53 protein-coding genes and 1 riboswitch (1 of these 54 running past the window's edge) are annotated in these 56,636 nt (G+C 71.8%); of the genes, 11 read left to right on the forward strand and 42 right to left on the reverse strand.

From position 1 onward, the window contains the following. Positions 1-117: 117 nt before the first annotated feature. The 9 genes from ACZ4E1_RS27105 to ACZ4E1_RS27145 all read right to left on the reverse strand — a co-directional run bounded on the left by ACZ4E1_RS27105 (position 118) and on the right by ACZ4E1_RS27145 (position 7,549). Positions 118-1,182, reverse strand: a complete 1,065-nt coding sequence (locus ACZ4E1_RS27105) for a hemolysin family protein (RefSeq protein WP_467543887.1) — start codon at positions 1,180-1,182, stop codon at positions 118-120. Continuing rightward, complete coding sequence (locus tag ACZ4E1_RS27110) at positions 1,179-2,516, reverse strand: hemolysin family protein (RefSeq protein ID WP_467543889.1); 1,338 nt, start codon at positions 2,514-2,516, stop codon at positions 1,179-1,181. Before ACZ4E1_RS27110 ends, ACZ4E1_RS27105 begins: the two co-directional genes overlap by 4 nt. 268 nt (positions 2,517-2,784) lie before the next feature. Beyond that, a complete protein-coding gene (locus ACZ4E1_RS27115; protein ID WP_467543891.1) occupies positions 2,785-3,225 on the reverse strand; it encodes a PH domain-containing protein in 441 nt (146 codons plus the stop codon). A gap of 45 nt (positions 3,226-3,270) precedes the next feature. Further along, positions 3,271-4,119 carry an ATP phosphoribosyltransferase gene (gene hisG / locus ACZ4E1_RS27120; protein WP_467543893.1) on the reverse strand — a complete coding sequence of 283 codons (849 nt, stop codon included), beginning with the start codon at positions 4,117-4,119 and terminating at the stop codon, positions 3,271-3,273. A 65-nt stretch (positions 4,120-4,184) separates the two neighbouring features. Further along, on the reverse strand, positions 4,185-4,457 hold the full coding sequence (locus tag ACZ4E1_RS27125; protein WP_030038616.1) for a phosphoribosyl-ATP diphosphatase: 273 nt from the start codon (positions 4,455-4,457) through the stop codon (positions 4,185-4,187). 34 nt (positions 4,458-4,491) lie between these two features. Then, on the reverse strand, positions 4,492-4,977 hold the full coding sequence (gene ribH, locus ACZ4E1_RS27130; protein WP_467543896.1) for a 6,7-dimethyl-8-ribityllumazine synthase: 486 nt from the start codon (positions 4,975-4,977) through the stop codon (positions 4,492-4,494). A 48-nt stretch (positions 4,978-5,025) separates the two neighbouring features. Continuing rightward, the gene (locus ACZ4E1_RS27135) at positions 5,026-6,306 is read right to left on the reverse strand and encodes a bifunctional 3,4-dihydroxy-2-butanone-4-phosphate synthase/GTP cyclohydrolase II (protein WP_467543899.1); all 1,281 of its coding nucleotides are present in this window, start codon (positions 6,304-6,306) and stop codon (positions 5,026-5,028) included. After that, a complete protein-coding gene (locus ACZ4E1_RS27140; protein ID WP_467543902.1) occupies positions 6,303-6,950 on the reverse strand; it encodes a nicotinamide mononucleotide transporter family protein in 648 nt (215 codons plus the stop codon). Before ACZ4E1_RS27140 ends, ACZ4E1_RS27135 begins: the two co-directional genes overlap by 4 nt. After that, positions 6,947-7,549: a riboflavin synthase gene (locus ACZ4E1_RS27145; protein ID WP_467543905.1), complete on the reverse strand. Its 603-nt coding sequence runs from the start codon at positions 7,547-7,549 to the stop codon at positions 6,947-6,949. Before ACZ4E1_RS27145 ends, ACZ4E1_RS27140 begins: the two co-directional genes overlap by 4 nt. A 159-nt stretch (positions 7,550-7,708) precedes the next feature. Continuing rightward, a riboswitch (FMN riboswitch) is annotated at positions 7,709-7,840 on the reverse strand. Between the two features lie 265 nt (positions 7,841-8,105). On the opposite strand from ACZ4E1_RS27145, the gene ACZ4E1_RS27150 reads away from it, so the two are divergent. The 3 genes from ACZ4E1_RS27150 to ACZ4E1_RS27160 all read left to right on the forward strand — a co-directional run bounded on the left by ACZ4E1_RS27150 (position 8,106) and on the right by ACZ4E1_RS27160 (position 12,224). Beyond that, entirely contained in the window at positions 8,106-10,439 is a 2,334-nt protein-coding gene (locus tag ACZ4E1_RS27150) for a chitinase C-terminal domain-containing protein (RefSeq protein WP_467543908.1), read from the forward strand. A 30-nt stretch (positions 10,440-10,469) separates the two neighbouring features. Next, complete coding sequence (locus ACZ4E1_RS27155) at positions 10,470-11,369, forward strand: RNA polymerase sigma-70 factor (RefSeq protein ID WP_467543911.1); 900 nt, start codon at positions 10,470-10,472, stop codon at positions 11,367-11,369. 120 nt (positions 11,370-11,489) lie between these two features. Continuing rightward, positions 11,490-12,224 carry an SDR family oxidoreductase gene (locus ACZ4E1_RS27160; RefSeq protein ID WP_467543913.1) on the forward strand — a complete coding sequence of 245 codons (735 nt, stop codon included), beginning with the start codon at positions 11,490-11,492 and terminating at the stop codon, positions 12,222-12,224. Positions 12,225-12,411: 187 nt separating this feature from the next. On the opposite strand, the gene ACZ4E1_RS27165 is transcribed toward ACZ4E1_RS27160, so the two are convergent. Further along, a complete protein-coding gene (locus ACZ4E1_RS27165) occupies positions 12,412-13,584 on the reverse strand; it encodes an ROK family transcriptional regulator (RefSeq protein ID WP_467543916.1) in 1,173 nt (390 codons plus the stop codon). A gap of 111 nt (positions 13,585-13,695) precedes the next feature. Between ACZ4E1_RS27165 and ACZ4E1_RS27170 the strand changes: the two genes are divergently transcribed. Continuing rightward, a complete protein-coding gene (locus ACZ4E1_RS27170; RefSeq protein WP_467543918.1) occupies positions 13,696-14,940 on the forward strand; it encodes an MFS transporter in 1,245 nt (414 codons plus the stop codon). On the opposite strand, the gene ACZ4E1_RS27175 is transcribed toward ACZ4E1_RS27170, so the two are convergent. Next, a complete protein-coding gene (locus ACZ4E1_RS27175) occupies positions 14,900-15,367 on the reverse strand; it encodes an acyl-CoA thioesterase (protein ID WP_467543920.1) in 468 nt (155 codons plus the stop codon). The two genes, ACZ4E1_RS27170 and ACZ4E1_RS27175, sit on opposite strands and share 41 nt — an antisense overlap. A 172-nt stretch (positions 15,368-15,539) precedes the next feature. On the opposite strand from ACZ4E1_RS27175, the gene ACZ4E1_RS27180 reads away from it, so the two are divergent. Continuing rightward, on the forward strand, positions 15,540-16,955 hold the full coding sequence (locus ACZ4E1_RS27180) for a uracil-xanthine permease family protein (protein WP_467543923.1): 1,416 nt from the start codon (positions 15,540-15,542) through the stop codon (positions 16,953-16,955). Between the two features lie 122 nt (positions 16,956-17,077). Next, positions 17,078-18,364, forward strand: coding sequence for a M48 family metallopeptidase (locus tag ACZ4E1_RS27185; protein WP_467543926.1), 1,287 nt, complete (start codon positions 17,078-17,080; stop codon positions 18,362-18,364). A 15-nt stretch (positions 18,365-18,379) separates the two neighbouring features. On the opposite strand, the gene ACZ4E1_RS27190 is transcribed toward ACZ4E1_RS27185, so the two are convergent. Next, on the reverse strand, positions 18,380-19,504 hold the full coding sequence (locus ACZ4E1_RS27190) for a glycoside hydrolase family 6 protein (RefSeq protein ID WP_467544368.1): 1,125 nt from the start codon (positions 19,502-19,504) through the stop codon (positions 18,380-18,382). Positions 19,505-19,674: 170 nt separating this feature from the next. Here ACZ4E1_RS27190 and ACZ4E1_RS27195 point away from each other — a divergent pair, with 170 nt between their 5' ends. Both ACZ4E1_RS27195 and ACZ4E1_RS27200 read left to right on the forward strand, forming a co-directional pair. Further along, positions 19,675-20,388, forward strand: coding sequence for a DUF5995 family protein (locus ACZ4E1_RS27195; protein WP_467543928.1), 714 nt, complete (start codon positions 19,675-19,677; stop codon positions 20,386-20,388). Positions 20,389-20,518: 130 nt separating this feature from the next. Continuing rightward, a complete protein-coding gene (locus ACZ4E1_RS27200; RefSeq protein ID WP_467543931.1) occupies positions 20,519-21,448 on the forward strand; it encodes an LLM class F420-dependent oxidoreductase in 930 nt (309 codons plus the stop codon). A gap of 31 nt (positions 21,449-21,479) precedes the next feature. Here ACZ4E1_RS27200 and ACZ4E1_RS27205 read toward each other — a convergent pair whose 3' ends face one another. Beyond that, positions 21,480-23,186 carry a flavin monoamine oxidase family protein gene (locus tag ACZ4E1_RS27205; RefSeq protein WP_467543934.1) on the reverse strand — a complete coding sequence of 569 codons (1,707 nt, stop codon included), beginning with the start codon at positions 23,184-23,186 and terminating at the stop codon, positions 21,480-21,482. A 351-nt stretch (positions 23,187-23,537) separates the two neighbouring features. Between ACZ4E1_RS27205 and ACZ4E1_RS27210 the strand changes: the two genes are divergently transcribed. Further along, positions 23,538-24,101, forward strand: a complete 564-nt coding sequence (locus tag ACZ4E1_RS27210) for a Repetin (protein WP_467543936.1) — start codon at positions 23,538-23,540, stop codon at positions 24,099-24,101. Position 24,102: 1 nt separating this feature from the next. Here the strand turns inward: ACZ4E1_RS27210 and ACZ4E1_RS27215 are convergent, their stop codons facing one another. The 9 genes from ACZ4E1_RS27215 to fmt form a co-directional block, all read right to left on the reverse strand. Beyond that, positions 24,103-24,555 (reverse strand): Lrp/AsnC family transcriptional regulator, encoded by a 453-nt coding sequence (locus tag ACZ4E1_RS27215; RefSeq protein WP_384627690.1) that lies wholly within the window; start codon positions 24,553-24,555, stop codon positions 24,103-24,105. 37 nt (positions 24,556-24,592) lie between these two features. Next, a complete protein-coding gene (locus tag ACZ4E1_RS27220) occupies positions 24,593-26,086 on the reverse strand; it encodes an amino acid permease (protein WP_467543942.1) in 1,494 nt (497 codons plus the stop codon). A gap of 322 nt (positions 26,087-26,408) precedes the next feature. Then, positions 26,409-27,851: a GuaB1 family IMP dehydrogenase-related protein gene (locus ACZ4E1_RS27225; RefSeq protein ID WP_467543945.1), complete on the reverse strand. Its 1,443-nt coding sequence runs from the start codon at positions 27,849-27,851 to the stop codon at positions 26,409-26,411. 117 nt (positions 27,852-27,968) lie between these two features. Further along, entirely contained in the window at positions 27,969-28,304 is a 336-nt protein-coding gene (locus tag ACZ4E1_RS27230; protein ID WP_467543947.1) for a barstar family protein, read from the reverse strand. Beyond that, on the reverse strand, positions 28,301-28,711 hold the full coding sequence (locus tag ACZ4E1_RS27235) for a guanyl-specific ribonuclease (protein ID WP_467543950.1): 411 nt from the start codon (positions 28,709-28,711) through the stop codon (positions 28,301-28,303). The genes ACZ4E1_RS27230 and ACZ4E1_RS27235 overlap by 4 nt, the downstream gene beginning before the upstream one ends. A gap of 48 nt (positions 28,712-28,759) precedes the next feature. Then, positions 28,760-29,743, reverse strand: a complete 984-nt coding sequence (locus ACZ4E1_RS27240) for a sugar-binding transcriptional regulator (RefSeq protein WP_188341671.1) — start codon at positions 29,741-29,743, stop codon at positions 28,760-28,762. 185 nt (positions 29,744-29,928) lie between these two features. Then, positions 29,929-30,615, reverse strand: a complete 687-nt coding sequence (gene rpe, locus ACZ4E1_RS27245; protein ID WP_467543951.1) for a ribulose-phosphate 3-epimerase — start codon at positions 30,613-30,615, stop codon at positions 29,929-29,931. 78 nt (positions 30,616-30,693) lie between these two features. Next, positions 30,694-32,148, reverse strand: coding sequence for an RsmB/NOP family class I SAM-dependent RNA methyltransferase (locus ACZ4E1_RS27250; protein ID WP_467543953.1), 1,455 nt, complete (start codon positions 32,146-32,148; stop codon positions 30,694-30,696). 297 nt (positions 32,149-32,445) lie between these two features. Next, positions 32,446-33,375 (reverse strand): methionyl-tRNA formyltransferase, encoded by a 930-nt coding sequence (gene fmt, locus ACZ4E1_RS27255; RefSeq protein ID WP_467543957.1) that lies wholly within the window; start codon positions 33,373-33,375, stop codon positions 32,446-32,448. A 281-nt stretch (positions 33,376-33,656) separates the two neighbouring features. On the opposite strand from fmt, the gene ACZ4E1_RS27260 reads away from it, so the two are divergent. After that, on the forward strand, positions 33,657-34,193 hold the full coding sequence (locus tag ACZ4E1_RS27260) for a hypothetical protein (RefSeq protein WP_188340039.1): 537 nt from the start codon (positions 33,657-33,659) through the stop codon (positions 34,191-34,193). Between the two features lie 216 nt (positions 34,194-34,409). On the opposite strand, the gene ACZ4E1_RS27265 is transcribed toward ACZ4E1_RS27260, so the two are convergent. From ACZ4E1_RS27265 to pyrR, 14 genes are all read right to left on the reverse strand, one after another. Continuing rightward, complete coding sequence (locus tag ACZ4E1_RS27265) at positions 34,410-36,557, reverse strand: primosomal protein N' (protein ID WP_467543962.1); 2,148 nt, start codon at positions 36,555-36,557, stop codon at positions 34,410-34,412. A 99-nt stretch (positions 36,558-36,656) separates the two neighbouring features. Further along, complete coding sequence (gene metK / locus ACZ4E1_RS27270; RefSeq protein WP_188340038.1) at positions 36,657-37,865, reverse strand: methionine adenosyltransferase; 1,209 nt, start codon at positions 37,863-37,865, stop codon at positions 36,657-36,659. Between the two features lie 211 nt (positions 37,866-38,076). Continuing rightward, positions 38,077-39,348, reverse strand: a complete 1,272-nt coding sequence (gene coaBC / locus ACZ4E1_RS27275) for a bifunctional phosphopantothenoylcysteine decarboxylase/phosphopantothenate--cysteine ligase CoaBC (protein WP_467543967.1) — start codon at positions 39,346-39,348, stop codon at positions 38,077-38,079. Positions 39,349-39,408: 60 nt separating this feature from the next. Continuing rightward, entirely contained in the window at positions 39,409-39,681 is a 273-nt protein-coding gene (gene rpoZ, locus ACZ4E1_RS27280; RefSeq protein WP_005319902.1) for a DNA-directed RNA polymerase subunit omega, read from the reverse strand. A gap of 60 nt (positions 39,682-39,741) precedes the next feature. Next, a complete protein-coding gene (gmk, locus tag ACZ4E1_RS27285; RefSeq protein WP_399128577.1) occupies positions 39,742-40,335 on the reverse strand; it encodes a guanylate kinase in 594 nt (197 codons plus the stop codon). A 61-nt stretch (positions 40,336-40,396) separates the two neighbouring features. Continuing rightward, positions 40,397-40,720: an integration host factor gene (locus ACZ4E1_RS27290; protein ID WP_026246651.1), complete on the reverse strand. Its 324-nt coding sequence runs from the start codon at positions 40,718-40,720 to the stop codon at positions 40,397-40,399. 309 nt (positions 40,721-41,029) lie between these two features. Next, positions 41,030-41,878: an orotidine-5'-phosphate decarboxylase gene (pyrF, locus tag ACZ4E1_RS27295; RefSeq protein ID WP_467543974.1), complete on the reverse strand. Its 849-nt coding sequence runs from the start codon at positions 41,876-41,878 to the stop codon at positions 41,030-41,032. Next, positions 41,875-42,978: a quinone-dependent dihydroorotate dehydrogenase gene (locus ACZ4E1_RS27300; RefSeq protein WP_467543976.1), complete on the reverse strand. Its 1,104-nt coding sequence runs from the start codon at positions 42,976-42,978 to the stop codon at positions 41,875-41,877. The genes pyrF and ACZ4E1_RS27300 overlap by 4 nt, the downstream gene beginning before the upstream one ends. Before the next feature lie 80 nt (positions 42,979-43,058). After that, positions 43,059-46,367: a carbamoyl-phosphate synthase large subunit gene (carB, locus tag ACZ4E1_RS27305; protein ID WP_467543978.1), complete on the reverse strand. Its 3,309-nt coding sequence runs from the start codon at positions 46,365-46,367 to the stop codon at positions 43,059-43,061. Further along, positions 46,360-47,499, reverse strand: coding sequence for a glutamine-hydrolyzing carbamoyl-phosphate synthase small subunit (gene carA, locus ACZ4E1_RS27310; protein WP_467543980.1), 1,140 nt, complete (start codon positions 47,497-47,499; stop codon positions 46,360-46,362). The genes carB and carA overlap by 8 nt, the downstream gene beginning before the upstream one ends. Then, positions 47,496-48,089 (reverse strand): PH-like domain-containing protein, encoded by a 594-nt coding sequence (locus ACZ4E1_RS27315; RefSeq protein WP_467543983.1) that lies wholly within the window; start codon positions 48,087-48,089, stop codon positions 47,496-47,498. The genes carA and ACZ4E1_RS27315 overlap by 4 nt, the downstream gene beginning before the upstream one ends. Continuing rightward, on the reverse strand, positions 48,086-49,372 hold the full coding sequence (locus ACZ4E1_RS27320) for a dihydroorotase (protein WP_467543986.1): 1,287 nt from the start codon (positions 49,370-49,372) through the stop codon (positions 48,086-48,088). The genes ACZ4E1_RS27315 and ACZ4E1_RS27320 overlap by 4 nt, the downstream gene beginning before the upstream one ends. Before the next feature lie 2 nt (positions 49,373-49,374). After that, positions 49,375-50,355: an aspartate carbamoyltransferase catalytic subunit gene (locus ACZ4E1_RS27325; protein ID WP_467543989.1), complete on the reverse strand. Its 981-nt coding sequence runs from the start codon at positions 50,353-50,355 to the stop codon at positions 49,375-49,377. Between the two features lie 115 nt (positions 50,356-50,470). Beyond that, positions 50,471-51,043: a bifunctional pyr operon transcriptional regulator/uracil phosphoribosyltransferase PyrR gene (pyrR, locus tag ACZ4E1_RS27330; protein ID WP_467543992.1), complete on the reverse strand. Its 573-nt coding sequence runs from the start codon at positions 51,041-51,043 to the stop codon at positions 50,471-50,473. 254 nt (positions 51,044-51,297) lie between these two features. Here pyrR and bldD point away from each other — a divergent pair, with 254 nt between their 5' ends. Continuing rightward, entirely contained in the window at positions 51,298-51,798 is a 501-nt protein-coding gene (gene bldD / locus ACZ4E1_RS27335) for a transcriptional regulator BldD (protein WP_093894511.1), read from the forward strand. A gap of 437 nt (positions 51,799-52,235) precedes the next feature. On the opposite strand, the gene nusB is transcribed toward bldD, so the two are convergent. The 6 genes from nusB to ACZ4E1_RS27365 form a co-directional block, all read right to left on the reverse strand. Beyond that, positions 52,236-52,670 carry a transcription antitermination factor NusB gene (gene nusB / locus ACZ4E1_RS27340; RefSeq protein ID WP_188340028.1) on the reverse strand — a complete coding sequence of 145 codons (435 nt, stop codon included), beginning with the start codon at positions 52,668-52,670 and terminating at the stop codon, positions 52,236-52,238. A 2-nt stretch (positions 52,671-52,672) separates the two neighbouring features. Further along, complete coding sequence (gene efp / locus ACZ4E1_RS27345; protein ID WP_365577681.1) at positions 52,673-53,239, reverse strand: elongation factor P; 567 nt, start codon at positions 53,237-53,239, stop codon at positions 52,673-52,675. Positions 53,240-53,298: 59 nt separating this feature from the next. Beyond that, on the reverse strand, positions 53,299-54,417 hold the full coding sequence (locus ACZ4E1_RS27350) for an aminopeptidase P family protein (protein ID WP_467543998.1): 1,119 nt from the start codon (positions 54,415-54,417) through the stop codon (positions 53,299-53,301). Positions 54,418-54,532: 115 nt separating this feature from the next. After that, the gene (locus ACZ4E1_RS27355) at positions 54,533-55,399 is read right to left on the reverse strand and encodes a Pro-rich N-terminal domain-containing protein (RefSeq protein ID WP_467544000.1); all 867 of its coding nucleotides are present in this window, start codon (positions 55,397-55,399) and stop codon (positions 54,533-54,535) included. Positions 55,400-55,530: 131 nt separating this feature from the next. Beyond that, on the reverse strand, positions 55,531-56,622 hold the full coding sequence (gene aroB, locus ACZ4E1_RS27360) for a 3-dehydroquinate synthase (protein ID WP_467544002.1): 1,092 nt from the start codon (positions 56,620-56,622) through the stop codon (positions 55,531-55,533). Beyond that, positions 56,619-56,636, reverse strand: the end of a protein-coding gene (locus ACZ4E1_RS27365; protein WP_467544371.1) for a shikimate kinase. 465 nt of this gene lie beyond the right edge of the window; the window shows 18 of its 483 coding nt (coding positions 466-483); its start codon lies beyond the right edge, outside the window; it ends in the stop codon at positions 56,619-56,621. The genes aroB and ACZ4E1_RS27365 overlap by 4 nt, the downstream gene beginning before the upstream one ends.

The raw sequence follows: 56,636 nt of genomic DNA on the forward strand, positions 1-56,636 counted from the left end.
GCGCCCCTGAAATGCAGACGCTTCGCGTCGCATTTCCCCGATGAGGCGCAGCCTCATCAGGGGCGCGGGGAACTGCGCGACCAGCCCCCACCGGGGGAAAGCCGAACGGAATCTCGCTCAGGCCGACAGGTCCACCCGGGTCCGGGCCGGAGGGACCTGGTGGGTGGGGTCGGTGACTTCGCCGACGAGGAGTTCCAGGACGTCCTCCAGGGCCACGAGCCCCAGCACGCGGCCGGAGGCGTCCGCGACCTGGGCCAGGTGGGTCGCCGCGCGGCGCATCACCGTCAGGGCGTCGTCCAGCGGGAGTTCCGAGCGCAGGGTCGTCATGGGGCGCCACAGGTGCTGCGGGACCGCGCGGTCCGTGTCGGGGCCGTCGATGAGGTCCAGGACGTCCTTCACGTGCAGGTAGCCCATGAACGCGCCGCCGTCCGCACAGACCGGGAACCGGGAGTACCCGGTGCGGCCGGTCAGTTCGATGATCTGCGCCGGGGTCACGGACGGGCCGACGGTCACCAGTGACTGGCGGGCCAGGAGCACGTCCGTCACCGGGCGCGAGCCCAGTTCCAGCGCGTCCTCCAGCCGCTCCTGCTCCTCGGGGCCGAGCAGGCCGGCCTGGCCCGCGTCCTCGACGAGGCGGTTGAGCTGCTCGCTGGTGAAGACGGCCTCGACCTCGTCCTTGGGCTCGACCCGGAAGAGCCGCAGGACCAGCCGGGCGCAGGCGCCCAGGGCGATCGTGACGGGCTTGCACAGGCGGGCGAAGGCGACGAGTCCGGGGCTGAACCACAGCGCCGTCTTCTCGGGCGCGGCCATCGCCAGGTTCTTCGGCACCATCTCGCCGATGACGAGGTGGAGGAAGACGACGGCGGCGAGCGCGATCACGTAGCCGAGGGGATGGATCATGCCCTCGGGGAGGTGGACCGCCTCGAAGACCGGCTCCAGGAGGTGGGCGACGGTCGGCTCGGCCACCGCGCCCAGCGTCAGCGAGCAGACGGTGATGCCGAACTGGGCCGCCGCCATCATCTGGGGCAGGTGCTCGAGTCCGTAGAGGACCTGGCGGGCGCGGTTGCCCGGGATGGGTTCGATCTGGCTGCGGCGCACGGAGACGAGCGCGAACTCGGCGCCGACGAAGAACCCGTTCGCCAGCACGAGCAGCGCGGCGAAGAACAGTTGCAGGGCGCTCATCGGACCGCCTCCAGGACGGGCTGCGGGGCGTCCGCGAGCCGGACGATCCGGACCCGCTCGGCCCGGTAGTGGTCGACCTGGCGCACGGCGAGCCGCCAGCCGGGCAGCTCGGCCTTGTCCCCGGCGGCGGGGATGCGGCCGAGCAGGTCGGCGACGAGTCCGGCGACGGTCTCGTACGGGCCGTCGGGCGCTTCGAGGCCGATGCGGCGCAGGACGTCGACGCGGCAGCTGCCGTCGGCCTCCCACGCGGGGCGGCCGTCCTCCGGGGGCAGCGGGGCGAGCTCGGGCAGGTCGTGGCGGTCGTGCTCGTCGCGGACCTCGCCGACGAGCTCCTCCACGATGTCCTCGAGGGTGACGACCCCGGCGGTGCCGCCGTACTCGTCGACGACGACCGCGATGGGCTGCTCGCTGCGCAGGCGCGCGAGCAGCGGCTGGACGGGGAGCGTCTCGGGGACGAGGAGCGGGGCCTGGGCGATCCGGGCGACGGGGGTGCGCAGCCGCTCGTGCGCGGGGATCGCGAGGGCGTCCTTGAGGTGGACCATGCCGACGACCTCGTCGATCCGCTCCCGGTAGACGGGGAAGCGGGACAGGCCGGTGGCGCGGGTCAGGTTGACCACGTCCTCGGCGGTCGCGGAGGACTGGAGGGCGCTGACCTTCACGCGCGGCGTCATGACGTGCTGCGCGGTGAGTCCGGCGAGCGACAGGGTGCGGACGAACAGGTCGGCCGTGTCCTGTTCCAGGGCGCCGGCCTGCGCCGAGTGGCGGGCCAGCGAGACCAGTTCGCCCGGGGTGCGGGCGGAGGCCAGCTCGTCGGCCGGTTCGACGCCGAGGGCGCGCACCAGACGGTTCGCGACGGCGTTGAGGACGGCGATGACCGGGCGGAACAGGCGGGAGAAGACGTGCTGGGGGCCCGCGACGAAGCGGGCGACCTGCAGCGGCTTGGAGACCGCCCAGTTCTTCGGGACGAGTTCGCCGATCACCATCTGGACGGCGGCGGCCAGCAGCATGCCGACGACGACGCTGACGCCGCGCGCGGCGCCGTCCGGGATGCCGACGGCCGTGAACGGGCCGTGCAGCAGCTCGGCGAGGGCCGGCTCGGCGAGCATGCCGACGACCAGTGAGGTGATGGTGATGCCGAGCTGGGTGCCGGAGAGCTGGAAGGACAGCTCCTTGAGCGCGGCCACGACGGTGCGGGCCCGCTTGTCGCCGGCGGCGGCGGCCTGCTCGGCGTCGGGGCGCTCCACCGTGACGAGGCCGAATTCGGCGGCCACGAAGAAGCCGTTGGCGAGGATCAGGAGGAAGGCGGCCGCGAGAAGCAGCAACGGGATGGTCATGCCGCCGCCTCCGAAGACGTCAGCGCGCGGGGCGCGCTATGTCGGGAGGGGGCGGCGCAGGTACTACCGGACGATCCGTCCATCGCTGGAGGGAGTCACTCCTAAGTCAGTCGGAGCCCCCGGCAGCCCGTCCGGGCGCGTCGGGGGCGGGGCGGCACTCGAGGCGCGCCCCGTCACCAGATTAATCACGACCGGGGCCGTGCGGCAGGCCCCACGGGTGCGAGGCTGCCGGGAGAGGTCCCGGAGTCGGTCCCGGGACCGGGGGTCCTCAGCCCTGGACGGTGCTGTGGACCTCGGTCAGGGCGCGCAGCGCCTTGGCGTCACGGATGGCGCTCTCCTTGGCGATGCCGGGCTGGATGCCCATGGCGGCCAGGCTGGTGCCGTCGGTGAGGTTGAGGAACACCCAGGGGTCGCCGGGCCGCAGGTTGACCTGGACGATCTCGGCCCAGGCGAGCCGGCGGCTGCGCGCCACGTTGACGACGGTGACGCCGGTGTCGTCGGCGACGACCTTGGGCCGCGCGAGCAGCGCGAGGACGCCCCAGAACATGGCCGCGGTGAAGACGAAGCTGGTCCGCTCCCCCGGGTTCAGTCCGCCGAGCAGCAGCGCGACGGCGGTGATGGTCACGAAGCTGGCGGCGCCGAGCCCGTGCAGGATGGCGCGGGTGCGGCCCGGCCGGAAGGTGACGGGCAGCTTCGGCAGGTCAGTCATGGCGGGAAGTCCTCACGGTCCTCTCGGCGGTCCTCGAAGCGGTCCTCAGAGGCGGCAGGCGTGGATCGCCGTGGTGAGGATGGCCCGGGCGCCGAGGTCGTACAGGTCGTCCATGATGCGCTGGGCGTCGCGGGCGGGGACCATGGCGCGCACGGCGACCCAGCCCTCGTTGTGCAGCGGCGAGACGGTCGGCGACTCGAGGCCCGGGGTGAGGGCGACGGCCTTCTCCAGGTGCTCGGCGCGGCAGTCGTAGTCCATCATCACGTAGGTGCGGGCCACGAGGACGCCCTGGAGGCGGCGCAGGAACTGCTGGACCTTGGGGTCGTCGGCCTCGGCGCCCTTGCGGCGCACGACGCAGGCCTCGGAGCGCATGATGGGCTCGCCGAAGACCTCCAGGCCCGCGTTGCGCAGCGAGGTGCCGGTCTCGACGACGTCGGCGATGGCGTCGGCGACGCCGAGCTCGATGGCGGTCTCGACGGCGCCGTCGAGGTGGACGACGGAGGCCTGGACGCCGTGCTCGTCGAGGTACTTGCCGACGATGCCCTCGTAGGAGGTGGCGATCGTCCGGCCCTCGAGGTCGGCGAGGCTCTTGACGGCGCCGGGGCGGGAGGCGAAGCGGAAGGTGGAGCGGGCGAAGCCGAGCGGCAGGATCGCCTCGGCGTCGGCGCCCGAGTCGATCAGCAGGTCCTCGCCGGTGATGCCGATGTCGAGCTTGCCGGAGGACACGTAGATCGCGATGTCCTTGGGGCGGAGGTAGAAGAACTCCACCTCGTTGTCCGGGTCGACGGTGACGAGTTCCTTGGACTCCTTGCGCTGGCGGTATCCGGCCTCATGCAGCATCGCCGACGCAGGTCCGGACAGTGAACCCTTGTTGGGGACGGCGATGCGCAGCATGAGGTCGGATTCCTTTGCGTGAAGTCGTGCTGAAGGGAAGGGGACTGGCGGGATCGGCGTACGGCTCAGAGATGCGCGTACACGTCGTCGAGTGAGATGCCGCGGGCGACCATCATCACCTGGACGTGGTAGAGGAGCTGCGAGATCTCCTCGGCCGCGGCGTCCTTGCCCTCGTACTCGGCGGCCATCCAGACTTCGGCGGCCTCCTCGACGACCTTCTTGCCGATGGCATGGACGCCCTTGCCGACCAGCTCAGCGGTGCGGGACGTGGCGGGGTCGCCGGTGGCTGCCTTGTGCTGGAGCTCGGTGAAGAGCTCCTCGAACGTCTTATTGGACATGGTGGTGCCTACTTTACGCGGCTCTCCTCGTCCCTTAACGCCAGGGCTCGGCGACGGTACGCAGCGTGGTGGCGGTGGCGACGGCGGCGGTGACCGCTTCGTGCCCCTTGTCCTCGTTGGAGCCCTCCAGGCCGGCCCGGTCGAGGGCCTGCTCCTCGGTGTCGCAGGTCAGTACGCCGAAGCCGACGGGCACGCCGGTCTCGATGGCGACCTGGGTCAGGCCCTGGGTGACGCCCTGGCACACGAAGTCGAAGTGCGGGGTGCCGCCGCGGATGACGACGCCGAGCGCGACGACGGCGTCGTAGCCCCGGTCGGCGAGGACCTTGGCGACGACCGGGAGCTCGAAGCTGCCGGGGACGCGCAGCACGGTGGGCTCGCTGATGCCCAACTCGGTCAGGGCGCGCAGGGCGCCGTTCACGAGGCCGTCCATGACCTTCTCGTGCCACTGGGCGGCGACGACGGCGACGCGCAGGTCGCCGCAGTTCTTGACGCTCAGTTCGGGTGCACCCTTGCCGCTCACGCGCTTCTCCTCGTACTACGTACTACGTAACTGGACGGTCGGTCGGAACTACTGGTTGCTGCAGGTGGACGTGCGGGGCGCGTCCAGCCAGGGCAGGTCGTGGCCCATGCGGTCGCGCTTGGTGCGCAGGTAGCCGAGATTGTGCTCGCCGGCGGTGACGGGCATGGGTTCCCGCGCGGTGACCTTGAGGCCGTGCCGGGTGAGGGCATCGGTCTTGTCCGGGTTGTTGGTCATCAGGCGCAGGCTGTGCACGCCGAGATCCTGGAGGATCTGGGCGCCGGCCGCGTAGTCGCGGGCGTCGGCGGGCAGGCCGAGCTCCAGGTTGGCGTCGAGGGTGTCGCGGCCCTGCTCCTGGAGTTCGTAGGCGCGCAGCTTGGACACGAGGCCGATGCCGCGGCCCTCGTGTCCGCGCAGGTAGACGACGACGCCGCGGCCGTGCTCGACGATGCGCCGCATGGACTCCTCCAGCTGGGGGCCGCAGTCGCAGCGCAGCGAGTGGAAGACGTCTCCGGTGAGGCACTCGGAGTGGACGCGGGCGAGGACGTCCTCGCCGTCGCCGAGCTCGCCGTGGACGAGGGCGACGTGCTCGACGCCGTCGACGGTGGAGCGGTAGCCGTAGGCGGTGAACTCGCCGTGGGCGGTGGGCAGCTGGACGGTCGCCTCGCGCTTGACGGTGGGTTCGCTGCTGCGGCGGTAGGCGATCAGGTCCTCGATGGAGATGATCGTGAGGCCGTGCTTGCGGGCGAAGGGGACGAGCTCGGGCAGGCGCAGCATGACGCCGTCCTCGCCCGCGATCTCGACGATGGCGCCGGCCGGGCGGAGGCCGGCGAGGCGGGCGAGGTCGACGGCGGCCTCGGTGTGGCCGTTGCGGGCCAGGACGCCGCCGGGCTTGGCGCGCAGCGGGAAGATGTGGCCGGGGCGCACGAAGTCGCCGGGCTCGGCGTCGCCGGAGGCGAGCAGCCGCAGGGTGGTGGCGCGGTCGGCGGCGGAGATGCCGGTGGTGACGCCGTGGGCGCCGGAGGCGTCGACGGAGACGGTGAAGGCGGTCTTCATCGACTCCGTGTTGTTGCCGACCATCTGGGGCAGGTCGAGCCGCTCCAGTTCGTCGCTCTCCATGGGGGCGCAGATCAGGCCGCGGCACTCGCTCATCATGAAGGCGACGATCTCGGGCGTGATCTTCTCGGCGGCGACGACGAGGTCGCCCTCGTTCTCCCGGTCCTCGTCGTCGACGACGACGACGGGGCGGCCCGCGGCGATGTCCCGGACGGCCTGCTCGACCGGGTCGAGCGCGAGGTCCGTCACTTCGTAGAGGTGGGGTGCCGTGCTCATGCGTGGGCTCCTTCGAGCGCAGGGGCGGGGGCGGCGGCGCGGGACCGCAGCCACCAGTCGCGCATGCCCCACAGGACGAGCGCGCCGTAGATGACGTAGACGAAGCCGGAGAAGGCGAAGCCGTTGGCGAAGTTCAGCGGGACGCCGACGGCGTCGACCAGGAGCCAGGCGAACCAGAACTCGACCATGCCGCGGGCCTGGGCGTACATGGCGACGACGGTGCCGACGAAGATGTAGGCGTCGGGCCAGGGGTCCCAGGACAGGGTCGGGAAGGCGGTGAACAGCCCGCCGACGGCGAGGGTGCCGAGGGCGGCGGCGCCGATCAGGAAGCCGCGCTCGCGCCAGGTGGCGAAGCGGACGGCGATGGAGCCGTCCTGTGCCCGGCCCTTGCCGCGGTTCCACTGCCACCAGCCGAAGAGGGCGACGACGATGACGACGAGCTGCTTGCCGGCGCTGCCCGAGAGGTGGGCGGTGGCGAAGGCGGTGAGCAGGATCGCGCCGGAGACCAGCTGGGCGGGCCAGGTCCATATGGAGCGGCGCCAGCCGAGGGCGAGGGCGATCAGGCCGATCACGTTGCCGATCATGTCGGACCAGATGATGTGCTGGCCGAACAGCGTGAACGCCTGCGAGTTGAGCCAGTTCACCGGTCGCCCTCCTGGGTTGCGAGCATGCGCTCGACGTACTTGGCGATGACGTCGACCTCGAGGTTGACCGGGTCGCCGGGCTGCTTGTGGCCGAGCGTGGTCAGGGCGAGGGTGGTGGGGATGAGGCTGATGGTGAAGTAGTCGGGGCCGGCCTCGACGACGGTGAGGCTGACGCCGTCGACCGTGATGGAGCCCTTCTCGACGACGTACCGGGACAGCTCGGCGGGCAGCGAGACCTTGACGATCTCCCAGTGCTCGGAGGGGGTGCGCTCGACGATCGCGCCGGTGCCGTCGACGTGGCCCTGCACGATGTGACCGCCGAAGCGGCCGTCGGCGACCATCGGGCGCTCCAGGTTGACCCGGGAGCCGGTGGTCAGGGCGCCGAGGCTGGACCGCTTGAGGGTCTCGGCCATGACGTCGGCGGTGAACTCGTCGCCCTCGTGCTCCACGACGGTGAGACACACGCCGTTGACCGCGATGGAGTCTCCGTGCTGGGCGCCGTCGGTGACGACGGGCCCGCGGACGCGGAAGCGGGAGGCGTCGTCGAGATTCTCGACGGCCGTGATCTCGCCCAGCTCTTCGACGATTCCGGTGAACACTTCCCCGGTCCTCCCTCTGAGGGTCTGGACTCCGGGGCACTGTCGCGATACGGCGACAGAACGTACGGACGACGGCACCGGGAACGACGACGCCACGTGCGGGGCATCGCGAGGGATGCCCTCAACAGCTCGGCGACGCGCACACGAGGTGCCCGCCCGCCGCGCACTGCCTCCCATCCGGACTTTAACCGTCGGTCCAGGAATTTCACCTGGTCAACCGGTCACTGGTGTGTGACCGGGTCGCGGACTGTAACCGCCGGTTCGGACTTTCACCGACCCCGGAGTGCGCTGCTTCTGGTACAGGGCCAGTGTGCCACGTCCGCCCGGCACGTCCACCGGTGATTCCTGTGGGCTGACTCACAGCCACGATCGGTGACTTTGGGTCCCGGAAGGGAATAGGGCGCCAACTCCCCGCCAACTCCCCTGGTGGGCATCGGTGGTTGAGATTGGTACAGACCTATTGACGTCATGGTCTAGTCCTCTTAGGTTCCTCCCAGCCTCGAGGTCCACCCGCCCCACTCGCGCATCACCGATGCCCTCCCCGGGAGGAACCGCCGTGCCGTTCCCCAGACCGCCCAGACGCCGACCGGCCCTGCTCGCCGGCGCGGCCGCCGTGGCGGGGCTGCTGTTCGCCTCGCTGCCCGCGACCGTCTCGCACGCTGCCGACCAGGAGTCCTGCCGCCCCGACGGCCTCTACGAGACGCCCGGCGTCTCGGTCCCCTACTGCTCGGTCTACGACACCGAGGGCCGCGAGAAGATGGGCGCGGACCACCAGCGCCGCGTCATCGGCTACTTCACGGGCTGGCGCACGGGCCAGGACGGGACTCCCGCATACCTCGCCTCGGACATCCCGTGGGACAAGGTCACGCACCTCAACTACGCCTTCGCGCACGTCGACGGGAACAACAAGATCTCGGTCGGCGCCGACGGGCCGAAGAACGCGGCCACGGGCATGACCTGGCCGGGCGTCGCGGGCGCCGAGATGGACCCGGATCTGCCGTACAAGGGCCACTTCAACCTGCTCACCAAGTTCAAGAAGCAGCACCCGAACGTGAAGACGCTGATCTCCGTCGGCGGCTGGGCCGAGACGGGCGGCTACTTCGGGGACGACGGAAAGCGCGTCGACTCCGGCGGCTTCTACGCAATGGCGACGAACGCGGACGGCAGCGTCAACCAGGCGGGCATCGACACGTTCGCCGACTCCGCCGTCGCCTTCGTCGAGAAGTACGGCTTCAACGGCGTCGACATCGACTACGAGTACCCGACGACCATGAAGGACGCGGGCAATCCGCTGGACTGGTCGCTCGCGAACGCCCGCAGGGCCGGCCTCGTCAAGGGCTACGCCGCCCTGATGAAGACCCTGCGCGAGAAGCTCGACCGGGCCGGCGCGGCCGACGGCAAGCACTATCTGCTGTCCGTCGCGGCCCCCTCCTCCGGCTATCTGCTGCGCGGCATGGAGACCTTCCAGGTCCAGAAGTACCTGGACTACGTCAACATCATGTCGTACGACCTGCACGGCGCCTGGAACGAGTACGTCGGCCCGAACGCCTCGCTGTTCGACGACGGCAAGGACGTCGAACTCGCCGCGGCGGGCGTCTACTCGACCTCCCAGTACGGCGGCATCGGCTACCTGAACACCGACTGGGCCTACCACTACTTCCGCGGCTCGATGCCGGCCGGGCGCATCAACATCGGGCTCCCGTACTACACACGGGGCTTCAAGAACGTGCAGGGCGGCACCGATGGGCTGTGGGGGAAGGCGCCCTCGACGGACTGTCCGGCGGGCGCGGGCCTGACGAAGTGCGGTGACGGCGCCGTCGGCATCGACAACCTCTGGCACGACCAGGACACGAACGGCAAGGAGTCCCCGGCCGGTTCGAACCCGATGTGGCACGCCAAGAACCTGGAGAAGGGCGTCGTCGGTGACTACGTGACGAAGTACGGCTTCCCGGCGGACACCAAGCTGACCGGCACCTACCAGCGGAACTACGACTCGACGCTCGTCGCGCCCTGGTTGTGGAACGCCGACAAGAAGGTGTTCCTGTCGACGGAGGACGAGCAGTCGGTCGCCGCGAAGGCCGCGTACGTGGCCGACCGGGGCATCGGCGGCACCATGATCTGGGAACTCGCCGGCGACTACGGGTGGAACGCGGCCAAGGGCCAGTACGAGCCCGGGTCCACGCTCACCAGCACGCTCTACGACGCCTTCAAGTCCGCGAAGCCGTACGGCGCGAAGCGCTCCACGATCGACCTGCCGACCGAGGCGCTCGACATCGGTGTGGACTTCGGCGCCTTCCCGCTCGGCGACTCCAACTACCCGATCTCGCCCAAGGTGAAGATCACCAACAACACGGACGCGACGCTGCCGGGCGGCACCGAGTTCCAGTTCGACTACGGGACCTCGGCGCCGGGCAACGCCAAGGACCAGTCCGGGTTCGGCACGACGATCGTCCGCAGCGACCACACCGGCGACAACGTGGGCGGGCTCAAGGGCGACTACCACCGGGTCTCCCTGAAGCTCCCCGCCTGGCAGTCGCTCGCGCCCGGCGCCTCCGTGTCGCTCGACTTCGTCTACTACCAGCCGGTGTCGACGCCCTCGAACTGGACGGTGACCTTCGGCGGGAAGACGTACGCGCTGGCCGGCGACCTGGTGCGGGGCACGACGGTCGTCCAGCCGGGTTCGGGCACGCCGACGCCGACGCCCACGCCGACCCCGGATCCGACGGGTGGCGCCTGCACCGCCGCGGCATGGAACACGGCCTCCGAGTACGGCGCCGGCGCGCTCGTCTCGTACGGCGGGCACACCTGGAAGGCCAAGTGGTGGACGAAGGGCGAGCAGCCCGGGTCCACCGGGGAGTGGGGGGTCTGGCAGGACCAGGGCGCCTGCTGAACTCGGGGCGTCCTCTGGCAGGCTGAGGGCGTGACGACCGCATCGGAGACCGCCCGCGCCGAAGAGTTCGAGAGCCACCGCCCGCGGATGTTCGGGCTCGCCTACCGGATGCTCGGCTCCGCCGAGGAGGCGCAGGACGCCGTGCAGGACGCGTACCTGCGCTTCCGCGCGACCGAGCCCGGTGCGGTCACCCATCCGGGGGCCTGGCTCGCCAAGGTCGTCACGAACCTCTGCCTCAACCGCCTCACCTCGGCCCGCGTACAGCGCGAGCGGTACGTGGGCCCCTGGCTGCCCGAGCCGGTCCTCACCTCGGACGGCGCGCTGGGCCCGCTGGACTCGGCGGAGAGCCGGGACTCGGTGTCCTGCGCGCTGCTGGTCCTGCTGGAGCGGCTGACGCCGACCGAGCGGGCGGTGTACGTGCTGCGCGAGGCGTTCGCGTACGGGTACCGGGAGATCGCCGGGGTCCTCGATCTGGAGGAGGCCCACTGCCGGCAGCTGTACCGGCGGGCGACGGGCCGGATCGCGGCGCCCGGGGTCCGCTTCGAGCCGTCGGAACAGGTGCGGCGCGAGCTCGTGGAGGCGTTCGTGGCGGCGGCCCGGGAGGGCGATCTCGTGGGCCTGGAGAAGGTGCTCGCCGCCGATGTGACCTGGTGGGGCGACGGCGGCGGCAAGGTGTCCGCGGCGCGCCGGCCGGTCGGCGGACGGGACAAGGTGCTGCGGTTCCTCGTGGGCGTCGGGGAACGCTACCTGGCCGGTGCGGAGCTCTCCGTCGCGGAGATCAACGGGGAGCCCGCGGTCGTCGCCCGGATGGCGGGCGCGCTCGTCGGGACCGTCGCCTTCGAGGTGCGCGACGGGCTCGTGGTGACCGCGCGGGCCGTCCTGAATCCCGAGAAGCTGGCCTTCGTGGACGCGCAGCTGGCCGCCGCCTGAGATCGCGGCCCGCGGGCTGTCACATTTCCGCGGGCCCGCCGGTTCCCAGCTGACGACGGTGTCCCGCAGGGGGACGCCGACGTCCGAAAGGACTGATGGGGCGATGGGACTGATGGGGCGATGACCACGATCCTGGTGACCGGTGGCACGGGCACACTCGGGCGGCTCGTCTGCGAGCGGCTCTCCGAGGCGGGCCACGAGGTGCGGGTGCTCAGCCGGCACGCGCGGACGTACGCCGTGGACCTGCGCGAGGGCGGGCCCGCGCTGGACCGTGCGGTGGACGGCGCGGACGTGATCGTGCACTGCGCCTCGTCGCCGCGCGGCGGGGACGAGAAGGCCGCCGCGCAGCTGATCGAGGCGGCGTGGCGGGCGGGCGTCCCCCACCTGCTCTACATCTCGATCGTCGGCGTGGACCGGGTTCCGCTGCGCTACTACCGGGAGAAGCGGTCGGTGGAGCGGATGATCGAGGAGTCGGGGCTCGGCTGGACGGTGCTGCGGGCGACGCAGTTCCACGAGCTGGTGCGGGACGTTCTGGCGGCGGCGGCGCGGTTGCCGGTGATGCTGGTGCCGGCGGGGGTCGGGGATCAGCCGGTCGAGGTGGCGGAGGTCGCGGAGCGGTTGGCCGAGCTGGCGGTTGCGGGGCCGGCGGGGCGGGTGCCGGACATGGGCGGGCCCGAGGTGCGGTCGCTCGCGGAGTGGGGGCGGGCGTATCTGTCGGCGGTCGGGAAGCGGCGCCGTGTCCTGTCCGTGCCGTTGTTCGGGCGCACGTATCGGGAGTTCCGGGCGGGTGGCCATCTGGCGCCGGGCCACTCCGTGGGGCGCCGGACGTTCTCGGAGTTCTTGTCCGAGGGGTAGGTGGGTTCGTTGCCGGGTGCGGGTGCGGTGGGGCTTCTCGCGCAGTTCCCCGCGCCCCTAGAGGCGAACGGCTTCGCCGTTCAGCCTCTATCGGGGAAATGCGACCCGAAGGGTCTGCATTTCAGGGGCGCGGGGAACTGCGCGACCAGCCACGACGAAGCCGCACCCGGCAACGATCCGCTCAGCCCTACGGCGAGTACACCGCCTCCTGCGCAGCCTCCCGCGCCATCACCAGCGCCCCACTCAGAACCGCCCCGCCCCCCAGAACCCCGGCCCGCACCTCCGTCACCAGCGGCGACATCGCGGCGAGCCGCACCCCGACCCGCCGAGCCAATTCCTCACCCCCCGCGAGCCCGACCTCCCCGGCAAGGACGACGCACCCAGGATCCAGCACGGCCACCACCGCGGCGGCCCCGACCGCGAGCCGCTCGGCCAGCGCGTCCAGAAACTCCTCCGCCCCACCGCCGGAGGCCACCGCCGCCTCCCGCACGACATCGAACGCCCGCTCCACCGGCTCCGCCCCGCCGACCAGCCCGTACTCCCTCGCCAGAGAGAGCACCGCCGCGGCCCCGGCCAGATCGTGGAAACCCCCGTCGCACCCGGTCGCGGACGGCAGTCCCCCCGTGCCCGGCACGGGCAGGAACCCGACCTCCCCGGTCCCGCCGGAGGCCCCGCGCCGCAGCACTCCGTCCAGGACGACCGCCGCGCCGATGCCGAGCCCGAGCCAGAGCAGCACGAACGTGTCGCGGTCGCGGGCCACCCCGTCGCGCCGCTCGGCGAGCGCCGCGAGGTTCGTCTCGTTCTCCACGAGCACGCGCGCGCCGAGCCGTTCCTGGAGGGCCGGGACGAGGCGTCGGTGCCATTCGGGGAGTTGCGTGGAGTCGCGCAGGTCGCCCGTCACGGGGTCGACGAGGCCGGGCGCGCCGACGCCGACGGTGTGCAGGCGCTCGACCCCGGCTTCCTTCGCGGTCCGTTCGAGAAGGGCGATGGCGCGCTCGACGGCGGCGCCGGTCGCCTCCCGGGTGTCGACGGACAGGGAGGCCTCGGCGAGCACGGCGCCGGTCAGGTCGGCGACGACGAACCGGACTCCTTCGGTGCGGACGTCGAGGGCCGCGAGGTGGGCGCGGTCGGCGACGAGCCCGTACAGGCGGGCGTTGGGACCGCGCCGCTGTGCGCCCGCCTCGCCGACCGCCCGGACGAAGCCGGCGGCGGTGAGGCGCTCGACGAGGTCCGCGACGGTGGGCCGGGACAGCCCGGTGCGTTCCTTCAACTGCCCGGCGGTCAGCGGGCCTTCCTCCTGCAGCAGGCGCAGGGCGAGCCGGTCGTTGATGGCTCGGGCGGTGCTCGGTGATGCGGGCATACAGGGATCCTACGGGGAAACGGGCTAACTATCAGGCAGGGTTCCTGATAGTTTACGGCGACACCACGCTTGAAGGCACGCTTGGGAGCGACTCGGGAGGGGCCCGGCAGGATGAGCGGAACAGCGTCTGCGGCACAGCAACCGACGTACGGACTGAAGGAGTTGAAGCGCGCCCGCTACGCCGTGGCGACCGTCTTCTGCGTCCACGGCGCGGTGACCGGTTCGTTCGCGACCCGGGTGCCGTGGATCCAGGACCACGCGGGGGTCGGCGCGGGTCAGCTCGGGCTGGCGCTCGCCTTCCCGGCGATCGGCGCCTCCGTGGCGATGCCGCTGGCCGGGAGTGTGAGCCACCGGTTCGGGGCGCGCACCGCGCTGCGCGGGCTGCTCGCCCTGTGGACGCTGGCCCTGGTCCTGCCGTCCCTCGCGCCGAACCTGCTCACGCTCTGCGTCGCGCTGTTCGTCTACGGGGCGACGGCGGGCACGTCGGACGTGGCGATGAACGCGCTGGGTGTCGAGATCGAGACCCGCCTCGACAAGTCGATCATGTCGGGGCTGCACGGGATGTGGAGCGCGGGCGCGCTGCTCGGGTCGGCGGGCGGCACGCTCGCCGCGCACGTCGGCGCGGACGCCCGGCTGCACCATCTGCTCGCCGCGGCCGTGCTGACGGTGGCCGGGTTCGCGGCCTGCCGCTGGGTGCTCGACCTGCGCCCGGCCGAGGACGAGGAGGCGCCGCCGCGCTTCACGCTGCCGCCCAAGTCGGCGCTGCTCATCGGCGCGGTCGGTTTCTGCGCGGTGTTCGCGGAGGGCGCGAGCCTGGACTGGTCGGCGGTCTATCTGCGGGACGTGCTCGGCACCTCGGCCGGGCTCGCGGCGGCCTGCACCACGGCGTTCACGCTGACGATGGCGATCGCGCGGATCGCGGGCGACGCGGTGGTCGACCGCTTCGGGGCGGTGCGCACGGTCCGGATCGGCGGCGTCGTCGCGACCGCCGGCGCCCTGCTCGTGGTGGTCGCCCCGAACCCGGCGGTCGCGATGGCCGGACTCGGGCTGCTCGGACTCGGCATCGCGGTGGTCGTGCCGCTCGCCTTCGCGGCGGCCGGACGCAGCGGGCCGAACCCGAGCCAGGCCATCGCCGGCGTCGCCACCATCACGTACACCTCGGGTCTCGTGGCGCCCTCCGCGATCGGCACGATCGCCGACGCGACGAGCCTCGTGGTGTCGTTCGGCGTGGTGACCGTGCTGGCCTGCGGGCTCGCGGTGTTCGCGGGGGTGCTGCGCGGCGCCGACCGCACGCCGACCGCCGCGGCCGGAGTGCTCAGCCCTGAGGGCGCAGCAGATCCTGCCCCAAGGCCCTGAAGCGCTCGCTCCACGGCGCGGGGCGCAGCGTCGCCGGGTCGAGCCGGACCAGGACGCGGGTCCCCCGCGCGTAGGTGACCGAGCCGTCGGCAGAGCAGAAGCGGAAGCCGTAGGTCAGTCCGGTGCGGCCGAGCCGCTCCAGCCAGAGGCTCACGGCATACTCTCCGGGCCGCTTGACCGGGGCGTCGTAGGTGATCGTGAACTCCTTGACCGCGTTGCAGAAGTCGCCGGCCGCCGCCCAGTCGCCCTCGAAGGAGAGGCCGCGCTCGTGCCACAGGGCGCCCCAGGCCCGCTCGACCATCACGGGGTAGCGCGCGTTGTGGAGCAGCCCGAGCGCGTCGAGGTCGTCGAAGTGGACGGTGACGGGGACGAGCCGACCGAAGGAGGGGGCGGGTTCGGCGGGGGCGGCGAGGGCTTCGGCGGTCACGGGTGGTGCTCCTGGTACGAGATCGTGCAAAAGGATGCGAGTCATCGTACGGCGCCGACTAAGCAACCGCTCAGCCGGTCGCGCGCACGCACCGGCGGTCCTCGCACTTACGTCGCACTAACATAAGGCGATTGATTCAGGCCACATCAGCACCACAGAAAGCAGACCCACCATGGACCTCGGCGTGCGCTGGAAACTGCACGGCGACGGGCGCACCCCGGCCCCCGGTGCCGTCGTCCGCCCCGACGAGCGACTCTCCTGGCCGCGGACCATCGGGCTCGGCGCCCAGCACGTCGTCGCGATGTTCGGCGCCTCGTTCGTCGCACCGGTCCTGATGGGCCTCGACCCCAACCTCGCGATCATGATGTCCGGCGTCGCGACGGTCATCTTCCTGCTCGCGACGCGCGGCCGGGTCCCCAGCTACCTCGGCTGCTCGCTGTCCTTCGTCGGCGTCGCCGCCGTCATCCGCGCGCAGGGCGGCTCCAGCGCCACGGTCACCGGCGCGGTCTTCGCCGTCGGCGTGGTCCTCTTCCTGGCCGGTCTCGCGGTGCACAAGTTCGGCGCGCGGATCATCCACGCGGCGATGCCGCCGATCGTGACCGGCGCCGTCGTCATGCTGATCGGCTTCAACCTGGCCCCGGTCACCGCCTCCACGTACTGGCCGACCGACCAGTGGACGGCGCTCCTGGTCATGCTGTTCACCGGTTTGGCCGTCGTGTGTCTGCGCGGTTTCTGGTCCCGCATCGCGATCTTCCTGGGCCTGATCTTCGGCTACGGCATCTCCTGGGTGTTCGACCGGATCTTCGGCAAGATCCACTCCGTGAACGGCGGCGGCCCGGCCGTCGACCACTGGCGCCTCGACCTCTCCGGCGTCGGCAAGGCCGACTGGATCGGTCTGCCCTCCTTCCACGCCCCGTCCTTCGAGTGGTCCGCAATCCTGGTGGCGCTGCCCGTCGTCATCGCGCTGATCGCGGAGAACGCCGGACACGTCAAGGCCGTCGGCGAGATGACCGGCGACGACCTCGACGACAAGCTCGGCACGGCCATCTCGGCGGACGGCGCCGCGTCGATGCTCTCCACCGCCGTCGGCGGCCCGCCGAACACCACGTACTCCGAGAACATCGGCGTCATGGCCGCCACCCGCGTCTACTCCACGGCCGCCTACTGGGCCGCCGCCGGATTCGCCCTCCTCTTCGGCCTGTGCCCCAAGTTCGGCGCGATCGTCGCCGCCATCCCGGGCGGCGTCCTCGGCGGCATCACCGTCATCCTCTACGGCATGATCGGCCTGCTCGGCGCCCAGATCTGGATCAACGCCGGGGTCGACCTGCGCAACCCGCTGAACCTGGTCCCCGCCGCCGCGGGCATCATCATCGGCGTCGGCAACGTCTCCCTGAAGTTCACCGACAACTTCTCCCTGAGCGGCATCGCCCTCGGCACGATCGTCGTCATCACCGGCTACCACGCCCTGCGCGCGATGGCCCCCGCCCACCTCAAGACCCAGGAACCCCTCCTGGACGCGGGCACCTCGACCTACGACGAGGACAGCGACGCCCGGGACGCCGGGAAGGACACCGGCGAGAACGGCTGACACCCCGCGACCCCCCGCACGTCCATTGCACCGCCCCCGCCCCGACCGCATCATGAGGCGTCACGTTCATGATCAGGCGGCCTCTGGGGAGGGGCCGCGGGGATGGGGAGGGGGGCGCAGCCATGCGTTCCGTGCGGGAGAAGGCCCAGGCATGCCCGGACTGCGGCGCCGCGATCGACGCGGACGAGAGGTTCGTCGTCTGGTGCCGGGAGTGCGAGTGGAACATCGATCCGGAGCCGCCGCGCGAGGACGGCGGCCGGATCGACCGGGCCCGCCGCGCCCTGGCCGCCCGCCACGGTGAGCGGCTGCTCGCCGAACTGACGGACGGGAGCGAACTCCGGGCCCGGCGCGATCCGGCGTCCCTGGCGGCCTTCGCCCTCGCGCTCGCCGTGCACGCCGCCACGCTCGCCCTGGTCGCCGGCGGCCTCTGGCTGCTCCTCGCGGACCCGGGCGTGCCGCTGAAGGTGGTGGGCGTGCTGCTGCTCGCGTCGGCCTGGCCGCTCAGCCCGCGCCCGGCCAGGATGCCGCAGAACGTGCCGGTCCTGCGGCGCGCGCAGGCACCCGCCCTGTTCGCGCTGGTCGACGAGGTCGCGGCGGTGGTCGGCACCCGGGGTGTGGATCTGATCGCCGTGGACGCCGAGCCCAACGCGGGCGTCATGCCGGTGGGGTGGCGCGGGCGCCGCCTGCTGACCCTCGGACTGCCCCTGTGGGAGATCCTCACCCCGCGCGAACGCGTGGCGCTGCTGGGCCATGAACTCGCGCACTTCAGCAACGGCGACCTCCGTCACGGCGTCGTCGTCGCGACCGGTTTCCGCTCGCTCACCACCTGGCACTACTACTTCCTGCCGACCGGCAACCCGACCGTGACCGAGATGCTCGTCAACGCCCTGTACGTCATCCCGCGCGGCATCCTGCGCGGGCTGCTCCGGCTGATGGACCAGCTCACGCTGCGGGCCACCCAGCGCGCCGAGTACCTGGCCGACCGGGGCGCCGCCCGCGCCGGGTCCACCGCGTCGGCGCTCGGCCTCATGGACCGGCTGCTCGTCGCCGACTCGACGACGATCGCCCTGCGCCGGGAGCTCAACCGCACCGCGGCCGCCGCCTCCCGCGCCACCCGCACGTCCCGGCGCGACGAGGCCGGCGCCGGCCTGTGGGAGCGCGTGCGGGAGCATGTCGCGTCCGTCCCCGAGCTGGAGTACGAGCGACTGCGGCGGGTCGGCGTCCGGCGCGGGCACAGCGTCGACGCCACCCATCCCCCGACCCATCTGCGCCGTACCTGTCTGAGCATCGGCGCGCCCGTGCCGGCCGCCGTGGAGACCGGCGCGGAGCGGGAGCGCGCCATCGACGCGGAGCTGGAGCCGGCCCGGGACACCTGGGCCCGCCGCATCGCCCAGGGCGGCGTCGGCTGACGGTGAGGCTCCGGTTCAGTCCGCGAGCTCGTACGCGTAGTCCGGGGTGAACGTGCCCGGTTCGCCCTTGCAGCCGTCGGACTCGCCGGGGAGTTTGACCCACAGGTAGGCGTCGATGCGGGGCAGGCCCGTGGTCAGGGTGGGGGCCTCGCCGATCCTGCGGCCGTCGGGGTCGCACCACGCGCCATCGGTGGGGGCGCCGTTGCCGTTGCGGCTGGTGTCGATGACCGCGCCGAGTCCCGCGGGGGCACCCATCGCGGCGAGGACCCGGCGGTCGTAGGCGGCCTCGTCGGCGGTGCGGTGGAAGTTCGAGACGTTGCTGAAGACTCCGTCGGAGGACGCGGGGGACGCCGCGCCCGCCGCTTTCAGGCGGGCGGCCTGCGTGGCCGGGGCGTTCCAGCCGGAGTGGCCGGCGTCGTAGTAGACGCGGGCGCGCGGGTTCGCGGACTTCATGACCCGGCCCGCGCGGGCCAGCGCCGCGTAGCGGTCGGCGCGCTGCCCGTCGCTGAGGCACTCCGTCTGGGAGAGCGCGTCGGGCTCCAGGATCACGATGACCTCGCGGCCCCCCAGGCCCGCCGCGAACCGGTCGATCCAGTCGTCGTACGCGGCCCGGTCCGGGGCCCCGCCGTCGGAGGCCCCGCCGCAGTCCCGCTCCGGTATCGCGTACGGCACGACGACCGGTACCCGGCCCTCGCCCGCCGCCGCGGAGGTGACCGCGCGCACCCGGGACGCGATGGTGTCCGGGGTGAAGTCGGCGAACCAGACGGCGGTCGGCCGGTCGGCTATCCGGGACTCGATGAGGGGGCGGCGCGGGTCCGAGCGGTTGGCCCGCACCCACTCCAGGACCTGTGAGTCGCCGTACCGGTAGAGGCCGGTGGCGGCGGTCGGGACGCTCGACGGCCGGGGCTGCGCCTTCTCGGTGGGCCGCACCTTCGGCTTCGGCTTCGGGCTCGGCTTCGCCGAGGGCTGCGTCGCAGACGGGGTCGGGCTCGGGCTCGGCAGGGCGGGCAGCGGCCGGAGGCTCGGCGACTCGCTGGCGACGGGGCGTGCCTCGTCCCCGCCGTCCGGGCCGTCGGCCGCCGCGGACAGCAGGCCGGCGACGGTCCCGGCGGCCACCACGACCGAGGCCGCCGCGACCATCGCCGAGCGGCCCGCCGCACGCCGTCGCGCCGAGCGCCGCTCCGCGAGGCGTCGCGCACGTAACCCTGACACCGCGCTCTCCCCCCTCGTGTCGCCCGCCGTTCCCCCGTTCTGGGGAAGCCCACGGCCTGCCGACACCCGCGTCACCCTACGGCTGGGACCCTTCGTGCATGGCGCAGTTGGAACAGATCGGACAGCCCCGGGCGCTCGCCGGCGGGGTCGACACGGTGCTCGCGCGGATGCGCGGGCTCGCCGCGGATCTGCCGCCCACGGACGGGGTGGCCGTGTTCAACCGGGTCTATCTCACGGTCACGGACACCGTCGACCGGGTGATCGACGCGGGCCCCGGCGGCGGCTTCACCGACCAGGCGGCCGCGATCACGCTGGACGTCCGCTTCGCGGAGCGCTATCTCGCCGCGGTCGACGCGGCGGCGCACGGGCTGCGCCCGCCGGCCTGCTGGCGTCCGCTCCTGACGTTCCGCCGCCATCCCGGCGTACGCCCGCTGCAGTTCGCGCTCTCGGGCATCAACGCGCACATCGGCCACGATCTGGCGCTGGCCGTCGTGGACACCTGTCGTACGCTCGGCTGCGAACCGGACTGTCTGGAGGACGAGTTCGACCGCGTGGGCGAACTCCTCGTGACGCTGGAGGAGCGCATCCGCGAAGAGCTGATGCCGGGCCCCGATCTGCTCCAGATCGCCGATCCGCTGACCCATCTGCTCGGTTCCTGGAGCATCGAGCGGGCCCGGGACGCGGCGTGGGCCGCCGCCCGCGCCCTGTGGGCCCTGCGCGGACTCCCGCCGCTGGCCGCCGAGTTCACCCAGCGCCTGGACACCTCGGTGGGCGTCGTGGGACGCATGCTGCTCACCCCGCTCCCCGACTGACCGCAGACCGCACTTTCCTGATGGAACGTCACATCAGGAACACCCGTGTGATCGCCGTGCGTTGAGTCCCCGGTACTCCCACTTGCACCTGCACCCGGACGACCGATCACGGACGACGAAGGAGCACGGTATGACGACGCGACTCGGCCTGAGCCTGCCCCAGATGAGGCAGTACTCCATCGGGCGGGACATCCCCGAGGTGGCCCGCGCCGCGGAGGCCACGGGTTACGAGAGCCTGTGGGTCTTCGAGCGGATCCTCTTCCCGGAGCCGGCCACGCAGGGGCTCTACGGGATACCGGGCCTGCCGTGGCCGGACCAGTACCGCTCGGTCGCCGACCCGCTGATCTCGCTGACCCTCGCCGCCTCCGCCACCTCCCGGGCACGGCTCGGCACCAGCGTCCTGGTCGCCCCGCTGCACGTGCCGTTCCAGCTGGCCCGCTCTCTCGCCTCGCTGGACGCGGCGAGCGGCGGCCGCGTCGTGGCGGGCCTCGGCACGGGTTGGTCGCACGACGAGTACGCGGCGGCGTCCGTGGCCCCCTTCGAGCGGCGCGGCCAGGTCCTCGACGAGCTGATCGACGTGTGCCGCGCGGTGTGGGGCCCGGACCCGGTGACGTACGAGGGCGAGCTGACCACGATCGCCCCGTCCGAGGTCGGCCCCAAGCCGGCCGGCCCCCTGCCGATCCTGCTCCCGGCGAACAGCCCGAAGGCGATGCGCCGGCTCGTGGACCGGGCGGACGGCTGGATGCCGGTGTCGATGGGCACCGAGGCCCTGGCCCGGCAGTACGCGGACCTGCGCGCGCTGGCCGAGGAGCGCGGTCGGACGGCCCCGCTCCAGTCGGTGCTGCGGGCGAACACGCAGTACACGCGGGAGGCGTACACGGGCGAGGACCGCGCCCCCTTCCAGGGCAGCGTCGACCAGATCGTGGAGGATCTCGCCGCGCACGCCGAGGTCGGCGTGGAGGAGATCCTCATCGACCTCCAGGGCTCGGCCCGGGACGCCCGGGAGCTCACGGACCTGGCGACGGAGGTCTACGAGAAGGCGCGGGCCGCCGGAGTGTGACGGGCCCGCGCCTGCCGCTTCGCGGTCCGGGTCAGTCCTCCGGCAGCTCGACCGGGGCGATCGACTCGTAGAGGTCGCCGGGGCCCGGGTTGGTCGGGTCGGTGGTGCCGCCCAGGTGGTGCATGACGCCCCACACGGCGTTGAGCGCGGTCTGGACGGCGCCCTCGGCCCAGCCGGCCGTCCAGGAGATGTCGTCACCGGCGAGGAAGATGCCGCGCCGGTCCTCGGGCAGGGACTCCTGCATGAAGTGGGTGAACAGGCGCCGCTGGTAGCGGTAGTGGCCCGGCAGGTTCGCCTTGAAGGCGCCCATGAAGTAGGGCTCGTTCTCCCAGGACACGGTCACCGGGTTGCCGATGATGTGCTTGCGGATGTCGACGTTCGGATAGATCTCGCCGAGCGACTTCAGCATGACCTCGAGCCGCTCGTTCGCGGACAGCGGCAGCCACTTCAGGCTGTCGTCGCACCACGTGTAGGAGAGGCAGATGACGGCGGGCTTGTCCGGGCCGTCGTCGAGCAGGTAGGTGCCGCGGGTCATGCGGTCGGTGAGCGTCATCGACATGACGTCGCGGCCGGTGACCTCGTCCTTGTCGAGCCAGAACGGCCGGTCGACGGGGACGAACAGCTTGCTGGACTCCATGTAGTGGGTCCGCTCGATGGCCGTCCAGTGGTCGATCGGGAACAGCTCGTCGTCGCAGGCCACCTTGGAGAGCAGCATCCAGGACTGCGCGGTGAAGATCGCGGCCTTGTACGTCCGGATGTCGCCGTCGGCGTCCGTGACGGTGATGTGGTTGCCGGCCGTGCGCGCGAGGCGGGTCACGGCGGGGCGGGGCTTGCCGCTCTCGTGCAGGGAGGACAGCGAGGTGCCCGGCGCCCAGTGCACGATCTTCTGCGGCTCGCGCTCCCACAGGCGCAGCGGCAGCTGCTGCGAGCCGCCGACGATGCCGCGGTGGTGGTCGTCGGCCTCGGTGTAGACGACGCGCAGGATCTCGAGGATCGAGTTCGGGAAGTCGGTGTCCCAGCCGCCGGTGCCGAAGCCGACCTGGCCGAAGATCTCGCGGTGCCGGAAGGACTTGAAGGCCTCGGACTCGCACAGGAAGCCGTAGAAGGTCTGGTTGTCGAGCTTCTCGACGAGCTTCGCCCAGATCTCGCGGATGCGCGGCACGTCGCGCTCACGCATCGCCTGGTTCATGTCGGAGAAGTCGGCGCCCTCGTCGAGGCACTTGTTCCAGGCCGCGGCGACATCGCGGTAGACCTGCGGCAGGTCGTCGATGGTCTGCGCGTAGTGCGACTCGCCCTTGAGGTCGACGACGGTCGAGGGGGTCGCGGGCGACAGCGGGTTGGGGAACGGCTGCGTCTGAAGGCCCACCAGGTCGATGTAGTGCTGCAGCGCCGTCGAGGACGGCGGGAAGCGCATGGCGCCCATCTCGGCGGTCAGCCCGGCGGCGTCCGGCGGGGTCCCCTCGAAGCCGACGGTGCGCAGCCGGCCGCCGATCTCGTCGGCCTCGTAGACGACGGGCTTGAGGCCCATCTTCATCAGCTCGTACGCGGCGACGATGCCGGAGAGTCCGCCGCCGATGACGGCGATCTCGGTGCCGAGCTCGGTCGCGGGTATCTGGCCGAGGCCCGCCGGGTGCGCGAGGAAGTCGTCGTACGCGTACGGGAAGTCCGGACCGAACATGGTGATCGGCGGCTGGCCGTCGCTGTGCGGAACGGCGGTCGTGGGCACCGTGGACGTCATGGGGTACGGACTCCTTGCGGGAACAGGCATGCCGGGTGGAACAGGGCGCGCCTGTCCCCCGCGCGGTGCGGAAGAGGTGGGAGGGATCGCATCGACGGTACGTTTTCGCCGGTCGGCGGGACAAGACGGGACCGTTGCGTCTGCGGATGCGATCCGTTGCGTGCGCCTGCCCCGAACCGGCGATTCGTTGCGCACCTGTGTGAGCCCCCGGTAGCGGAGCGTGCGGCGACGCCTCCCCCGCGCGGCGGAGACGGGACCCGACCGTGGCCCGACGCCCCCGGCCCCCTTCCCGGTAGATCGTTCTCACACCCGGAAGGACCGGGCGAGCAGGTGAACACAGGGGGTTCTCCCATGGCACGCACGCGGATCCTGGTGGCGACGGCGCTGGCGCTGCTGGTCGCGGCGACCGGCACGGCCGCGGCCACCGTCGACCTCGACGGCCCGCAGGCGGCGCGGCATCAGGCGGCCTCCCGCGAGGCGGCGGCCCTGACCGGGACGGCGAAGCTGTGGCGGCCGGCGCCGGACGAGGACATCACGTTCACGTTCGACGCGCATCTGGCGGCGAAGGACAACATGGCACCGGAGAAGGCCTACGGCACGTTCTCCTTCAGCCACTACAAGGGCGGCAAGGGCGGCTGGGCGAAGGGCCGGATCGACTGCCTGATGACGGGCGGGAAGACGGCCGTGATGACGGGGATCGTCACGGAGTCGGACACCCCGTTCAAGGGCAAGCGGGTCGGCATCTCCGTCACCGACGACGGCCGCAGGGACCGCCTCGGCTACACCTGGTCGAATCCGGACCAGGACCGGCTCGAAGTGCCGCGCTGCATGAGCGCGCCCCCGTTCGAGGTGGTGAAGAAGGGCACCGGCGACTTCACGGTGCTGCCGTGGAAGCCGGAGTACCCCACCGGCTGAGCTACGCGGGCGACCCGGAGGTGAAGCGGCGCAGGAGCGGGGAGAGCACGAGGACGGACTTGGTCCGCTCGACGAACGGCTCCCCCGCGATGCGCTCCAGGACCCGCTCGAAGTGCCGCATGTCGGAGGCGAAGACCTGGACGAGGGCGTCCGCCTCACCGGTGACGGTGGAGGCGGCCGCGACCTCGGGGTACCGCTCCAGACCTCGCCGGATCGACTCCGGCGAGGTGTTGCGGCGGCAGTAGATCTCGATGAACCCCTCGGTCTCCCAGCCGAGCGCGGCCGGGTCGACCCGCACGGTGAAACCGGTGATCGCGCCCGTCGCCCGCAGCCGGTCCACGCGCCGCTTCACGGCGGGCGCGGACAGGCCGACGAGCTGGCCGATGTCGGCGTAGGAGCGGCGGGCGTCCTCGGCGAGGGCGTGCACGATGCGTTCGTCGAGATCGTTCAGCAAGGCAGGAGGTTCACTTTTCTGCGGTTACTTTCCGCGGCTACTTCTCTGCGACCGCGGGGGCGTCCACGGGGGCGTCCGCGTCGTTCAGGCGGGAGCGTCGCATCCCGTAGCAGAAGTAGAACACGAGACCGACGGCCATCCAGACACCGAAGACGATCCAGGTGATCGCGGACAGACTGCCCATCATCCACACACAGAAGGCGAAACCGAGGATCGGCAGCACCGGCGAGAGCGGCACACGGAAGGTGCGCTTCATGTCGGGCCGGGTCCGGCGCAGCACGATGACGGCGATGTTGACCAGGGCGAACGCGAAGAGCGTGCCGATGCTGGTGGCGTCGGCGAGCTGGCCGAGCGGGATCGCCGCGGCGAGGACACCGCAGAACAGGGAGACGATGACCGTGTTGGCGCGGGGCGTGCCGGTCTTCGGGTGGACCTTGGAGAACACCTTGGGCACGAGGCCGTCGCGGGACATGGCGAACAGGACGCGGGTCTGGCCGTAGAGCACGGTCAGGACGACGGACGCGATGGCGATGACGGCGCCTGCGGCGAGCAGCGTGGCCCAGAAGGTCTGGCCGGTGACGTCCTTCATGATCCCGGCGAGCGCGGCCTCGGAGTCGCTGAACTGCCTCCAGGGCTTGGCGCCGACGGCGACGGCCGCGACGAGGACGTACAGCGCGGTGACGATGATCAGCGAGAGCATGATGGCGCGCGGCAGGTCGCGCTGCGCGTTCTTGGCCTCTTCGCCGGCCGTGGAGGCGGCGTCGAAGCCGATGTACGAGAAGAAGAGCGTGGCACCGGCGGCGCTGACGCCCGCCATCCCGAGCGGCATGAAGTGCTCGTAGTTGCCGGACTGGAAGCCCTTGATGCCTATCGCGCAGAACAGCAGCAGGGCCGCGATCTTCACGCAGACCATGATCGTGTTGGCGCGGGCGGACTCGCGGGCGCCGCCGAGCAGGAAGGCCATGGCGAGCAGTACGACGATGAGGGCCGGCAGGTTGAAGATGCCGCCGTCGCCGGGCGGCGCGGAGAGCGCGGCCGGGATGGTGACGCCGATGGTGCCGTCGAGCAGCTCGTTGAGGTACTCGCCCCAGCCGACGGCGACGGCCGCGACCGAGACGCCGTACTCCAGGACCAGGCACCAGCCGCAGATCCAGGCGACGAACTCGCCCATCGTTGCGTATGCGTACGAGTAGGAGGAGCCGGCGACGGGGATGGTGCCGGCGAGCTCGGCATAGGACAGCGCCGAGAAGAGGGCGGTGAGACCGGCGATCACGAAGGACAGCGTGACCGCGGGTCCGGCCTTGGGGACGGCCTCGCCGAGGACGACGAAGATGCCGGTGCCGAGGGTGGCACCGATGCTGATCATGGTCAGCTGCCACAGGCCGAGCGAGCGCCGCAGCGAGCCGCCCTCACCCTGGCCGCCCTCCGCGACCAGGCGTTCCACCGGCTTGCGCCGCAGGAGACGAGTGCCGAGGCCTGCGGGGACGGCCTCGGTGTGGGGGGTGCGCGGGGGTGCGCCTTGGTCGAGCACGGGGTGGGCTCCTTCATCGCTGCCGGTTGGGGCCGCGGGGGACGGGACAGCCCACTCCCTGACAGGGGACCGCCGAGCAGGCCGTCCTCCGCCACGCCACGTACAGCGGATGACTCTAGATGACGGGGCTTCCCAGCTGTAATGCAGCAACCTTGCGCACCCCCGCAAGATCGTTGCGCAGGGATCCCGCAGGCGGGTGTTCGTTGCGTGGTCCCTTACGTCCGTTGCGTACCCCTGACCGTCCGGGAAACGGCGAACCCCGCGTCCCGAAGGGCGGGACGCGGGGTTCGCGGGTGTGCTGCGGTGCCGGGACCGGCTCCGACTAGCTCCAGCTGGCGTGCAGCGGCTTGCCCTCGGCGTAGCCGGCGGCGGACTGGATGCCGACCGTGGCCTTCTCCTCGAACTCGGCCAGCGAGTTGGCACCGGCGTAGGTGCAGGAGGAGCGGACGCCCGCGATGATCGAGTCGATCAGGTCCTCGACACCGGGACGCTGCGGGTCGAGGAACATCCGCGAGGTGGAGATGCCCTCCTCGAACAGCCCCTTGCGGGCCCGGTCGTACGCGGACTCGTCGCTCGTGCGGTTCTTCACGGCGCGGGCGGAGGCCATGCCGAAGGACTCCTTGTACGCGCGGCCCTGGGCGTCGTGCTGGAGGTCGCCCGGGGACTCGTAGGTGCCCGCGAACCAGGAGCCGATCATCACGTTCGACGCGCCGGCGGCGAGCGCCATGGCGACGTCGCGCGGGTGCCGGACGCCACCGTCGGCCCAGACGTGCTTGCCGTACTTCTTCGCCTCGGCGGCGCACTCCAGGACGGCGGAGAACTGCGGCCGGCCGACGCCGGTCATCATGCGGGTGGTGCACATGGCGCCGGGGCCGACGCCGACCTTGATGATGTCGGCGCCCGCCTCGATGAGGTCCTTGACGCCCTCGGCGGCGACGATGTTGCCCGCGACGATCGGCACCTGCGGGTCGAGCGCGCGGACCTTGCGGATGGCCTCGATCATCGATTCCTGGTGGCCGTGCGCGGTGTCGATGACGAGCGTGTCCACGCCCGCGTCGAGCAGCTGCTGGGCCTTGCCCGCCACGTCGCCGTTGATGCCGACGGCGGCGGCGATGCGCAGCTTGCCGTTCGCGTCCGTGGCCGGGGTGTAGAGGGTGGCGCGCAGGGCGCCGGTGCGGGTCAGGATGCCCGCGAGGCGGCCTTCCTTGTCGACGGCCGGGGCGTAGCGGCGGTTGGCGCCGTCCAGCCGGTTGAACGCGTCGCGCGGGTCGATGTCCGCGTCGAGCAGCAGCAGGTCCCGGGACATGACCTCGGACAGCTGCGTGAAGCGGTCCACGCCGCTCAGGTCCTGGTCCGTGACGACACCGACGGGGCGCTGCTCGTCGTCGACCACGACGCCCGCGTTGTGCGCCCGCTTGGGCAGCAGCGCGAGCGCGTCGGCGACGGTCTGGTGCGGGGCCAGCACGATGGGGGTGTCGAGGACGAGGTGGCGGGTCTTGACCCAGGAGATGACGTCGGTGACGACCTCGATCGGGATGTCCTGCGGGATGACGACCAGGCCGCCGCGGCGGGCCATGGTCTCGGCCATCCGGCGCCCGGCGATCGCCGTCATGTTGGCGACGACGAGCGGGATGGTGGTGCCCGAGCCGTCCGGCGAGGAGAGGTCCACGGCCTGGCGGGAGCCGACGGCGCTCCGGCTCGGCACCATGAAGACGTCGTCGTACGTCAGGTCGTACGCGGGCTTGATGTCATTGAGGAAACGCACGTGCGGACATCCCAGTCGGTAGAAGGGGGCCCCGGAAGGTTGCCGCCGGAGCGCAAAGCACGTACTTCATTTTCCCACGCGGGCCCGCAGCACGTCTCCGGGCCGAACGTCCCAAGGTCAGGGGCCCTGCCTTGGATGATCGTCCGAGCCTCCGAGGGACAGCAGTACGGTGATCGCGGAGGCCTGGTCGAAGATCTCCACGGCGGTCGCCCACTCCCCCGCGTCGCGCGCCTCGAAGTCGCGCCAGCCGGACACGACGAGGACGGCCGCGCCCTCGGGCATCAGCTGGGGGTCGCCGAGGACGTCGGCGAGGGCGTCCCAGTTGCGGCCGAACCAGGAGGGCAGCGCGAGCGCCGCGGCGATCCGGTCCATGAGTCCGGCCTTGTCCGCCACGCCGCCGAGGTCGAGGGCGCGCACGGTCCAGTCGGCCGGGGACGCGGGGAGCCCGCTCATCGCAGCACCGCCTTGAACGACTCGTAGTGGTCATCGGTGTAGTACGTCTCGCCGCCGTCGCCGGTGACGATGCGCCGGGCGCCGCGGTCTCGCTCGCCCGGGGTGCGCACGGTGTACTCGTGGTAGTAGCCGCGCCGCTCCTTGGGCAGCTCCCCCTCGAAGTTCCCGAAGACGGTCCCGTCCTTGGCGTACGGGAAGGGACCGCCGGCGTCGATCAGACGCAGGGTGGAGCGGGCCTCGGGGGGCAGGTCCGCCTCCCGCACGGTCGCCATACCGGCGGCCCAGGCGGGCGCGGACGCGTGCGACGAGGCGGAGGGGTCCGCCGCGGTCGTGTCCGTGCCGGACGAGCAGCCGGAGACGAACAGACCGAGGCAGACGAGGAGCACGCCGAGCATCCGGGACAGCATGGTCCGATGCTGCCACGGCTCGGGCGGACCCGCCCGGACGCGGCCCGGTCAGGCCCCGTCGGGGTCGGCGCGCTGCAGTGCGGGCCGCGGCGCGGGTCCCGCGGTCAGCAGGAAGTCCGCGGCGGCGGTGTCGGTGACCAGGCTCGTGACCAGGCCCGAGCGGAGCACGGCGTCGATGGCGGAGGCCTTGCGCTGGCCGCCCGCGATCGCGACGACCTCGGGTATACGGCGCAGCCGGTCGGCCTCGACCGTGATGCAGCGCTCGCCGAGGTCCCGGCCGACCCGGCGGCCCTGGGCGTCGAAGAGGTGCGCGGACATCTCGGCGGCGACACCGAGCGAGGCGTAGTGCGCGCGCTCCTCGTCGCTGAGCATGTCGTGCACCGTCGAGATGCCCGGCTCCCAGGAGCCGATCGACACACAGGCGACGGTGACCTTGTCGAAGTACTCGAAGGCGCGGGCGATGCCCGTCTGGTTGCGCAGCGCCGCGGCGGTCGCGGCGTCGGGCAGCAGCATCGGGGCGTAGATGGGGTGGGCGTCGCCGCCGGAGACCTGCGCGGCACGGCGCACGGCCTCCACGGAGCCGCGCTCCGCGGTCCCGGCGTCGTAGACACCGGTCAGCTGCACCACGGTGCACGGCGGGAGCCGGTCGAGGGCGGCGGCCATGTGGATCGTGGAGCGGCCCCAGGCCAGGCCCAGGACGTCGCCCTCGGTGACGAGCTCGCCGAGCAGGTCGGCGGCGACCTCGCCCAGGTTCTCCGGGTCGGTGGACTCCTCGGCCTCGGCCGGGGACTCCACCACGACCGCGTGCCGCAGCCCGTAGCGGGCACGCAGGGCGTCGGAGCGCTCCGCGTCCAGCTCGGCCGGCACCCGGATCTCGATGCGCACGAGGTCCCGCTCCAGGGCGGTCTCGAGGACGCGGGCCACCTTGAAGCGGCTCACGCCGAACTCCTCGGCGATCTGGATCTTGGACTTGCCCTCGAGGTAGAAGCGACGGGCCATGGCCGCCGCCTGCACCAGCTCCGCGGGTCCCATCCGCAGGGCTGCGCGTCCTGCCGATGATGCGGACACGGCGATCTCCTCACTGCTCTTCTTCACGAATTGCACGTCTTCACGACTCGCACGGCACACGCTGCTGTTCACAACTGGATTTGCTGTTCATCCTTGCAGATCCAGCGCGGTCGATCAGCCCCGACGGCCGCCGTTCACGTATCCGTGGCTCAGTGGCCGCACGCCCAGGCCGCGGAAGCGGTGGCGGTGTCCGCCTGGGTGCGCAGTGCACGGACCGCCTCGGCCGGATCGTCGGCGCCGTATACCGCCGAACCGGCGACGAACACGTCCGCGCCGGCCTCCGCGCACCGCTCGATCGTCGAGGCCGACACCCCTCCGTCCACCTGCAGCCACAGCTCGAGACCGTGCTTCGCGATCAGCTCACGGGTGCGGCGGATCTTCGGCAGCATGATGTCCAGGAACGCCTGCCCGCCGAAGCCCGGCTCAACCGTCATGATCAGCAGCATGTCGAGCTCGGGCAGCAGGTCCTCGTACGGCTCGATCGGCGTCGCCGGCTTGAGGGCCATGGAGGCGCGGGCGCCCTTGGCCCGGATCTCGCGGGCGAGCCGCACCGGCGCCTGCGCGGCCTCCGCGTGGAAGGTGACCGAACCGGCGCCCGCCTCCACGTACTGCGGAGCCCAGCGGTCCGGGTTCTCGATCATCAGGTGGCAGTCCAGCGGGGTCGAGGTCGCCTTGGCCAGCGACTCGACGATCGGAACGCCCAGGGTCAGGTTCGGGACGAAATGGTTGTCCATGACGTCGACGTGGAGCCAGTCGGCGCCCTGGACCGCCTTCGCCTCGTCGGCGAGACGGGCGAAGTCGGCGGACAGGATGCTGGGGTTGATCTGCGCGGCCATGCCCCAAGACTGCCATGCCCGGAGGCCGTTGCCCGCCCCGGTCCAGACCACATCCGGATCCGGAACCTTACGAAACGATCACGAGGTGCGTCGGATCAGCGCCAGGTACATCGCGTCGGTCCCGTGCAGGTGCGGCCACAGCTGGACGTCCGGGCCCTCACCGAGCCCCGGGACGCCCTCCAGCATCGGGCGCGCGTCGATCAGTTCGGCCCCTTCCACGGACTTCAGGACGTCGTCCACGACGGCCCGGGTCTCGGCGAGGTGCGGGGAGCAGGTCGCGTAGCCGACGACGCCACCGACCCGCACCGACTCCAGGGCGGTGCGCAGCAGCGAGCGCTGCAGCGGGCCGAAGCCGTCCAGGTCCTCGGGGCGGCGGCGCCAGCGGGCCTCCGGGCGGCGGCGCAGGGCGCCGAGTCCGGTGCACGGGACGTCCATCAGGACCCGGTCGAAGACGCCGGGGCGCCACGGCGGGCGGGTGCCGTCGGCGGCGATCACCTGGTACGGGCCCGGGTTGCCGTCGAGGGCCTTCGCGACGAGACCGGCACGGTGCGGCTGCTTCTCGGAGGCGAGCAGCGTCGCGCCACGCTGCGAAGCGAGCCCCGCGAGCATCGCGGCCTTGCCGCCGGGGCCCGCGCAGCCGTCCAACCACTTCTCGTCGGGACCCTCCAGCGGCGCGTTCGCGAGTGCGAGGGCGACCAGCTGGCTGCCCTCGTCCTGGACGCCGGCCCGCCCGGACCGCACGAGGTCGAACGAGCCCGGCTCGCCGCCCTCGGTGAGGCGCACGGCGTACGGGGACCAGCGGCCCGGGAGCCCGGACTCCTCTCCGACCTCGGTGAGGATCGCCTCGGCGGTGGTCCGGCCGGGACGCGCGACGAGGGTGACCTCGGGCCGCTCGTTGTCCGCCTCCAGCAGGTCCTCGATACCGGCCCGGCCACCGCCGAGGGAGTCCCAGAGCGCCGAGACGACCCATCGCGGATGCGAATGGACGACGGCGAGATGGTCCTCGGGATCCTCGTCGTAGGGCGGTGCGACCCGCTCCACCCAGGCGTCGAGATCGTGCTGGGAGACCTTGCGCAGCACGGCGTTGACGAACTTGGCGCGGCCGTCGCCGAGCACGACGCGGGCCAGCTCGACGGACGCGGAGACGGCGGCGTGCGTCGGGATCCGGGTGCCGAGCAACTGGTGCACGCCCAGGTTCAGCACGTCGAGCACCGGCGGGTCGACCTCGCGCAGCGGCCGGTCGATGCAGGCCGCCACGATCGCGTCGTACGTGCCCTGACGGCGCAGCGTGCCGTACACCAGCTCGGTCGCGAGCGCCGCGTCCCGGTTGTCGAAGTCGCCCTTCGCGCGGGCCTTGCGCAGGAGCGGAGGCAGGACGAGGTTCGCGTACGCGTCCCGCTCGTCGACCGCGCGCAGCGCCTCGAAGGCGAGGATCCGTACGGGGTCCTTCTTCGGGCGGCGGTGCGGCTTGCCCGGCTTGCCCTTGCCTCCGGCGCGGGGGCGGTTGGTCGACGGGGCCGGCTGGTCGTTCAAAGGTGCTCCGCTGATGCGAGGGGTGACGATCGCTTCCAGCGTACGTGCGGCGCGGGTCCGCCATCGCCGTGGGGCTCAGGTCGTTATCGCGGCTGCGGGCCGGTGGGGCTTCTCGCGCAGTTCCCCGCGCCCCTGGAAGGCAGCGGCTTCGCCGCGCCTTCCCCAGATGACAGGCGCCCCGCGCCCCTGAAATGCGACCCGAAGGGTCTGCATTTCAGGGGCGCGGGGAACTGCGCGACCAGCCCCCACCGAACCCGCACCCGGCGACGAACCGAACCGGCCGAGCTGGAAGCCGGATCAGCCCAGCCGCTCGCCCTCGGCGATCCGCACACCACGGGCCCAATCCGCGGCAGCCATCGGCTTCTTGCCCTGGGCCTGGACCCAGAGGAGCTCGACGGCGAACGACCCCGTCCCGACGTACAGATTCTTCTTGCCGACGCTCAGCTCGCCCGGCGCCAGATCCGTGCGGTCCGGCACCGGCACGGCCGACCGCACCTTGAGCCGCTCGCCCCGGAACTCCGTCCAGGCCCCCGGCGCCGGAGTGCATCCACGCACCACCCGGTCGACGCGGAGCGCGGGCGCCGCCCAGTCGATCCGCGCGTCCTCCACCGTGATCTTCGGGGCGAGCGAGATCCCGTCGGCCGGCTGCGGTACGGCCGTCAACGCGCCGTCCTCGATGCCGTCCATCGTCGCGGCGAGCAGCCCCGCGCCCGCGAAGGCGAGCCGGGTCAGCAGGTCGCCGCTGGTGTCGGCGGGACGGATCGCCTCGGTCACCGTGCCGTACACCGGGCCCGAGTCGAGCCCCTCCTCGATGAGGAAGGTGGACGCGCCGGTGATCTCGTCGCCGGCCATCAGGGCGTGCTGGACGGGCGCGGCACCGCGCCAGGCGGGCAGCAGCGAGAAGTGCAGGTTGACCCAGCCGCGGGCCGGCACGTCGAGGGCGACCTTGGGCAGCAGCGCACCGTAGGCGACGACGGGGCAGCAGTCCGGCGCGATCTCGCGCAGCCGGGCCAGGAAGTCCTCGTCACGGGGCCGGACCGGCTTGAGCACCTCGATGCCGGCCTCGGCGGCGCGCTCGGCGACGGGGCTCGCGACCATGTGACGGCCGCGCCCGGCAGGGGCGTCGGGCCGGGTCACGACGGCGGCGACCTCGTGCCGGTCGGAGGCGATCAGGGCGTCCAGAGCGGGAACGGCGACCTCGGGGGTGCCGGCGAAGACGAGCTTCATCAGTGGCTAACGGCCTCTCGGGGCGGGGTCACGGGCGACACACCAGTCTATGGGCGGCGGGTGACGCCCGCGCATGGGGCGCACGTCCCGCCGTGCGCCCCGCGCATATGCGGATGCGCCGGAACAGCGTGACCCCTCACCGTATGGCGCGTTGGTCAAGAAAGAGTTGACCAATCCACGGGCCGGGATCACTCGCGATCGTCACCGGTGAGTCGCCTGAATCGCCGTTCGGCGTGAGCTCGGCCCGATCCTTCTTCATCGCCGGTTCGAGAGGCTTGTAAATGGCCGACCACGCAACCCACGACGCCCAGGCACGGGCCAGCCTGCACCTCCTTGTGCGGGACATCGAGCGGGTCCGGCGGCAGGTGGACGCACTGCGCACCCTCACCGCACAGCTCGGCAACGTCTACCGTCCGCGCCGCTCCGGCCCCTCCGCCGGCTTCGTCGTCTACGGGCGGGCCCCCGCCCCGACCGTCCGTCTGGCCCAGGAACTGCGCGACAGCGTCGAGACCCTGGTGACCGCCGCAGTGGACTTCGACCGCTCCCTGGGTTTCTCGTGGGACGCGGTGGGCTCCGCGCTCGGCGTGACCAAGCAGGCGGTGCACCGCCGGTACGGGGCGCGCCGGGCCGCCGCGCAGGCCGCCGCCGACGCGGAGCGGGCCGGTGACACCTCGGCCCGGCCGCCGCTGCCGCTCGGGGCGGGCCCGCTGCCCTCCGTGCCGGCCGCGCGGTCCATGCCGACGCAGCCGACCGCGGGCAGCGCGGGCCTCCGCGACGAGCCCCGCCCCGGGGTCTTCCCCGGTCCCCGCAACGGCTGAGCGCCACTGGGCCCGCCCTCTTCGGCCGGCTGCGGCTCTCGTCGTGGCCGGCCGCGCAGTTCCCCGCGCCCCTGAAACGCAGACCCTTCGGGTCGCGTTTCTCAGCCTTCGTCCATGAGATGCGCCCGAAGGGCATGCATCTCAGGGGCGCGGGGAACTGCGCGACCAGCCACGGCGGCGGCGCGGCCGGACGAAAAACCGCACCACCCACTCACCTCACCCGATGTCCGGCGGATCAATACGCACCCGCACCGGATCCGTCCCGGCCCCCCGGGCGGCCATCCGCGCCGCCTGAGCCCGCTTCAGGGCCCCCGCCAGGGCCGCCCCGCTCCCCGGCGGCACCCGAACGAGCGCGCGCTCCCCCGCAGGCTCGGCGCCCCGCCGCGGCCCACCGGGCTCGACGACGGGCACCGGCCCCAACACCTCAGCGTCGCCGGGCAGTTCCACCGCCCGCAGGAAGTCGGCGAGCGCCTCCGGCGTCCCGCTGACCGAGGCCATCCTGGACACCGGTGGAAAGCCCAGCTCGGCCCGGTCCGCCAGCTCCCGCACCGCGTGCCCCACCGGATCCCAGCGGACCAGCGCCTGCACGGGCCGCAGCGTCGGCTCGGCCACGACGACGACCGTGCCGCCCGCCTCCTGCGGCCGTACCAGCGCGGACGCGGCGATCCAGCGCCGCAACGCGTCCTCGCCGGCGCGCAGATCGGGCCGCCCGAGCATGGCCCAGCCGTCGAGCAGCAGCGCGGCGGCGTACCCGCCCTCGGCGACGGGCTCCGCGCCGGGTGTGCTGACGACGAGCGCGGGTCCGCCGGACACCGTGTCGAGCACCTGCTCCCGCCCGGAGGTCCGCACCGGTACGGAGGGGAACGCGCGGCCCAGCTCCTCGGCGGTGCGCCGGGCGCCGACCACCTGGGCCCGCAGCCGGTTGCCGCCGCACTCGCCGCAGTGCCAGTCGGCCTCCTCGCGGCCGCACCACGAGCAGGCCAGGACTCCGGCCGCTTCCCGTGCCTCCAGCGGTCCCGCGCAGTGCCGGCAGCGGGCGGGCTCCCGGCAGCGCTGACAGGCGAGCCGCGGCACGTATCCGCGGCGCGGCACCTGGACCAGCACCGGCCCGTCCCGCAGCGCGGTCCGCGCCACCTCCCAGGCCACGCTGGGCAGTCGTGCCGCGCGCGCCGCCTCGTCGCGCGCGAGGTCCAGGTCGCCGACGGTCCGTACTCGGGGCGCCGTCCGCCGCACCTGCTCGCGCGGGGCCGCGATCGCCGCCGCCCAGCCGCTGCGCACCAACTGCGCCGCCTCTACCGTGCAGCTCCAACTCCCGAGCAGGAAGGCGCACTTGTCCCGCCCCGCCCGCAGTTCGAGCACTTCCCGCACATGCGGGAACGGCGCGTGGTCGTCACTGTGGTGCGCGTCCCCGTCGTCCCAGACCACGACGAGGCCGGGATCGCGTACGGGGGCGAACATCGCGGCCCGGGTGCCGACCACGGCCCGCACCGCCCCACGGCGCACGGCGAGCCATTCCGAGTAGCGCCGCTGCTGCCCCGCCTCGGCGGTCAGCAGCGCGTGCTGTCCCTCCCCCAACTGCTCGCGCAGCGCCGCGTCGACGCGCGCGGCGAGCCGCACGGTGGGCACGACGACGAGCGCGCCGCGCCCCGACGCGAGGGTCGCGCGCACGGCCCGGGCGATCTCGTCGGCCCACTCGGGGCCGGGCAGCGCGGTCCACACGGCGCGCGGGGCACCGCCCGCCGCGAGGGAGGCGAGAAAGTCCGCCCCGCGCTCGTACCGCTGCCAGGACCCGGGCTCGGGCGCGGTCGGCGGGGCGGGCGGCTCGGGGAACGTCCGGGCCTCCGCCTTGGCGTGCCGGGGCGGTATCGCGAGCTGCAGCACGTCGGCGAGGCTGCCCGCGTACCGGTCGGCGACGGCCCGGGTCAGCCCGAGGAGTTCTTCGTCGAGCACCGGCTCCGGCGACAGGACCTGGGCGAGCGCGGCCAGCGGCCCCTGGTACTCGGCCTCGGCAACGCGCTCCACGAGGTACCCGTCGATGAGCCCGCCGCCCTCGCGCCGGCCGTCCCGCACATTCTTCGACCCGGCACCGAACCGGACCCGGACCCGTACGCCGGGCTGCGCCACCGCGTCCAGCTCTTCCGGGACGGCGTACTCGAAGTACCGGTCGAGATGCAGTACGCCCTTGTCGACGAGAACGCGGGCCACGGGCAGTTCCTTGGCCAGCGCGGCCCCCCGCCATGTGCGTGGCTTGGCCTTCGGCGCCTTGTTCTTCCGCACCGTCTCCCGGATGAACGCGAGCTGCTCCGGCTCGGGACTGTCGTTCTGGCTGCTCACGCTGCCATTCCTACCAGAGGGGTCCGACATCGCCGTCGCGACCGAAAGACGAAACCGGGGCCCGGCTCCCCCGAAGGGAAAGCCGGGCCCCGGTTCAGCGGAGCTGAGAGATCAGCGGTGCTGAGAGACCTACAGGCCCGCGGCCTTGCGCAGCGCGTCCACGCGGTCGGTCTTCTCCCACGTGAAGTCCGGCAGGGCGCGGCCGAAGTGGCCGTACGCCGCCGTCTGGGCGTAGATCGGGCGCAGCAGGTCGAGGTCGCGGATGATCGCGGCGGGGCGGAGGTCGAAGACCTCCGTGATCGCGGCCTCGATCTTGTCCGTGTCGACCGTGTTCGTGCCGAAGGTCTCGACGAAGAGACCAACCGGCTCGGCCTTGCCGATCGCGTACGCGACCTGGACCTCGCAGCGCGAGGCGAGACCGGCGGCCACGACGTTCTTGGCGACCCAGCGCATGGCGTAGGCGGCCGAGCGGTCGACCTTGGACGGGTCCTTGCCCGAGAAGGCGCCGCCACCGTGACGGGCGTAGCCGCCGTAGGTGTCGATGATGATCTTGCGGCCGGTGAGGCCGGCGTCGCCCATCGGGCCACCGATCTCGAAGCGGCCGGTCGGGTTGACCAGCAGACGGTAGCCGTCGGTCTCCAGCTTGATGCCGTCCTCGACCAGCGCCTTGAGCTCCGGCTCCACGACGAACTCGCGGATGTCGGGGGCGAGCAGCGAGTCGAGGTCGATGTCCGAGGCGTGCTGCGAGGAGACGACGACCGTGTCGAGGCGGACGGCCTTGTCGCCGTCGTACTCGATGGTGACCTGGGTCTTGCCGTCGGGACGCAGGTAGGGGATCGTGCCGTTCTTGCGGACCTCGGAGAGGCGGCGCGACAGGCGGTGCGCGAGGTGGATCGGGAGCGGCATGAGCTCCGGCGTCTCGTCGCACGCGTAGCCGAACATCAGGCCCTGGTCGCCCGCGCCCTGCTTGTCGAGCTCGTCGTCGTCACCCTCGACGCGCTTCTCGTACGCCGTGTCGACGCCCTGCGCGATGTCGGGAGACTGCGAGCCGATGGAGACCGAGACGCCGCAGGACGCGCCGTCGAAGCCCTTCTTCGACGAGTCGTAGCCGATCTCGAGGATCTTCTCTCGCACGAGCTGCGCGATCGGCGCGTACGCCTTGGTGGTCACCTCGCCGGCCACGTGCACCAGGCCGGTGGTGATCAGCGTCTCGACGGCGACGCGGGACGTGGGGTCCTCGCGCAGCAGCGCGTCGAGAATGGTGTCGCTGATCTGGTCAGCGATCTTGTCGGGGTGACCCTCGGTGACAGACTCCGAGGTGAACAGGCGACGGGACACAACGCTCCCTGTGGTTGCAGCGGCTGCTGGCTGATCATTGACGGACGGCCGGGGGCTGCGCCTGGCGTCGTCCGAGAACAGTTTATCGGTCGGGCTCGGCTGCCGGGTCACGCGTCTCGCCCCTTGGGAGGGCTGTGACCTGCGACACCGCATTGTCCGACATGAGGATCGGTCTCCGGAAGGGTACCGGTCGAGCGTGAATCCGGCGCCCCTACGGGCGTGGATCGGCGTGTGCGGGGGCCACACGGCGCACGACCTCGTCCCAGATCCGGTCCGCGAGCGCCTCCTTCGGACCGTACGGGACGGGCGTCTCGGCCCCGTCCGAGGCGAGGATCACGGCCTCGTTCTCCTCGGAGCCGAAGGTCTTGCGCTCCCCGACCTCGTTGACGACGAGCAGGTCACAGCCCTTGCGGGCCAGTTTGGCGCGGCCGTTGGCGAGGACGTCGTCGGTCTCGGCGGCGAAGCCGACGACGATCTGGCCGGGGCGGGAGCGCTCCCCGGAGATCTCCGCGAGGATGTCCGGGTTGCGGACCAGCTCGACGGTCGGCGCTCCCGTGTCGCCCTGCTTCTTGATCTTGCCGGGCGCGTAGACGGCCGGGCGGAAGTCGGCGACGGCGGCGGCCATGACGACCGCGTCGGCGTCGGCGGCCGCCTTGAGCACGGCCTCGCGCAGCTGGACGGCGGTGCCGACGTGGACGACGTCGACGCCGGCCGGGTCGGGCAGCTCCGCATTGGCGGAGAGCAGGGTGACGCGGGCGCCGCGGGCCGCGGCGGTGCGGGCGAGCGCGTAGCCCTGCTTGCCGGAGGAGCGGTTGCCGAGGAAGCGGACCGGGTCGAGGGGCTCGCGGGTGCCGCCGGCGCTGACGACGACGTGCGTGCCGGCCAGGTCGGTGCCGGCCGCGTCGGCGCCGCGGGCCAGGACCCGGCGCACGTACTCGTAGATCTCGACGGGGTCGGGGAAGCGGCCCTTGCCGGTGTCGACGCCGGTGAGGCGGCCGACGGCGGGCTCGATGACGAGGGCGCCGCGGCGGCGCAGCGTCGCGACGTTCTCCTGGGTGGCGGGGTGCTCCCACATCTCGGTGTGCATGGCCGGCGCGAAGACGACCGGACAGCGGGCGGTGAGGAGCGTGTTGGTGAGGAGGTCGTCGGCGAGGCCGTGGGCGGCCTTGGCGAGCATGTCGGCGGTGGCGGGGGCCACGATCACGAGGTCGGCGTGCTGGCCGATGCGCACGTGCGGGACCTCGTGGACGGAGTCCCAGACCTCGGTGGAGACCGGGTTGCCGGACAGGGCCGACCAGGTCGCGGCGCCGACGAAGTGCAGTGCGGAGTCGGTGGGGACGACGCGGACGTCGTGCCCGGACTCGGTGAGCCGGCGCAGCAGCTCGCACGCCTTGTAGGCGGCGATGCCACCGCTGACTCCCAGTACGACCTTCGGCTTCGACGACACCGCATCTCCCCTGGCTCCGGAAACGTACGACTCCATGACACACCACAGGCCCGGCAGTCGTACTGCCGGGCCTGGGATGACGACGAAAAACGGGTGTTACTGGGCCGGGCCCTCGATGGCCTCGGACGTCAGCAGGCCCGCGTTGATCTCGCGCAGGGCGATCGACAGGGGCTTCTCGTGGACGTGGGTGTCCACGAGCGGGCCGACGTACTCGAGCAGGCCCTCACCGAGCTGCGAGTAGTACGCGTTGATCTGACGCGCGCGCTTGGCGGCGTAGATGACCAGGCTGTACTTCGAGTCGGTCGCTTCGAGCAGCTCATCAATCGGCGGGTTGATGATGCCCTCGGGCGCGGTGATGGAAGAGGACACTCTCTGCCTTCCGATGGGGGCCGGACCTGGGTCCCGGCCCGGGTTAAACCAGGGTAAAGATCAAAGAACCTTCATCAAGGCTAGCAGCTCGCGCGCTACGTCCTCGACGGAGGTGTTGACAAGGGTCGTGTCGAACTCGGCCTCGGCGGCGAGCTCCACCTTGGCGGCCTCGAGCCGGCGCTCGATGACCTCGGGCGCCTCGGTGCCGCGGCCGGTGAGCCGGCGGACCAGCTCGTCCCAGCTCGGCGGGGCGAGGAACACGAGCTGGGCCTCGGGCATCGACTCGCGGACCAGGCGTGCGCCCTGGAGGTCGATCTCGAGCAGCACCGGCTCGCCCGCGTCGAGACGGTCGAGCACGGCGCTGCGCGGGGTCCCGTAACGGTTCCCCGCGAACTCGGCCCACTCGAGGAGCTCGCCGTTGGCGATCAGCTTGTCCATCTCCTCGTCGGTGACGAAGAAGTAGTGGACACCGTGCTTCTCGCCGGGGCGCGGCTTGCGGGTCGTCGCCGACACCGAGAGCCATACCTCGGGGTGTTCCTTGCGCATATGAGCGACGACCGTGCTCTTGCCGACCCCGGAGGGGCCGGAGAGCACGGTCAGCCGCGGACGTACGTCCGGGGGCTCGGGGGTCGTCCCCCGGGATGTTGCAGCCATGCAGCGATTATTCCAGTTGTTCCGGAGTGCCGGGACCAGCCCCCGGGGGCCGGTTCGTCACTCAGGCGCCGGTGCTGCCGAACTCGCGCTCCAGGGAGGCGATCTGGTTGGAGCCGAGACCACGGACTCGACGGGATTCGGAGATCCCGAGACGCTCCATGATCTGCTTGGCGCGGACCTTGCCCACGCCCGGCAGGGACTCGAGCAGGGCGGAGACCTTCATCTTGCCGATGACGTCGTTCTCCTGGCCCTGCTTGATGACCTCGTGAAGCGAGGCGCCGGAGTGCTTGAGTCGATTCTTGACCTCGGCCCGCTCCCGGCGAGCCGCGGCGGCCTTTTCGAGCGCGGCTGCGCGCTGTTCAGGGGTAAGGGGCGGAAGAGCCACGCCTACGTCACCTCGGATGTCGAACTGTCGGATACGGACCGGCGAGGGACCTGAGCGCCCCTCACCAGGTGAGCTACGAGCGGCGCGGCCGGCCGCGGTCACCCGTTCACTCCCGACGGAGACTAGCGGCCATGGCCGCCAGAGTCAGCGAGAACAGCGGAAAAGTCCTGGTCAGACTCGCGAAGGCTGGACATTTCGGGCAAAACGACCGGGAAATCGGCCCGGATGTCCGGGCAAAGACAAAGGTCGGCACGGAGTGCCACCCCTCTCGGGGTGCCGTACCGACCCTCATCAGGGCTTCCGGTGACGTCAGACGGCGCCCGCGACCGCCTCGCGCACCTCGTCCGCGAACCGCACGGCCGCGTCCCGCAGCGCGGTGACCGAGGGGCCGGCCTTCAGGACGCCGCGGCTGACGTTCGGCACCACGTTGCGCACCGCCGCGCCGAAGACCGCCGGGAGGTCGGCGGCGGTGGCACCCTGGGCACCGATGCCGGGCGCGAGGAGCGGACCGTTGATGTCCAGCTCGTACGAGGACAGGTCGCCCAGGGTCGCGCCCACGACGGCCCCGAAGGAGCCCATCGGGGTCTCCCCCGCGTTCTCGCCGGCCAGGTGCGCCAGCATCGTCGCGCCGACGTTGCGCCCGTCCGCGCGGACCGCGTGCTGCACCTCGCCGCCCTCGGGGTTCGAGGTGAGGGCGAGGACGAACAGGCCCGCGCCGGACTCGCGCGCGAGGTCCACGGCCGGCTTCAGCGACCCGTAGCCGAGGTACGGCGACACGGTCAGGGCGTCCGAGAACAGCGGGGAGTCCTTGTGCAGGAAGGTCTCCGCGTACGCGGCCATGGTGGAGCCGATGTCGCCGCGCTTGGCGTCCATGACGACGAGCGTGCCCGCGGCGCGCAGGTCGGCGACGGCCTTCTCCAGGACCGCGACGCCGCGCGAGCCGAACCGCTCGAAGAACGCCATCTGCGGCTTGACCACGGCGACCGTGTCGGCCAGCGCCTCGACCGAGGTGCGCGTGAAGGACTCCAGACCGGCGATGTCGTCGTTCAGGCCCCAGGAGGAGAGCAGGGCGGCGTGCGGGTCGATGCCGACGCAGAGCGGCCCGCGCTCGTCCATGACACGGCGCAGACGTGCGCCGAAGGGCTCCAGAACCGTCATGCGGACACCTTCTTCACATCGGCGCCGACCGCGTCGGCGAGCGTGGCGTACGGGGAGTTGTTCAGGCGGGCGGCGAGGCCCTTGTGGATCGCGCGGGCGTAGAACGGGCCCTCGTAGATGAAGGCGCTGTAGCCCTGGACCAGGGTGGCGCCCGCGAGGATGCGCTGCCAGGCGTCCTCCGCCGTCTCCACGCCGCCGACGCCCACGAGGGTGATCTTGTCCCCCACGCGCGCGTAGAGGCGCCTGAGGACCTCCAGGGAGCGTTCCTTGAGGGGCGCGCCGGACAGGCCGCCCGTCTCGTTCACGACGTCGCCCTGGGTCTTGAGGCCCTCGCGGGAGATCGTCGTGTTCGTGGCGATGATGCCGTCCAGGCCGAGCTCGACGGCCAGGTCGGCGACCGCGTCGACGTCCTCGTCGGCCAGGTCGGGGGCGATCTTCACCAGGAGCGGGACGCGGCGCGAGCGCACGGTGCGGTCGGCGGCCTCGCGGACGGCGGCGAGCAGCGGGCGCAGCGCCTCGGTGGCCTGGAGGTTGCGCAGGCCCGGGGTGTTGGGCGAGGAGACGTTGACGACGAGGTAGTCCGCGAAGGCGGCGAGCCGCTCGGTGGACTTCACGTAGTCGCCGACGGCCTCGGCCTCGGGGACGACCTTGGTCTTGCCGATGTTGACGCCCACGGTGGTCTTGAAGACCGGGTTGCGGGAGGTCAGGCGGGCCGCCACGGCGAGGGAGCCCTCGTTGTTGAAGCCCATGCGGTTGATGAGCGCGCGGTCCGGCACGAGGCGGAACAGGCGCTTCTTCGGGTTGCCGGGCTGCGGCTCGCCGGTGACGGTGCCGATCTCGATGTGGTCGAAGCCGAGCATCGTCATGCCGTCGATCGCGACGGCGTTCTTGTCGAAGCCGGCGGCGAGGCCGAAGGGGCCGTGCATCCGCAGGCCGAGGGCCTCGGTGCGCAGCTCCTTGTAGCGGGGCGCGAGGGCCGCGGCCACGAAGGTGCGCAGCACGGGGGTGCGGGCCGCGAGGCGGATCCAGCGGAAGGCGAGGTAGTGGGCCTTCTCGGGGTCCATGCGCTTGAAGACGAGGTTGAAGAACAGCTTGTACATGGCTGAAGTCCTAGTAGGTGCTCACGAGGCGGTGGGCTCATGAAGAGGGGGACACCGTCCGGTGTCCCCCTCTTGGGCTGCTAGTCGCGGGCCGCGGTCAGGTGTTCCGCGTGTTCCTGGAGCGACCGGACGCCCACGTCTCCGTGGTTGAGCGCGTCGATGCCCTGGACCGCGGCGGCGAGCGCCTGCACCGTCGTCAGACAGGGCACGGAGCGGGCCACGGCCGCCGTACGGATGTCGTAGCCGTCGAGGCGGCCACCGGTGCCGTACGGGGTGTTGACGATGAGGTCGACCTCGCCGTCGTGGATGAGCTGGACGATCGTCTTCTCGCCGTTCGGGCCCTCGCCCTCGGACTGCTTGCGCACGACCTTGGCGTTGATGCCGTTGCGCTTGAGGACCTCGGCGGTGCCGGAGGTGGCCATCAGCTCGAAGCCGTGGGCGACCAGCTCGCGGGCCGGGAAGATCATCGAGCGCTTGTCGCGGTTGGCGACGGAGATGAACGCGCGGCCCTTGGTGGGCAGCGGCCCGTAGGCACCGGCCTGCGACTTGGCGTACGCCGTGCCGAAGACCGAGTCGATGCCCATGACCTCGCCGGTCGAGCGCATCTCCGGGCCGAGGACCGTGTCGACGCCGCGGCCGTGGATGTCGCGGAAGCGCGACCACGGCATGACGGCCTCCTTGACGGAGATCGGCGCGTCCATGGGGAGCGTGCCGCCGTCGCCGGTCTTCGGGAGCAGGCCCTCGGCGCGCAGCTCGGCGACGGTGGCGCCGAGCGAGATGCGGGCGGCGGCCTTCGCGAGCGGCACCGCGGTCGCCTTCGAGGTGAAGGGGACGGTGCGCGAGGCGCGCGGGTTGGCCTCCAGGACGTAGAGGATGTCACCCGCCATCGCGAACTGGATGTTGATCAGGCCGCGCACGCCGACGCCCTTGGCGATGGCCTCGGTGGAGGCGCGCAGGCGCTTGATGTCGAAGCCGCCGAGGGTGATCGGGGGCAGGGCGCACGCCGAGTCGCCGGAGTGGATGCCGGCCTCCTCGATGTGCTCCATGACGCCGCCGAGGTAGAGCTCGGTGCCGTCGTAGAGGGCGTCGACGTCGATCTCGATCGCGTCGTCCAGGAACCGGTCGACGAGGACCGGGCGGGACGGGCTGATCTCCGTGGACTCCTCGATGTACGAGGACAGGCGGGTCTCGTCGTAGACGATCTCCATGCCGCGGCCGCCGAGCACGTAGGACGGGCGGACGAGGACCGGGTAGCCGATCTCGTCGGCGATGGCCTTGGCCTCGGTGAAGGTGGTCGCGGTGCCGTGCTTGGGCGCGGGCAGACCGGCCTCGGCGAGCACGCGGCCGAAGGCGCCGCGGTCCTCGGCGGCGTGGATCGCCTCCGGGGAGGTGCCGACGACGGGCACGCCGTTGTCCTTGAGCGCCTGGGCGAGGCCCAGCGGGGTCTGGCCGCCGAGCTGGACGACGACGCCCGCGATCGGGCCCGCGAGGGACTCGGCGTGGACGATCTCCAGGACGTCTTCCAGCGTGAGCGGCTCGAAGTACAGGCGGTCGGAGGTGTCGTAGTCCGTGGAGACGGTCTCCGGGTTGCAGTTGACCATCACGGTCTCGTAGCCGGCGTCGCTCAGGGCGAAGGAGGCGTGGACGCAGGAGTAGTCGAACTCGATGCCCTGGCCGATGCGGTTCGGACCGGAGCCCAGGATGATGACCGCGGGCTTCTCGCGCGGGGCGACCTCGGACTCCTCGTCGTAGGACGAGTAGAAGTACGGGGTCTTCGCGGCGAACTCGGCGGCGCAGGTGTCGACCGTCTTGTAGACCGGGCGGACTCCGAGCGCGTGCCGGACCTCGCGGACGACGTCCTCGCGCAGACCGCGCAGCTCGGCGATCTGGTGGTCGGAGAAGCCGTGCCGCTTGGCCTCCGCGATCAGTTCCTTGGTGAGCTCCGGGGCGGCGGCCAGCTCGTCGGCCGTCTCCTTGATGAGGAAGAGCTGGTCGACGAACCAGGGGTCGATCTTCGTGTACTCGAAGATCTCCTCCGGGGTGGCGCCGGCGCGGATCGCCTCCATGACGGTGTTGATCCGGCCGTCGGTGGGGCGCACGGCCGCTTCGAGGAGCGCGGTCTTGTCGCCGGTCTCGCCGACGAAGGTGAACTGCGAGCCCTTCTTCTCCAGGGAGCGCAGCGCCTTCTGGAAGGCCTCCGTGAAGTTGCGGCCGATGGCCATGGCCTCGCCGACCGACTTCATGGTGGTGGTCAGCGTGGAGTCGGCGCTCGGGAACTTCTCGAAGGCGAAGCGCGGGGCCTTCACGACCACGTAGTCGAGCGTCGGCTCGAAGGAGGCCGGCGTCTTCTCGGTGATGTCGTTCGGGATCTCGTCCAGCGTGTAGCCGACGGCCAGCTTGGCGGCGATCTTGGCGATCGGGAAGCCGGTGGCCTTGGAGGCGAGCGCGGAGGAGCGGGAGACGCGCGGGTTCATCTCGATGACGATGATGCGGCCGTCGTCGGGGTTGACCGCGAACTGGATGTTGCAGCCGCCGGTGTCGACGCCGACCTCGCGGATGATCGCGATGCCGATGTCGCGCAGGCGCTGGTACTCGCGGTCGGTGAGGGTCATCGACGGGGCGACGGTGATCGAGTCACCGGTGTGGACGCCCATCGGGTCGAAGTTCTCGATGGAGCAGACGACCACGACGTTGTCGTTCTTGTCGCGCATCAGCTCCAGCTCGTACTCCTTCCAGCCGAGGATGGACTCCTCCAGGAGCACCTCGGTGGTCGGGGAGAGCGTGAGGCCCTGGCCGGCGATGCGGCGCAGCTCCTCCTCGTCGTGGGCGAAGCCGGAGCCGGCGCCGCCCATGGTGAAGGAGGGGCGCACGACGACGGGGTAGCCGCCGAGGGTGTCGACGCCCTTGAGGACGTCGTCCATGGTGTGGCAGATGACCGAGCGGGCGGACTCGCCGTGGCCGATCTTCCGGCGGACCTCCTCGACGACCTCCTTGAAGAGGTCGCGGTCCTCGCCCTTGTTGATCGCCTCGACGTTGGCGCCGATGAGCTCGACGCCGTACTTCTCGAGGACGCCCTGCTCGTGCATGGAGATCGCGGTGTTGAGCGCGGTCTGGCCGCCCAGGGTGGGCAGGAGCGCGTCGGGGCGCTCCTTGGCGATGATCTTCTCGACGAACTCGGGGGTGATCGGCTCGACGTACGTGGCGTCGGCGATCTCCGGGTCGGTCATGATCGTCGCCGGGTTGGAGTTGACGAGGATGACCCGCAGGCCCTCGGCGCGCAGGATGCGGCACGCCTGGGTGCCGGAGTAGTCGAACTCGGCGGCCTGGCCGATGACGATCGGGCCGGAGCCGATGACCAGGACGGACTGGATATCGGTGCGCTTAGGCACGCTGGCCCTCCATGAGCTTCACGAAGCGGTCGAACAGGTAGGCGGCGTCGTGCGGTCCTGCCGCCGCCTCGGGGTGGTACTGGACGGAGAAGCCCGGCTGGTCGAGCAGCTGCAGGCCCTCCACGACCTCGTCGTTGAGGCACACGTGCGAGACCTCGGCACGGCCGAAGGGGGTGTCGCTCACCTTGTCGAGCGGCGCGTCCACGGCGAAGCCGTGGTTGTGCGCGGTGACCTCGACCTTGCCGGTGGTGCGGTCCTGCACCGGCTGGTTGATGCCGCGGTGGCCGTACTTGAGCTTGTACGTGCCGAAACCGAGGGCGCGGCCGAGGATCTGGTTGCCGAAGCAGATGCCGAACAGGGGCGTCTTGCGCTCCAGGACGGCGGTCATCAGCGCGACCGGGCCGTCGGCGGTGGCCGGGTCGCCCGGGCCGTTGGAGAAGAACACGCCGTCGGGCTGGACCGCGTACACGTCGTCGGGCGTCGCGGTGGCCGGCAGGACGTGCACCTCGATGCCGCGCTCGGCCATGCGGTGCGGGGTCATGCCCTTGATGCCGAGGTCGATCGCGGCGACGGTGAAGAGCTTCTCGCCGATCGCGGGGACGACGTACGCCTCCTTGGTGGCGACCTCCTCGTACAGCGAGGCGCCCTTCATGTGCGGCTGGGCCTGCACACGGGAGACGAGCTCGGCGTCCGTGGCCAGGTGCTCGCCGGAGAAGATGCCGGAGCGCATGGAGCCGCGCTCGCGCAGGTGGCGGGTGAGGGCGCGGGTGTCGATGCCGGAGATGCCGACGATGTTCTGCGCGACCAGCTCGTCGTCCAGGGAGCGCTTGGCGCGCCAGTTGGACGGGATGCGGGCGGGGTCGCGCACGACGTAGCCGGAGACCCAGATGCGGCTCGACTCGTCGTCCTCGTCGTTCCAGCCCGTGTTGCCGATCTGCGGTGCGGTGGCGACCACGATCTGGCGGTCGTACGACGGGTCGGTCAGCGTCTCCTGGTAGCCGGTCATGCCGGTGGAGAACACGGCCTCGCCGAAGGTCTCCCCCACGGCCCCGTAGGCGCGGCCGCGGAAGATGCGGCCGTCCTCCAGGACGAGTACGGCGGGAGCGGCGGCTCCCCGGGTGGAGGTCGTCATCGTGCGGTGCCTTCCGTCGTGATGTGCGTGTCGGTCATGTCGTTGAGGGCGGTGACCCAGTCGCCCTGTTCCGCGGCGTGGTCGGAGCGGAACCCGGAGTCGATCAGCTTGTCGCCGTGCGCCCAGGTGACGATCAGCAGACCGCCCTCCGTGAGGACCTTGCCGGCGATGCCCTTGTCGAGCCGGGCGCCGCGCAGCGCGGTCACCGGGACGAAGAAGTCGCTCGCCCCGGGGCGCTCGACCACGAGGCCCGCGTCGGTCAGGGTCAGCTCGACGCGGCTGCGGGTGCCGAGGCCGTGCGCCACGATGCGGTCGAGCCACTGCCCCGCGGTGGTGGAGCCGTGGTACCGGCCGCTCATGGTCAGTCTGGGCTCCCCCGGGGTTTCCGGCGACTGAGGCAGCGGCGGCAGGTCGCCCTGCAGGGTGCCGCGCCACTTCCAGCCCTGGCGCATCAGCCAGTAGACCAGCGCGACGAAGAGCAGCAGACCGACGATCCAGCCGATCCGGTCGGGCCAGTCCGTGACGTCCGCCGACTTTTTCTCGGCGGCCAGGCGGACCAGGGGGCTGGCCAGGGGGTGGAGAGGTGTCACGCGAGCTTCCCGTCGGCGAGGGTGGCCTTGCCCCGCAGCCAGGTGTGGGTGACGCGGCCCGGCAGCTCACGGCCCTGGTAGGGCGTGTTGCGGCTGCGGGAGGCGAACCCCGCGGGGTCAACGGCACCACGGTAGTCCGCGTCGAGCAGCAGCAGGTTGGCCGGCTCGCCTGCCGAGACGGGGCGGCCGTGGCCGGTGGCCTGACCGATCTGCGCGGGCTTCACGGACATGCGGTCGGCGACGCCGGCCCAGTCGAGCAGTCCGGTCTCCACCATCGTCTGCTGGACGACGGACAGCGCGGTCTCCAGGCCCACCATGCCCATGGCGGCGGCGGCCCACTCGCAGTCCTTGTCCTCCTGCGGGTGCGGGGCGTGGTCGGTGGCGACGATGTCGATGGTGCCGTCGGCCAGCGCCTCGCGCAGCGCCATGACGTCCTTCTCGGTGCGCAGCGGCGGGTTGACCTTGTAGACCGGGTTGTACGTGCGGACCAGCTCGTCGGTGAGGAGGAGGTGGTGCGGGGTGACCTCGGCGGTGACGTCGATGCCGCGGGACTTGGCCCAGCGGATGATCTCGACGGAGCCGGACGTGGACAGGTGGCAGATGTGGACGCGGGAGCCGACGTGCTCGGCGAGCAGCACGTCGCGGGCGATGATCGACTCCTCGGCGACGGCGGGCCAGCCGCCGAGGCCCAGCTCGGCGGAGACGGTGCCCTCGTTCATCTCGGCGCCCTCGGTGAGGCGGGGCTCCTGGGCGTGCTGGGCGACGACGCCGCCGAAGGCCTTCACGTACTCCAGGGCGCGGCGCATGATGACGGCGTCGTGGACGCACTTGCCGTCGTCGGAGAAGACGGTGACGCCGGCGGCGGACTCGTGCATGGCGCCGAGCTCGGCGAGCTTGCTGCCCTCCAGGCCGACGGTGACGGCGCCGATGGGCTGCACGTCGCAGTAGCCGTGCTCCTGGCCGAGCCGGTAGACCTGCTCGACGACGCCGGCGGTGTCGGCCACGGGGAAGGTGTTGGCCATGGCGAAGACCGAGGTGTAGCCGCCGGAGGCTGCGGCGCGGGTGCCGGTGAGGACGGTCTCGGAGTCCTCGCGGCCGGGCTCGCGCAGGTGGGTGTGCAGGTCGACCAGGCCCGGCAGGAGGATCTTGCCGTCGGCCTCGACGACCTCGGCGCCCTCGGCGGACAGGCCGGTGCCGACCGCCTCGATGACCTCGCCGTCGATCAGCACGTCCTGGGGCTCGCCGCCGAGGACCTTCGCACCGCGGATCAGGATCTTGCTCATGGTTACTTGTTCTCCTCGGTACGAGAGTGGCTGACGGCGGGCTCGTTGCCGCCCAGAAGCAGGTAGAGGACGGCCATCCGGGTGTGCACACCGTTGGCGACCTGTTCGACGACCGTGCAGCGCTCGGAGTCGGCGACCTCGGCGGAGATCTCCATGCCGCGGACCATCGGGCCGGGGTGCATCACGATGGCGTGTGCGGGCGCCTTGGCGAGACGCTCGGCGTCCAGGCCGTAGCGGCGGGTGTACTCGCGCTCGGTCGGGAAGAACGCGGCGTTCATCCGCTCGCGCTGGACGCGGAGCATCATCACGGCGTCGGTCTTGGGCAGCGTGGCGTCGAGGTCGTACGAGACCTCGCAGGGCCAGGAGTCGACGCCGACCGGGAGCAGGGTGGGCGGGGCGACGAGGGTGACCTCGGCGCCGAGGGTGTGCAGCAGGTCCACGTTCGAGCGGGCGACGCGGCTGTGCAGGATGTCGCCGACGATGGTGACGCGGCGGCCGTCGAGGCCCTGGCCGATCCCGGCGTCGGCGCCGACGAGGCGGCGGCGCATGGTGAACGCGTCGAGCAGCGCCTGGGTGGGGTGCTGGTGGGTGCCGTCGCCCGCGTTGATCACCGGGGCGTCGATCCAGCCGGAGTTCGCGAGGCGGTACGGGGCGCCGGAGGCGCTGTGCCGGATGACGACGGCGTCGACGCCCATGGCCTCCAGGGTCTGCGCGGTGTCCTTGAGGGACTCGCCCTTGGAGACGCTGGAGCCCTTGGCGGCGAAGTTGATGACGTCGGCGGAGAGGCGCTTCTCGGCGGCCTCGAAGGAGATCCGGGTGCGGGTGGAGTCCTCGAAGAAGAGGTTGCACACGGTGCGGCCGCGCAGGGCGGGCAGTTTCTTGATGGGCCGGTCCGCGACGCGGGCCATCTCCTCGGCGGTGTCGAGGATGAGCACGGCGTCGTCGCGGGTGAGGTCGGCGGCCGAGATGAGGTGTCGCATCATCTGGGGTGCTCCGTAGCGAAGTCAGGAGAAGATCAGGAGATATCGGGGCATTCAGGCGCGCGAGGGCGCACGTTCGCGGGCGTACGCCCGCGGGGCGCACGCCGTCGGACCGTGGCTACTGCTCGGCTGCCTTGGCGTCCGGCTTGGCACCGAGCAGCACGGCGTCGCGGCCGTCCTCCTCGGCGAGCTGGACCTTGACCGTCTCCCGCAGCGACGTGGGGAGGTTCTTGCCGACGTAGTCGGCACGGATCGGGAGTTCGCGGTGGCCGCGGTCGACGAGGACCGCGAGCTGCACGGCACGCGGACGCCCGATGTCGTTCAGGGCGTCGAGGGCGGCCCGGATGGTGCGGCCGGAGAACAGCACGTCGTCGACGAGCACGACCAGGCGGCCGTCGATGCCGGCGGCGGGGATCTCGGTGCGGGCGAGCGCGCGCGGCGGGTGCATGCGCAGGTCGTCGCGGTACATCGTGATGTCGAGGGACCCGACGGGGATGGTGCGCCCGGTGACCTCGGCGAGCTTCTCGGCCAGGCGGCGGGCGAGGAAGACGCCTCGCGTGGGGATGCCCAGGAGGACCACGTCCTCGGCGCCCTTGGCGCGCTCGACGATCTCGTGGGCGATACGGGTCAGTACCCGCTCGATGTCAGGGCCTTCGAGTACGGGCCGGGCATCGGTGCTGTTCGTGTCCATAAAAAACGGACCTCCTTCTCCGCCTCACGGGACGGACCTTAAAGGACGTCGAAATTGCGCCACCGAGTCTACCAGCCACGGAACACCCCTGATCACCCACCCGGCCCCGCTCTGGAGGTGCGGAAAGCCCGGATTCACGAGAAGGTCGGTACGGACCATTCGGCTTGACGCGGCCAAGTAACGCTGCGTAACCTCACAGTGAGTTACCAGCCACGCGGCGGAGCCGCACAGTGATGCAGTGTCCGGGGAGCTATATGTCCAGCGAATACGCCAAACAGCTCGGGGCCAAGCTCCGTGCGATCCGCACCCAGCAGGGCCTTTCCCTCCACGGCGTCGAGGAGAAGTCCCAGGGACGCTGGAAAGCGGTCGTGGTGGGGTCGTACGAGCGCGGCGACCGCGCCGTGACCGTGCAGCGTCTCGCCGAACTGGCGGACTTCTACGGCGTCCCGGTGCAGGAGCTGCTGCCGGGCACGACCCCCGGCGGCGCCGCCGAGCCGCCGCCGAAGCTGGTCCTGGACCTGGAGCGGCTGGCCCACGTGCCACCGGAGAAGGCCGGCCCGCTGCAGCGCTACGCGGCGACGATCCAGTCCCAGCGCGGTGACTACAACGGCAAGGTGCTGTCGATCCGCCAGGACGACCTGCGCACCCTCGCGGTCATCTACGACCAGTCGCCCTCGGTCCTGACCGAGCAGCTGATCAGCTGGGGCGTCCTCGACGCGGATGCGCGCCGCGCGGTGGCCCACGAAGAGGCCTGACCCAGCAGAAACGTCACGGCCCGAGGGGCGGAACCATCCGGTTCCGCCCCTCGGGCCGTTTCCGTGTCCGGATCGGTGTACGCGCGTCGACAGCAGCGCGTGACCCTGCGGGGCTTCGGCCGGTTTTTCGGCGAACCCTCCGGTGGGGCTTCTCGCGCAGTTCCCCGCGCCCCTGAAATGCCTGCCCTTCGGGCGCATTTCCCCCGTCGCGGTGCGGGGTCCCTGTAATCGGGGGAAGGCGCGGCGAAGCCGCTGCCTTCCAGGGGCGCGGGGAACTGCGCGACCAGCCACGACGCAACCCGCACCCGGCGACGAAGCAGTGAACCCACGGCGCGAAGCCGCCCGCCGCTCCCCCAGAACGCACCGAAGCCCGGAGCAGAACCCCCACAGGAGGTTCCGCCCCGGGCCCCAAAAACACCCGGTACCGAGCGGCAGCGCTACGCCTCGTCGCGGCGGAGCGAGGGCTTCAGGTCCTTGAAGCGACCCAGAAGCCCGTTGATGAACGCCGGGGACTCGTCGGTGGAGAACTCCTTGGCCAGCGAGACGGCCTCGTCGAGCACCACGGCGTCCGGGGTCCCGTCGACCCAGACCAGCTCATAGGCGCCGATCCGCACGATGTTGCGGTCGACGACCGGCATCCGGTCCAGGGTCCACCCGACGGCGTACTGCGAGATGAGCTCGTCGATCCGGGTCGCCTTCTTGGCGTACCCCTCGACCAGCTCCATCGTGTACTCGCTGACGGGCGGCTGCCGCGTGTCGCTGCGGGAGTGCCGGATCCAGTCCGCGAGGACCGTCAGGACGTCGGCGCCGCGCTGGTCTGCCTCGAAGAGGATCTGGAAGGCGCGCTTGCGGGCCGTGTTACGGGCAGCCACGGTTAGCTGTTCACCCGGCCGAGGTAGCCGCTGTCGCGGGTGTCGACCTTGATCTTCTCGCCCGTGGTGATGAAGAGCGGGACCTGGATCTGGTGGCCGGTCTCCAGGGTGGCGGGCTTGGTGCCACCGGTGGAGCGGTCGCCCTGCACGCCCGGCTCGGTCTCCTGGATGGTCAGCTCGACGGCGGCCGGCAGCTCGACGAAGAGCACCTCGCCCTCGTGCTGGGCGACCGTGGCGGTGAAGCCCTCGATCAGGAAGTTGGCGGCGTCGCCGACGGCCTTGCGGTCGACGTGCAGCTGGTCGTAGGTCTCCATGTCCATGAAGACGAAGTAGTCGCCGTCCATGTACGAGAACTGCATGTCGCGCTTGTCGATCGTGGCCGTCTCGACCTTGACGCCGGCGTTGAACGTCTTGTCGACGACCTTGCCGGAGAGCACGTTCTTGAGCTTGGTGCGCACGAAGGCCGGGCCCTTGCCGGGCTTGACGTGCTGGAACTCGACGACGGACCAGAGCTGGCCGCCTTCGAGCTTGAGCACAAGGCCGTTCTTGAGGTCGTTCGTGGAAGCCACGGTTGCGGAATCTCCTGGACTGACGTGGACGACCCCGGGGCACAGCGCGTAGCCGTCGGCTACAGCGCGAGCAGCTCCTTGGTCGTGATGGTGAGTAGCTCGGGTCCGCCGTCCGCCTCGGGGCGGACGACGAGCGTGTCATCGATCCGGACGCCGCCCCGGCCCGGGAGGTGGACCCCCGGTTCGACGGTGACCGGCACACAGGCGTCCAGTTTACCCATGGCGGCGGGGGCCAACTGCGGGTCCTCGTCGATTTCGAGCCCCACCCCGTGTCCGGTCAGTTGTGCGAGTCCGTCACCATACCCCGCCGAGGCCAGTACGTGCCGGGCGGCCCGGTCCACCTCACGGCACTCGGCGCCGGGCACGAGGCTCTCCCGCCCGGCCCGCTGAGCGGCGAAGACGAGGTCGTAGAGCTCGATCTGCCAGTCCGCGGGCGTGGTCCCGATGACGAACGTGCGGCCGATCTCGCACCGGTATCCGCGGTACGTCGCACCGAGGCACACGGAGAGGAAATCTCCCTCCTCGACCCGCCGGTCGCTGGGCCGGTGCCCGCCGCGGCCGGAGTTGGGCCCGGTGCCCACGGAGGTCGGGAAGGCCGGACCGTCGGCGCCGTGGTCGACAAGTCGACGTTCCAGTTCCAGGGCGAGGTGCCGCTCGGTACGGCCGACGAGGATCGACTCCAGGAGTTCACCGAGCGCCTGGTCGGCGATCTCCGCGGCCATCCGCAGACAGGAGATCTCCTCCTCGTCCTTGACGAAGCGCAGCTGCTCGACGGCCCGGTGGAGATCGGTGAGCTGGAGCCGGGGCGCGACGGAGGCGAGCGCCCGGTGCCGGGAGACCGTCAGGTCGTGCTCCTCGACGGCGAGCGAGTCGGCGCCCTGCGCGGCCGCGACGTCCGCGGCGGCCACGGCCGGATCACCCGCGGGGGCGGCGAGGACCTGCACCCGCAGGCTCTCGTCGGCCCGGCCCTCGGCGATCTGCCCGCTCGGCGGACTCGCGCACAGCAGCGCGTCGCCGCCACCGCCGGGTTCTCGGCCCAGCAGCAGCACGGCGCCCTGCGGGGCCGCACCGGCGAGATATCGGACATTGGCAGGCCGCGACACGAGGGCGGCGGCGCTGCCGCCCGCCGTCGCGCGCTCTCGGAGCCGGTCCCGACGGGCCGCGTACACCTCTGACATGAGATCGAGCGTACGAGCGTGGGCGCGGCCCGGCCGGTTCAGCGCGTCCGGACGGGCGTCGCCCCTCGGTGACCTGGTGCGCAGGCCGGTGTGCGGGCCTGTGCGAGGCCGGGTGTCACCACGTGGGCGGGCTGGCGATGGCGCGGGCCAGGACGTCGTCCAGGACCTGGGCGGTGCCGGGCACGTCCAGCTGCGAGTTGTCGATGATGGGCAGGCCGGAGCCGTACCAGCCGGCCATGCGGCCGTGGATGCGGGCGACCTCCTCGTCGGTCAGCCGGCGATTGCCGCTGCGTCGCGCGTTGCGCTCCAGGACGATCTCCAGGCCGGGGAGCAGCACGACGGGCAGGAGGCCGGGGCCGACGTGCCGCTTCCAGCCGCCGAGGCCGACGACGGGTCGGTCGGGGAAGACGGCGTCGTCGAGGATGCAGGAGATCCCGTTGGCCAGAAAGTTGCGCGCGGCGAAGCCGCAGGTGCGGCGGGCGAGGCGGTACTGCGCCTCACTGTTGTCGTTCCACCCCGTCTGGGGGTCCGCGAAGCCGGAGCGCACCCATTCGCGGACGTCGTCCAGGCTGATGTGGGCGGTGGGGACGCGGCGGCTCTCGGCCCAGTACTTGGCCACGCTGGTCTTGCCCGCGCCGGCGGGGCCTATGAGGAGCACGGCCAGGGTCGTGGCGGAGGGGTCCGCGGGGGCCTGGGCGGGCGGCGGACTCGGCACGGCGACCGGGCCGCCGGGCGGGAGCGCCACATGGCCCGTGGTGTCACGCAGCGGCGGGGGTCCCGCGACGGGGGGCGGGCCCTGGGGATGGGGGTGCGGCCCCTGGGGGGCCTGCGGGTGCGGAGGCACCGGGGGATGGTGCGGGGCACCGGTGAAGCCGGGCGCACCCGGGGGCTGCTGCGCCTGCCGCGCCTGGGTCCACGGGCCGGCCGGTCCGTGCCCCGGGCGATGGGGCGGTGGCAGCGGGGACCCCACTGCGTGCTGCATCCGGTGCCACTCCATCTCGTACAACGGTCACTGGGACGCCGAACAGGGCGCTACCGAACGGTACCGCCCCCGGCCGACGTTGTGTGAACGGCCGGGGCGGTCACAAAGTGCCCGAAGCTGAACGAGCGGCGTTATTCGGCCACTTCGCCGTACGCGGCGAGGAGGACCGCCGGGTCGGGGCCCTCCAGGACGGTGGGCTTGCCGAGGCCGTCGAGGACGATGAAGCGCAGCAGGTCGCCGCGGGACTTCTTGTCGACCTTCATCGTCTCCAGGAGCTTGGGCCACTGGTCGTAGCGGTAGCTCAGGGGCAGGCCCACGGACTCGAGGACCGTGCGGTGCCGGTCGGCGGTCGCGTCGTCGAGGCGGCCGGCGAGACGGCCCAGTTCGGCGGCGAAGTGCATGCCCACGGACACGGCGGCGCCGTGGCGCCACTTGTAGCGCTCGTTCTTCTCGATGGCGTGCGCGAGGGTGTGGCCGTAGTTGAGGATCTCGCGGCGGCCGGACTCCTTGAGGTCGCCGGAGACGACCTCGGCCTTGACCTCGATGGAACGCACGATCAGCTCGGCCGTGTGCGGGCCGGCCGGGGTGCGGGCCGCCTGCGGGTCGGCCTCGATCAGGTCGAGGATCTTCGGGTCGGCGATGAAACCGGCCTTGATGATCTCGGCCAGACCGGACACGTAGTCGTGGACCGGCAGCGAGTCCAGAGCCGCCAGGTCGCACAGGACGCCGGCCGGCGGGTGGAAGGAGCCGACGAGGTTCTTGCCCTCGGCGGTGTTGATGCCCGTCTTCCCGCCGACGGCCGCGTCCACCATCGCCAGGACGGTGGTGGGGACGGCGATCCAGCGGACCCCGCGCAGCCAGGTCGCGGCGACGAACCCGGCCAGGTCCGTCGTCGCGCCGCCGCCCACGCCGACGATCACGTCGGAGCGGGTGAAGTTCGACTGGCCCAGCGCCTTCCAGCAGTAGGCGGCGACCTCCGCGGTCTTCGCCTCCTCCGCGTTCGGCACCTGGATCGCGACGGCCTCGAAACCCTGCTCGGCCAGATCGGCGCGCAGCGCGTCACCCGTCTCGGCCAGCGCCTCGGGGTGCACGATCGCCACCCGCTTCGCCTTGTCACCGATCAACGCGCCCAGCTCGCCCAGGAGCTGACGGCCCACCAGCACCTCGTACGGGTCGGTGCCGGCCGTGCCGGCGATCTGGACGCGCGTGATCTGATCCGTCATGCCTGCTTCAACTC

The sequence above is a fragment of the Streptomyces sp. NPDC025806 genome (assembly GCF_055558275.1).

Coding starts and splice junctions, on each gene's coding strand:
- ACZ4E1_RS27105 (WP_467543887.1), bottom strand. CDS start 1,182: ATGAGCGCCCTGCAACTGTTCTTCGCCGCGCTGCTCGTGCTGGCGAAC.
- ACZ4E1_RS27110 (WP_467543889.1), bottom strand. CDS start 2,516: ATGACCATCCCGTTGCTGCTTCTCGCGGCCGCCTTCCTCCTGATCCTC.
- ACZ4E1_RS27115 (WP_467543891.1), bottom strand. CDS start 3,225: ATGACTGACCTGCCGAAGCTGCCCGTCACCTTCCGGCCGGGCCGCACC.
- hisG (WP_467543893.1), bottom strand. CDS start 4,119: ATGCTGCGCATCGCCGTCCCCAACAAGGGTTCACTGTCCGGACCTGCG.
- ACZ4E1_RS27125 (WP_030038616.1), bottom strand. CDS start 4,457: ATGTCCAATAAGACGTTCGAGGAGCTCTTCACCGAGCTCCAGCACAAG.
- ACZ4E1_RS27135 (WP_467543899.1), bottom strand. CDS start 6,306: ATGAGCACGGCACCCCACCTCTACGAAGTGACGGACCTCGCGCTCGAC.
- ACZ4E1_RS27160 (WP_467543913.1), top strand. CDS start 11,490: ATGACCACGATCCTGGTGACCGGTGGCACGGGCACACTCGGGCGGCTC.
- ACZ4E1_RS27165 (WP_467543916.1), bottom strand. CDS start 13,584: ATGCCCGCATCACCGAGCACCGCCCGAGCCATCAACGACCGGCTCGCC.
- ACZ4E1_RS27170 (WP_467543918.1), top strand. CDS start 13,696: ATGAGCGGAACAGCGTCTGCGGCACAGCAACCGACGTACGGACTGAAG.
- ACZ4E1_RS27180 (WP_467543923.1), top strand. CDS start 15,540: ATGGACCTCGGCGTGCGCTGGAAACTGCACGGCGACGGGCGCACCCCG.
- ACZ4E1_RS27185 (WP_467543926.1), top strand. CDS start 17,078: ATGCGTTCCGTGCGGGAGAAGGCCCAGGCATGCCCGGACTGCGGCGCC.
- ACZ4E1_RS27190 (WP_467544368.1), bottom strand. CDS start 19,504: ATGGTCGCGGCGGCCTCGGTCGTGGTGGCCGCCGGGACCGTCGCCGGC.
- ACZ4E1_RS27195 (WP_467543928.1), top strand. CDS start 19,675: ATGGCGCAGTTGGAACAGATCGGACAGCCCCGGGCGCTCGCCGGCGGG.
- ACZ4E1_RS27200 (WP_467543931.1), top strand. CDS start 20,519: ATGACGACGCGACTCGGCCTGAGCCTGCCCCAGATGAGGCAGTACTCC.
- ACZ4E1_RS27205 (WP_467543934.1), bottom strand. CDS start 23,186: ATGACGTCCACGGTGCCCACGACCGCCGTTCCGCACAGCGACGGCCAG.
- ACZ4E1_RS27210 (WP_467543936.1), top strand. CDS start 23,538: ATGGCACGCACGCGGATCCTGGTGGCGACGGCGCTGGCGCTGCTGGTC.
- ACZ4E1_RS27230 (WP_467543947.1), bottom strand. CDS start 28,304: ATGAGCGGGCTCCCCGCGTCCCCGGCCGACTGGACCGTGCGCGCCCTC.
- ACZ4E1_RS27235 (WP_467543950.1), bottom strand. CDS start 28,711: ATGCTGTCCCGGATGCTCGGCGTGCTCCTCGTCTGCCTCGGTCTGTTC.
- ACZ4E1_RS27240 (WP_188341671.1), bottom strand. CDS start 29,743: ATGGGACCCGCGGAGCTGGTGCAGGCGGCGGCCATGGCCCGTCGCTTC.
- rpe (WP_467543951.1), bottom strand. CDS start 30,615: ATGGCCGCGCAGATCAACCCCAGCATCCTGTCCGCCGACTTCGCCCGT.
- fmt (WP_467543957.1), bottom strand. CDS start 33,375: ATGAAGCTCGTCTTCGCCGGCACCCCCGAGGTCGCCGTTCCCGCTCTG.
- ACZ4E1_RS27260 (WP_188340039.1), top strand. CDS start 33,657: ATGGCCGACCACGCAACCCACGACGCCCAGGCACGGGCCAGCCTGCAC.
- ACZ4E1_RS27265 (WP_467543962.1), bottom strand. CDS start 36,557: ATGTCGGACCCCTCTGGTAGGAATGGCAGCGTGAGCAGCCAGAACGAC.
- coaBC (WP_467543967.1), bottom strand. CDS start 39,348: ATGGAGTCGTACGTTTCCGGAGCCAGGGGAGATGCGGTGTCGTCGAAG.
- gmk (WP_399128577.1), bottom strand. CDS start 40,335: ATGGCTGCAACATCCCGGGGGACGACCCCCGAGCCCCCGGACGTACGT.
- pyrF (WP_467543974.1), bottom strand. CDS start 41,878: ATGACGGTTCTGGAGCCCTTCGGCGCACGTCTGCGCCGTGTCATGGAC.
- ACZ4E1_RS27300 (WP_467543976.1), bottom strand. CDS start 42,978: ATGTACAAGCTGTTCTTCAACCTCGTCTTCAAGCGCATGGACCCCGAG.
- carA (WP_467543980.1), bottom strand. CDS start 47,499: ATGACGACCTCCACCCGGGGAGCCGCCGCTCCCGCCGTACTCGTCCTG.
- ACZ4E1_RS27320 (WP_467543986.1), bottom strand. CDS start 49,372: ATGAGCAAGATCCTGATCCGCGGTGCGAAGGTCCTCGGCGGCGAGCCC.
- ACZ4E1_RS27325 (WP_467543989.1), bottom strand. CDS start 50,355: ATGATGCGACACCTCATCTCGGCCGCCGACCTCACCCGCGACGACGCC.
- pyrR (WP_467543992.1), bottom strand. CDS start 51,043: ATGGACACGAACAGCACCGATGCCCGGCCCGTACTCGAAGGCCCTGAC.
- bldD (WP_093894511.1), top strand. CDS start 51,298: ATGTCCAGCGAATACGCCAAACAGCTCGGGGCCAAGCTCCGTGCGATC.
- ACZ4E1_RS27350 (WP_467543998.1), bottom strand. CDS start 54,417: ATGTCAGAGGTGTACGCGGCCCGTCGGGACCGGCTCCGAGAGCGCGCG.
- ACZ4E1_RS27355 (WP_467544000.1), bottom strand. CDS start 55,399: ATGCAGCACGCAGTGGGGTCCCCGCTGCCACCGCCCCATCGCCCGGGG.
- aroB (WP_467544002.1), bottom strand. CDS start 56,622: ATGACGGATCAGATCACGCGCGTCCAGATCGCCGGCACGGCCGGCACC.